The sequence below is a fragment of the Reyranella sp. GW821-FHT14A01 genome (genome assembly GCF_058803965.1).
Genome location: NZ_JBXAPM010000008.1, coordinates 165333 through 220978, shown reverse-complemented (window position 1 = coordinate 220978; position 55646 = coordinate 165333). Strand labels below are relative to the sequence as shown.

General features: G+C 65.5%; 53 protein-coding genes, 4 tRNA genes and 1 pseudogene (1 of these 58 only partly in view). 21 read left to right on the top strand and 37 right to left on the bottom strand.

The genetic code is table 11. From position 1 onward, the window contains the following. The 12 genes from rpoC to AC1ROX_RS15995 all read right to left on the bottom strand — a co-directional run. A protein-coding gene (rpoC, locus tag AC1ROX_RS16050; RefSeq protein WP_493126947.1) for a DNA-directed RNA polymerase subunit beta' crosses the window boundary here: on the bottom strand, positions 1 to 2892 show its 5' portion. 1281 nt of this gene lie to the left of the window's left edge; the window shows 2892 of its 4173 coding nt (coding positions 1-2892); it begins with the start codon at positions 2890 to 2892; the stop codon falls past the left edge of the window. Positions 2893 to 2947: 55 nt separating this feature from the next. Next, the gene (gene rpoB, locus AC1ROX_RS16045) at positions 2948 to 7117 is read right to left on the bottom strand and encodes a DNA-directed RNA polymerase subunit beta (protein WP_493126946.1); all 4170 of its coding nucleotides are present in this window, start codon (positions 7115 to 7117) and stop codon (positions 2948 to 2950) included. A gap of 192 nt (positions 7118 to 7309) precedes the next feature. Beyond that, the gene (gene rplL / locus AC1ROX_RS16040) at positions 7310 to 7684 is read right to left on the bottom strand and encodes a 50S ribosomal protein L7/L12 (RefSeq protein WP_493126945.1); all 375 of its coding nucleotides are present in this window, start codon (positions 7682 to 7684) and stop codon (positions 7310 to 7312) included. Between the two features lie 52 nt (positions 7685 to 7736). Then, positions 7737 to 8264, bottom strand: a complete 528-nt coding sequence (rplJ, locus tag AC1ROX_RS16035; RefSeq protein WP_493126944.1) for a 50S ribosomal protein L10 — start codon at positions 8262 to 8264, stop codon at positions 7737 to 7739. A 331-nt stretch (positions 8265 to 8595) separates the two neighbouring features. Further along, positions 8596 to 9288: a 50S ribosomal protein L1 gene (rplA, locus tag AC1ROX_RS16030; RefSeq protein WP_493126943.1), complete on the bottom strand. Its 693-nt coding sequence runs from the start codon at positions 9286 to 9288 to the stop codon at positions 8596 to 8598. A gap of 4 nt (positions 9289 to 9292) precedes the next feature. Next, positions 9293 to 9721, bottom strand: a complete 429-nt coding sequence (gene rplK / locus AC1ROX_RS16025) for a 50S ribosomal protein L11 (protein ID WP_428683625.1) — start codon at positions 9719 to 9721, stop codon at positions 9293 to 9295. Positions 9722 to 9930: 209 nt separating this feature from the next. After that, the gene (gene nusG / locus AC1ROX_RS16020; RefSeq protein WP_493126942.1) at positions 9931 to 10467 is read right to left on the bottom strand and encodes a transcription termination/antitermination protein NusG; all 537 of its coding nucleotides are present in this window, start codon (positions 10465 to 10467) and stop codon (positions 9931 to 9933) included. A 1-nt stretch (position 10468) separates the two neighbouring features. Further along, the gene (gene secE, locus AC1ROX_RS16015) at positions 10469 to 10663 is read right to left on the bottom strand and encodes a preprotein translocase subunit SecE (protein ID WP_295145798.1); all 195 of its coding nucleotides are present in this window, start codon (positions 10661 to 10663) and stop codon (positions 10469 to 10471) included. 20 nt (positions 10664 to 10683) lie between these two features. Next, positions 10684 to 10759 (bottom strand) — tRNA-Trp (locus tag AC1ROX_RS16010). Between the two features lie 46 nt (positions 10760 to 10805). Beyond that, positions 10806 to 11996, bottom strand: coding sequence for an elongation factor Tu (gene tuf, locus AC1ROX_RS16005; RefSeq protein WP_493126941.1), 1191 nt, complete (start codon positions 11994 to 11996; stop codon positions 10806 to 10808). A 72-nt stretch (positions 11997 to 12068) separates the two neighbouring features. Continuing rightward, positions 12069 to 12142 (bottom strand) — tRNA-Gly (locus AC1ROX_RS16000). 36 nt (positions 12143 to 12178) lie between these two features. Next, positions 12179 to 12265 (bottom strand) — tRNA-Tyr (locus AC1ROX_RS15995). Positions 12266 to 12462: 197 nt separating this feature from the next. On the opposite strand from AC1ROX_RS15995, the gene rlmB reads away from it, so the two are divergent. From rlmB to AC1ROX_RS15980, 3 genes are all read left to right on the top strand, one after another. Further along, positions 12463 to 13224 carry a 23S rRNA (guanosine(2251)-2'-O)-methyltransferase RlmB gene (gene rlmB / locus AC1ROX_RS15990; RefSeq protein WP_493126940.1) on the top strand — a complete coding sequence of 254 codons (762 nt, stop codon included), beginning with the start codon at positions 12463 to 12465 and terminating at the stop codon, positions 13222 to 13224. A gap of 43 nt (positions 13225 to 13267) precedes the next feature. Further along, a complete protein-coding gene (locus AC1ROX_RS15985) occupies positions 13268 to 13612 on the top strand; it encodes a hypothetical protein (RefSeq protein ID WP_493126939.1) in 345 nt (114 codons plus the stop codon). A gap of 121 nt (positions 13613 to 13733) precedes the next feature. After that, positions 13734 to 13808, top strand: a tRNA-Thr gene (locus tag AC1ROX_RS15980). Between the two features lie 4 nt (positions 13809 to 13812). On the opposite strand, the gene AC1ROX_RS15975 is transcribed toward AC1ROX_RS15980, so the two are convergent. From AC1ROX_RS15975 to AC1ROX_RS15965, 3 genes are read right to left on the bottom strand one after another with little or no spacing between them, the layout of a single operon-like run. Beyond that, on the bottom strand, positions 13813 to 14589 hold the full coding sequence (locus tag AC1ROX_RS15975) for a glycosyltransferase family 2 protein (RefSeq protein ID WP_493126938.1): 777 nt from the start codon (positions 14587 to 14589) through the stop codon (positions 13813 to 13815). A gap of 10 nt (positions 14590 to 14599) precedes the next feature. Beyond that, positions 14600 to 15595 (bottom strand): UDP-glucose 4-epimerase GalE, encoded by a 996-nt coding sequence (galE, locus tag AC1ROX_RS15970; RefSeq protein ID WP_493126937.1) that lies wholly within the window; start codon positions 15593 to 15595, stop codon positions 14600 to 14602. A 52-nt stretch (positions 15596 to 15647) separates the two neighbouring features. After that, a complete protein-coding gene (locus AC1ROX_RS15965) occupies positions 15648 to 17402 on the bottom strand; it encodes a carbamoyltransferase family protein (RefSeq protein WP_493126936.1) in 1755 nt (584 codons plus the stop codon). Positions 17403 to 17708: 306 nt separating this feature from the next. Between AC1ROX_RS15965 and AC1ROX_RS15960 the strand changes: the two genes are divergently transcribed. Then, complete coding sequence (locus AC1ROX_RS15960) at positions 17709 to 18734, top strand: NAD-dependent epimerase/dehydratase family protein (RefSeq protein WP_493126935.1); 1026 nt, start codon at positions 17709 to 17711, stop codon at positions 18732 to 18734. Positions 18735 to 18903: 169 nt separating this feature from the next. On the opposite strand, the gene AC1ROX_RS15955 is transcribed toward AC1ROX_RS15960, so the two are convergent. After that, positions 18904 to 19875 carry a UDP-glucuronic acid decarboxylase family protein gene (locus tag AC1ROX_RS15955; protein WP_493126934.1) on the bottom strand — a complete coding sequence of 324 codons (972 nt, stop codon included), beginning with the start codon at positions 19873 to 19875 and terminating at the stop codon, positions 18904 to 18906. Positions 19876 to 20009: 134 nt separating this feature from the next. On the opposite strand from AC1ROX_RS15955, the gene AC1ROX_RS15950 reads away from it, so the two are divergent. Both AC1ROX_RS15950 and AC1ROX_RS15945 read left to right on the top strand, forming a co-directional pair. Beyond that, a complete protein-coding gene (locus tag AC1ROX_RS15950) occupies positions 20010 to 21569 on the top strand; it encodes a fatty acid--CoA ligase (RefSeq protein ID WP_493126933.1) in 1560 nt (519 codons plus the stop codon). A 79-nt stretch (positions 21570 to 21648) separates the two neighbouring features. Continuing rightward, a complete protein-coding gene (locus AC1ROX_RS15945) occupies positions 21649 to 22713 on the top strand; it encodes a phosphotransferase (RefSeq protein ID WP_493126932.1) in 1065 nt (354 codons plus the stop codon). 99 nt (positions 22714 to 22812) lie between these two features. Here the strand turns inward: AC1ROX_RS15945 and AC1ROX_RS15940 are convergent, their stop codons facing one another. Genes AC1ROX_RS15940 through AC1ROX_RS15925 form a run of 4 tightly spaced genes read right to left on the bottom strand, consistent with a single transcriptional unit; the run spans position 22813 to position 26569 of the window. Then, entirely contained in the window at positions 22813 to 23550 is a 738-nt protein-coding gene (locus AC1ROX_RS15940) for an ABC-type transport auxiliary lipoprotein family protein (RefSeq protein ID WP_493126931.1), read from the bottom strand. Then, positions 23547 to 24581 carry an MlaD family protein gene (locus AC1ROX_RS15935; protein WP_493126930.1) on the bottom strand — a complete coding sequence of 345 codons (1035 nt, stop codon included), beginning with the start codon at positions 24579 to 24581 and terminating at the stop codon, positions 23547 to 23549. Before AC1ROX_RS15935 ends, AC1ROX_RS15940 begins: the two co-directional genes overlap by 4 nt. Before the next feature lie 6 nt (positions 24582 to 24587). Continuing rightward, positions 24588 to 25439, bottom strand: a complete 852-nt coding sequence (locus tag AC1ROX_RS15930; protein WP_493126929.1) for an ABC transporter ATP-binding protein — start codon at positions 25437 to 25439, stop codon at positions 24588 to 24590. Next, positions 25439 to 26569 carry an ABC transporter permease gene (locus AC1ROX_RS15925; RefSeq protein WP_493126928.1) on the bottom strand — a complete coding sequence of 377 codons (1131 nt, stop codon included), beginning with the start codon at positions 26567 to 26569 and terminating at the stop codon, positions 25439 to 25441. Before AC1ROX_RS15925 ends, AC1ROX_RS15930 begins: the two co-directional genes overlap by 1 nt. A 94-nt stretch (positions 26570 to 26663) precedes the next feature. On the opposite strand from AC1ROX_RS15925, the gene AC1ROX_RS15920 reads away from it, so the two are divergent. Then, positions 26664 to 27485 (top strand): polyphosphate kinase 2 family protein, encoded by an 822-nt coding sequence (locus AC1ROX_RS15920; RefSeq protein ID WP_493126927.1) that lies wholly within the window; start codon positions 26664 to 26666, stop codon positions 27483 to 27485. Positions 27486 to 27489: 4 nt separating this feature from the next. Here the strand turns inward: AC1ROX_RS15920 and AC1ROX_RS15915 are convergent, their stop codons facing one another. Together AC1ROX_RS15915 and AC1ROX_RS15910 are read right to left on the bottom strand one after the other, a co-directional pair. Then, entirely contained in the window at positions 27490 to 28350 is an 861-nt protein-coding gene (locus AC1ROX_RS15915; protein WP_493126926.1) for a 23S rRNA (adenine(2030)-N(6))-methyltransferase RlmJ, read from the bottom strand. Next, complete coding sequence (locus AC1ROX_RS15910; RefSeq protein WP_493126925.1) at positions 28347 to 29042, bottom strand: hypothetical protein; 696 nt, start codon at positions 29040 to 29042, stop codon at positions 28347 to 28349. Before AC1ROX_RS15910 ends, AC1ROX_RS15915 begins: the two co-directional genes overlap by 4 nt. A gap of 120 nt (positions 29043 to 29162) precedes the next feature. Between AC1ROX_RS15910 and AC1ROX_RS15905 the strand changes: the two genes are divergently transcribed. From AC1ROX_RS15905 to AC1ROX_RS15895, 3 genes are all read left to right on the top strand, one after another. Beyond that, positions 29163 to 30101 (top strand): acetamidase/formamidase family protein, encoded by a 939-nt coding sequence (locus AC1ROX_RS15905; RefSeq protein ID WP_493126924.1) that lies wholly within the window; start codon positions 29163 to 29165, stop codon positions 30099 to 30101. Beyond that, entirely contained in the window at positions 30102 to 30542 is a 441-nt protein-coding gene (locus AC1ROX_RS15900) for a hypothetical protein (RefSeq protein WP_493126923.1), read from the top strand. Positions 30543 to 30608: 66 nt separating this feature from the next. Next, on the top strand, positions 30609 to 31715 hold the full coding sequence (locus AC1ROX_RS15895) for a PLP-dependent cysteine synthase family protein (RefSeq protein WP_493126922.1): 1107 nt from the start codon (positions 30609 to 30611) through the stop codon (positions 31713 to 31715). 2 nt (positions 31716 to 31717) lie between these two features. Here the strand turns inward: AC1ROX_RS15895 and AC1ROX_RS15890 are convergent, their stop codons facing one another. From AC1ROX_RS15890 to AC1ROX_RS15865, 6 genes are all read right to left on the bottom strand, one after another. Next, positions 31718 to 32011, bottom strand: a complete 294-nt coding sequence (locus AC1ROX_RS15890) for a hypothetical protein (RefSeq protein ID WP_493126921.1) — start codon at positions 32009 to 32011, stop codon at positions 31718 to 31720. Positions 32012 to 32079: 68 nt separating this feature from the next. Beyond that, on the bottom strand, positions 32080 to 33291 hold the full coding sequence (locus AC1ROX_RS15885) for an MFS transporter (RefSeq protein WP_493126920.1): 1212 nt from the start codon (positions 33289 to 33291) through the stop codon (positions 32080 to 32082). Positions 33292 to 33576: 285 nt separating this feature from the next. Next, the gene (locus AC1ROX_RS15880) at positions 33577 to 34539 is read right to left on the bottom strand and encodes a Bug family tripartite tricarboxylate transporter substrate binding protein (protein ID WP_493126919.1); all 963 of its coding nucleotides are present in this window, start codon (positions 34537 to 34539) and stop codon (positions 33577 to 33579) included. Beyond that, positions 34536 to 34979: an NfeD family protein gene (locus AC1ROX_RS15875; RefSeq protein WP_493126918.1), complete on the bottom strand. Its 444-nt coding sequence runs from the start codon at positions 34977 to 34979 to the stop codon at positions 34536 to 34538. The genes AC1ROX_RS15880 and AC1ROX_RS15875 overlap by 4 nt, the downstream gene beginning before the upstream one ends. A 3-nt stretch (positions 34980 to 34982) precedes the next feature. Further along, positions 34983 to 35942, bottom strand: a complete 960-nt coding sequence (locus AC1ROX_RS15870) for an SPFH domain-containing protein (RefSeq protein WP_493127038.1) — start codon at positions 35940 to 35942, stop codon at positions 34983 to 34985. A gap of 70 nt (positions 35943 to 36012) precedes the next feature. Beyond that, complete coding sequence (locus AC1ROX_RS15865; RefSeq protein ID WP_493126917.1) at positions 36013 to 36792, bottom strand: glutamine amidotransferase-related protein; 780 nt, start codon at positions 36790 to 36792, stop codon at positions 36013 to 36015. 92 nt (positions 36793 to 36884) lie between these two features. On the opposite strand from AC1ROX_RS15865, the gene AC1ROX_RS15860 reads away from it, so the two are divergent. The 3 genes and pseudogenes from AC1ROX_RS15860 to AC1ROX_RS15850 all read left to right on the top strand — a co-directional run bounded on the left by AC1ROX_RS15860 (position 36885) and on the right by AC1ROX_RS15850 (position 39465). Next, positions 36885 to 37496, top strand: a complete 612-nt coding sequence (locus AC1ROX_RS15860; RefSeq protein WP_493126916.1) for a 2-hydroxychromene-2-carboxylate isomerase — start codon at positions 36885 to 36887, stop codon at positions 37494 to 37496. Continuing rightward, positions 37493 to 38793 (top strand): annotated as a pseudogene (locus tag AC1ROX_RS15855) (aspartate aminotransferase family protein). Before AC1ROX_RS15860 ends, AC1ROX_RS15855 begins: the two are co-directional and overlap by 4 nt. A gap of 114 nt (positions 38794 to 38907) precedes the next feature. Beyond that, entirely contained in the window at positions 38908 to 39465 is a 558-nt protein-coding gene (locus AC1ROX_RS15850) for a hypothetical protein (RefSeq protein WP_493126915.1), read from the top strand. 53 nt (positions 39466 to 39518) lie between these two features. On the opposite strand, the gene AC1ROX_RS15845 is transcribed toward AC1ROX_RS15850, so the two are convergent. Next, positions 39519 to 40484, bottom strand: coding sequence for a fatty acid desaturase family protein (locus tag AC1ROX_RS15845; protein ID WP_493126914.1), 966 nt, complete (start codon positions 40482 to 40484; stop codon positions 39519 to 39521). A 67-nt stretch (positions 40485 to 40551) separates the two neighbouring features. On the opposite strand from AC1ROX_RS15845, the gene AC1ROX_RS15840 reads away from it, so the two are divergent. Both AC1ROX_RS15840 and AC1ROX_RS15835 read left to right on the top strand, forming a co-directional pair. Further along, on the top strand, positions 40552 to 41451 hold the full coding sequence (locus AC1ROX_RS15840) for an alpha/beta fold hydrolase (protein ID WP_493126913.1): 900 nt from the start codon (positions 40552 to 40554) through the stop codon (positions 41449 to 41451). Further along, entirely contained in the window at positions 41448 to 42062 is a 615-nt protein-coding gene (locus AC1ROX_RS15835) for an NAD(P)-dependent oxidoreductase (RefSeq protein ID WP_493126912.1), read from the top strand. Before AC1ROX_RS15840 ends, AC1ROX_RS15835 begins: the two co-directional genes overlap by 4 nt. A 162-nt stretch (positions 42063 to 42224) precedes the next feature. On the opposite strand, the gene AC1ROX_RS15830 is transcribed toward AC1ROX_RS15835, so the two are convergent. Genes AC1ROX_RS15830 through AC1ROX_RS15815 form a run of 4 tightly spaced genes read right to left on the bottom strand, consistent with a single transcriptional unit; the run spans position 42225 to position 46306 of the window. Then, entirely contained in the window at positions 42225 to 43385 is a 1161-nt protein-coding gene (locus tag AC1ROX_RS15830; RefSeq protein ID WP_493126911.1) for a M20 family metallopeptidase, read from the bottom strand. Positions 43386 to 43404: 19 nt separating this feature from the next. Next, complete coding sequence (locus tag AC1ROX_RS15825) at positions 43405 to 44328, bottom strand: SDR family NAD(P)-dependent oxidoreductase (protein WP_493126910.1); 924 nt, start codon at positions 44326 to 44328, stop codon at positions 43405 to 43407. Positions 44329 to 44348: 20 nt separating this feature from the next. Continuing rightward, positions 44349 to 45563, bottom strand: coding sequence for a multidrug effflux MFS transporter (locus AC1ROX_RS15820; RefSeq protein ID WP_493126909.1), 1215 nt, complete (start codon positions 45561 to 45563; stop codon positions 44349 to 44351). Further along, entirely contained in the window at positions 45560 to 46306 is a 747-nt protein-coding gene (locus tag AC1ROX_RS15815) for a transglutaminase-like domain-containing protein (protein ID WP_493126908.1), read from the bottom strand. The genes AC1ROX_RS15820 and AC1ROX_RS15815 overlap by 4 nt, the downstream gene beginning before the upstream one ends. A gap of 38 nt (positions 46307 to 46344) precedes the next feature. Here AC1ROX_RS15815 and AC1ROX_RS15810 point away from each other — a divergent pair, with 38 nt between their 5' ends. Next, positions 46345 to 46842: an SRPBCC domain-containing protein gene (locus tag AC1ROX_RS15810; protein WP_493126907.1), complete on the top strand. Its 498-nt coding sequence runs from the start codon at positions 46345 to 46347 to the stop codon at positions 46840 to 46842. A 3-nt stretch (positions 46843 to 46845) separates the two neighbouring features. Here AC1ROX_RS15810 and AC1ROX_RS15805 read toward each other — a convergent pair whose 3' ends face one another. The 4 genes from AC1ROX_RS15805 to AC1ROX_RS15790 all read right to left on the bottom strand — a co-directional run bounded on the left by AC1ROX_RS15805 (position 46846) and on the right by AC1ROX_RS15790 (position 50040). Then, positions 46846 to 47832: a TIGR03032 family protein gene (locus tag AC1ROX_RS15805; protein WP_493127037.1), complete on the bottom strand. Its 987-nt coding sequence runs from the start codon at positions 47830 to 47832 to the stop codon at positions 46846 to 46848. A 112-nt stretch (positions 47833 to 47944) separates the two neighbouring features. Continuing rightward, on the bottom strand, positions 47945 to 48406 hold the full coding sequence (locus AC1ROX_RS15800) for a PaaI family thioesterase (RefSeq protein WP_493126906.1): 462 nt from the start codon (positions 48404 to 48406) through the stop codon (positions 47945 to 47947). Next, positions 48403 to 48867 carry a PaaI family thioesterase gene (locus AC1ROX_RS15795; protein WP_493126905.1) on the bottom strand — a complete coding sequence of 155 codons (465 nt, stop codon included), beginning with the start codon at positions 48865 to 48867 and terminating at the stop codon, positions 48403 to 48405. Before AC1ROX_RS15795 ends, AC1ROX_RS15800 begins: the two co-directional genes overlap by 4 nt. Continuing rightward, the gene (locus AC1ROX_RS15790) at positions 48868 to 50040 is read right to left on the bottom strand and encodes an acyl-CoA dehydrogenase family protein (RefSeq protein WP_493126904.1); all 1173 of its coding nucleotides are present in this window, start codon (positions 50038 to 50040) and stop codon (positions 48868 to 48870) included. It abuts the gene before it with no gap. Between the two features lie 143 nt (positions 50041 to 50183). Between AC1ROX_RS15790 and AC1ROX_RS15785 the strand changes: the two genes are divergently transcribed. From AC1ROX_RS15785 to AC1ROX_RS15765, 5 genes are read left to right on the top strand one after another with little or no spacing between them, the layout of a single operon-like run. After that, positions 50184 to 51059 (top strand): branched-chain amino acid ABC transporter permease, encoded by an 876-nt coding sequence (locus AC1ROX_RS15785; RefSeq protein ID WP_493126903.1) that lies wholly within the window; start codon positions 50184 to 50186, stop codon positions 51057 to 51059. Positions 51060 to 51063: 4 nt separating this feature from the next. Continuing rightward, positions 51064 to 52215, top strand: a complete 1152-nt coding sequence (locus tag AC1ROX_RS15780; protein ID WP_493126902.1) for a branched-chain amino acid ABC transporter permease — start codon at positions 51064 to 51066, stop codon at positions 52213 to 52215. After that, positions 52212 to 52970, top strand: coding sequence for an ABC transporter ATP-binding protein (locus AC1ROX_RS15775; protein ID WP_493126901.1), 759 nt, complete (start codon positions 52212 to 52214; stop codon positions 52968 to 52970). The genes AC1ROX_RS15780 and AC1ROX_RS15775 overlap by 4 nt, the downstream gene beginning before the upstream one ends. 12 nt (positions 52971 to 52982) lie before the next feature. After that, on the top strand, positions 52983 to 53759 hold the full coding sequence (locus tag AC1ROX_RS15770) for an ABC transporter ATP-binding protein (protein ID WP_493126900.1): 777 nt from the start codon (positions 52983 to 52985) through the stop codon (positions 53757 to 53759). 16 nt (positions 53760 to 53775) lie between these two features. Further along, positions 53776 to 55620 (top strand): AMP-dependent synthetase/ligase, encoded by a 1845-nt coding sequence (locus AC1ROX_RS15765; RefSeq protein ID WP_493126899.1) that lies wholly within the window; start codon positions 53776 to 53778, stop codon positions 55618 to 55620. Positions 55621 to 55646 lie beyond the last annotated feature (26 nt).

Sequence of the window (55646 nt, the reverse complement as noted above, 5' to 3'; positions counted from 1 at the left end):
GACCGGCACGCCCGAGCTGTTGATGACGACGTTGCGGTTGCGCACCTGGATGGTGCCGTCATGGCTCGCTTCGATGTTCGACTGCTCCGCACCACGCTGCGCGGCGCCGCCGATGTGGAAGGTACGCATGGTCAGCTGCGTGCCCGGCTCACCGATCGACTGGGCGGCGATGACGCCCACCGCTTCGCCGATGTTGACCGGCGTACCGCGGGCCAGGTCGCGGCCGTAGCACTTGCCGCAGACACCGATCTTGGTGTCGCAGGTCAGCACCGAGCGGATGCGAAGCTCCTCGATGCCGGCCTTGTCGATCAGCTCGACCTTGACCTCGTCGATGAGTTCGCCGGCCTTGCTGATGACGACGCCGGTCAGCGGATCGATGATGTCGTCCAGCGACGAGCGGCCGAGGACCCGCTCGGAGAGCGGCTCGATCACGTCGCCGCCGTCGACGACCGCGCGCATCGTGAGGCCGCGTTCGGTGCCGCAATCCTCCTCGATGATGATGCAGTCCTGCGCCACGTCGACCAGACGGCGGGTCAGGTAACCCGAGTTCGCCGTCTTGAGCGCCGTGTCGGCCAGTCCCTTGCGGGCGCCGTGGGTGGAGTTGAAGTACTCCAGAACCGACAGGCCTTCCTTGAAGTTCGACAGGATCGGCGTCTCGATGATCTCGCCCGACGGCTTGGTCATGAGACCGCGCATGCCCGCGAGCTGCTTCATCTGGGTGGCCGAACCACGGGCACCGGAGTGGGCCATCATCCACACCGCGTTGACCGGTCGGCCCGGCTGCGGCGTCGAGATGCCCTTCATCATTTCCTCGGCAACGCGGTCCGAGCAACGCGACCAGGCATCGACGACCTTGTTGTATTTCTCACCCGAGGTGATCAGGCCGTCCTGGTACTGCTGCTCGTACTCCTTCACTTCCTTGGTGGTCTGGGCAACCAGCTTCACCTTGGCGGTCGGGATGACGAGGTCGTCCTTGCCGAACGAGATGCCGGCGCGGCAGGCGTGATAGAAGCCGAGACCCATCAGGCGATCGGCGAAGATCACCGTCTCCTTCTGACCGCAATGGCGGTAGACGGAGTCGATGACGTTCTGCAGGTCCTTCTTGGTCAGCAGGCGGTTGATCAGCGAGAATGGCAGGTTCTCGTGCTTGGGCAGGATCTGCGCCAGCAGGACGCGGCCCGGCGTGGTCTCGACGACGCGGCTGGCGAACACGCCCTTGTCGTCATAGGCCTCCAGACGCATCTTGATGCGCGCATGCATCGACAGATCGCGGCTGTGCAGGGCATGCTCCAGTTCGCCGATCTCGGAGAACAGCGAACCTTCACCCCGCTCACCCTCGCGCTCGAGCGTGATGTAGTAGATGCCGAGCACGATATCCTGCGACGGCACGATGATCGGCTTGCCCGACGCCGGCGACAGGATGTTGTTGGTCGACATCATCAGCACGCGGGCCTCGAGCTGGGCTTCCAGCGACAGCGGCACGTGTACCGCCATCTGGTCACCGTCGAAGTCGGCGTTGAAGGCCGTGCAGACCAGCGGATGCAGCTGGATCGCCTTGCCTTCGATGAGCACCGGCTCGAACGCCTGGATGCCCAGGCGATGCAGCGTCGGCGCGCGGTTCAGCAGCACGGGATGCTCGCGGATGACCTCCTCGAGGATGTCCCACACTTCCGGCCGCTCCTTCTCGACCATGCGCTTGGCGGCCTTGATGGTGTTGGCCATGCCGTAGTTCTGCAGGCGCGAGTAGATGAACGGCTTGAACAGCTCGAGCGCCATCTTCTTCGGCAGGCCGCACTGGTGGAGCTTGAGCTCCGGACCGACCACGATGACCGAACGGCCCGAGTAGTCGACACGCTTGCCGAGCAGGTTCTGGCGGAAGCGCCCCTGCTTGCCCTTCAGCATGTCCGACAGCGACTTCAGCGGACGCTTGTTGGCGCCGGTGATGACGCGGCCGCGGCGGCCGTTGTCGAACAGCGCATCGACCGACTCCTGCAGCATGCGCTTCTCGTTGCGCACGATGATGTCGGGCGCGCGCAGCTCGATCAGGCGCTTCAGGCGGTTGTTGCGGTTGATGACGCGGCGGTAGAGGTCGTTGAGGTCCGACGTCGCGAAGCGGCCGCCGTCGAGCGGCACCAGCGGACGCAGCTCGGGCGGGATCACCGGCACCAGCTCGAGGATCATCCATTCCGGACGGGCGCCGGATTCGATGAAGTTCTCGCAGAGCTTCAGCCGCTTCACCAGCTTCTTGCGCTTGGCCTCCGACGTGGTCTCGCGCAGCTCCTCGCGCAGGCGCGGACGCTCCTCGTTGAGGTCGATCGCCTGCAGCATGCCGCGGATCGCCTCGGCGCCGATCTCGGCCTCGAAGGAGCCCTCGCCGTACTGGTCGAGCGCGTCGAGATACTGTTCCTCGTTCAGCAGCTCACGGTACTTGAGCGGCGTCAGGCCGGGATTGCTGACGACGTAGTTCTCGAAATACAGGATCCGCTCGAGGTCGCGCAGCGTCATGTCGAGCAGCAGGCCGATGCGGCTCGGCAGCGACTTCAGGAACCAGATGTGGGCGACCGGCGAGGCCAGCTCGATGTGGCCCATGCGCTCGCGGCGCACCTTGGTGAGGGTCACCTCGACGCCGCACTTCTCGCAGGTGATGCCGCGGAACTTCATGCGCTTGTACTTGCCGCACAGGCACTCGTAGTCCTTGATCGGCCCGAAGATACGGGCGCAGAACAGGCCGTCACGCTCCGGCTTGAACGTGCGGTAGTTGATGGTCTCCGGCTTCTTGATCTCGCCGTGGCTCCAGGTGCGGATGCGCTCGGGGCTGGCGATCGAGATGCGGATCTCGTCGAAGGTCGGCGTGCCCTGCGGCTGGCCCAGTACGTTGATAAGGTCGGTCATTGTTGTCCTACTGTTCGGTGGACTTAATTCGCGAAGGTAGAGAAGCCGGCCACGCTCAGGTGGCCGACTGGTTCAATTCGACGTTGAGGCCGAGGGAGCGCAGCTCCTTGACCAGCACGTTGAAGGATTCCGGGATACCCGCCTCGAACGTGTCGTCGCCGCGCACGATGGCCTCGTAGACCTTGGTGCGGCCGGCCACGTCGTCCGACTTGACGGTGAGGATCTCCTGCAGCGTGTAGGCGGCGCCGTAGGCTTCGAGCGCCCACACCTCCATCTCGCCGAAGCGCTGTCCGCCGAACTGCGCCTTGCCGCCCAGCGGCTGCTGGGTGACCAGGCTGTACGGCCCGATCGAACGCGCGTGGATCTTGTCGTCCACGAGATGGTGCAGCTTCAGCATGTAGATGTAGCCGACGGTCACCTTGCGGTCGAACGGCTCGCCGGTGCGGCCGTCGACCAGGGTGACCTGGCCGGACCGGTCGAGACCGGCCATCTCCAGCATCTCGACGATGTCGGGCTCGTGCGCGCCGTCGAAGACCGGCGACGCGAAGGGCACGCCCTTGCTGAGGTTGCGGGCCAGTTCGATCGTCTGCTCGTCGGTGAGGTCGGCGATGTCGGCCTTGAAGGACTTCTCGCTGTAGATGTCACGCAGCTGCTTCTTGATCTGCGCGACCGAGACCTCGCGGGCATCCTCGAGCATCTTGCCGATCTTCTTGCCGAGCCCCGCCGCGGCCCAGCCGAGATGGGTCTCGAGGATCTGACCGACGTTCATGCGCGACGGCACGCCGAGCGGGTTCAGCACGATGTCGACCGGGCCGCCCTCCTCGAGGTACGGCATGTCTTCCAGCGGCATGATGCGCGAGATGACGCCCTTGTTGCCGTGACGGCCGGCCATCTTGTCGCCCGGCTGCAGCTTGCGCTTGGTCGCGACGAAGACCTTGACCATCTTCATCACGCCCGGCGGCAGCTCGTCGCCGCGCTGCAGCTTGTCGACCTTGCTGTCGAACCGGTCCTGCAGGCGCTTCATCGACTCGTCGAACTGCTTGTTCAGCGCCTCGATCTCGGACTGCTTCTTGTCGGTCTTCACGGCGATCTGGCGCCACTGGCCCGGCGTGTACTCGCCCAGCACGGTGTCGACGATCTTGGTGCCCGGCTTCAGGCCCTTGAGCCCGCCAGCGACCACCTGGTTCAGCAGCATCTCCTGGAGCTGGCCGTAGAAGCTGCGCTCGAGGATGGCCTTTTCGTCGTCACGGTCCTTGGCGAGACGCTCGATCTCGTCGCGCTCGATCGCCAGCGCGCGCTCGTCCTTGTCGACGCCGCGGCGGTTGAACACGCGGACCTCGACGACGGTGCCTTCGACGCCCGGCGGCACCTTGAGCGAGGTGTCGCGCACGTCGGCCGCCTTCTCGCCGAAGATGGCGCGCAGCAGCTTCTCTTCCGGGGTCATCGGGCTCTCGCCCTTCGGCGTCACCTTGCCGACCAGGATGTCGCCCGCCTTCACCTCGGCGCCAATGTAGACGATGCCCGCCTCGTCGAGGTTCTTGAGGGCTTCCTCGCCGACGTTCGGGATGTCGCGGCTGATCTCCTCCTGGCCGAGCTTGGTGTCGCGGGCCATGACCTCGAACTCCTCGATGTGGATCGAGGTGAAGACGTCATCGCGCACAATACGCTCGGAAAGGAGGATCGAGTCCTCGAAGTTGTAGCCATTCCACGGCATGAACGCGACGAGCACGTTGCGGCCGAGCGCGAGCTCGCCGTTCTGCGTCGACGGGCCGTCGGCCACGATGTCGCCCTTCTTCACCGTGTCGCCGACGCGCACGAGCGGCTTCTGGGTGATGCAGGTGCTCTGGTTGGAGCGCTGGAACTTCAGCAGGTTGTAGATGTCGACCGCCGGGCGGTTGGGGCCGACATCGTCGGTGGCGCGCACCACGATACGCATGGCGTCGACCTGGTCGACGATGCCGCTGCGGCGGGCCGAGATGGCGACGCCGGAGTCGCGGGCCACCACCTCTTCCATGCCGGTGCCGACCAGCGGCGATTCGGCCTGGATGAGCGGCACCGCCTGACGCTGCATGTTCGAGCCCATCAGCGCGCGGTTGGCGTCGTCGTTCTCGAGGAACGGGATCAGCGCCGCGGCGACCGACACGATCTGCTTGGGCGAGACGTCGACGAAGTCGATCGTCTCGGGACGGCCGAGAATGTACTCGCCGCCCTTGCGGCACTGCACCAGCTCGGACACGAACTTGCCCTTGGCGTCGATCTCGGCATTGGCCTGGGCGACCGTGTAGCGGCCCTCCTCCATCGCGGAGAGATAGACCACCTCGTCGGTCACGCGACCGCCCGCGACCTTGCGGTACGGGCTCTCGATGAAGCCGTACTGGTTCACGCGGGCATAGGTCGCCAGCGAGTTGATCAGGCCGATGTTCGGGCCTTCCGGCGTCTCGATCGGGCAGATGCGGCCGTAATGCGTCGGATGCACGTCGCGCACCTCGAAGCCGGCGCGCTCGCGCGTCAGGCCGCCCGGTCCAAGCGCCGAGAGGCGACGCTTGTGGGTGACTTCCGACAGCGGGTTGGTCTGGTCCATGAACTGCGAGAGCTGCGAGGAGCCGAAGAACTCGCGCACCGCCGCCGCCGCCGGCTTGGCGTTGATCAGGTCGTGCGGCATCACGGTGTCGATGTCGATCGAGCTCATGCGCTCGCGGATCGCCCGCTCCATGCGCAGCAAGCCGACGCGATACTGGTTCTCCATCAGCTCGCCGACCGAGCGGACGCGACGGTTGCCGAGATGGTCGATATCGTCGATCTCGCCGCGGCCGTCCTTGAGGCCGTGCAGGACGCGGACGACGGCGAGGATGTCCTCGCGGCGCAGGGTGCGCTGCGTGTCGGGCACGCCCTCGAACTCGAGGCGCATGTTCATCTTCACGCGGCCGACCGGCGAGAGGTCGTAGCGGTCGATGTCGAACAGCAGGCCCTGGAACAGCGTCTCGGCCTGCTCCAGCGTCGGCGGCTCGCCCGGACGCATGACGCGATAGATGTCGAGCAGCGCTTCTTCGCGGTTCGAGTTCTTGTCGGCGGCCAGCGTGTTGCGGATGTACGGACCGACATTGACGTGGTCGATGGCGAGCGTCGGCAGCAGGTCGATGTCGTTCTCGTTGAACAGCTCGAGCACCGCCTCGGTGATCTCCTGGCCGGCCTCGACATAGATCTCGCCCGTCTTCTCGTTGATGACGTCGAGCGCGGCGTAGCGGCCGATCAGCTCTTCCTGCGAGACGCGAATGTCCTTGAGGCCCGCTTCCTTGAGCTTGTTGAGCAGGCGCGGAGTCATCTTGGTGCCAGCATCGGCGACCGACTTGCCGGTCTTGCCGTTCACCAGGTCATGCGTCAGCTTCACGCCGCGCATCGACTCGGATTCGAACGGCGTGTTCCAACCGTCTTTCTCGCGCGTGTAGACGACCTGGCCGTAGAACGCCGCCAGAATCTCCTCAGGCGACAGGCCCTGGGCCTCCGACGGGTCGAGCGTCTGGTTCTTGGCGACGGCGGCCGCGCGCTTCTTCCAGGTGGCGTCGTTGTCGAGCGCGAGCAGCAGCGTCGTCACCGGGATCTTGCGGCGCCGATCGATGCGGACGTGGATCAGGTCCTTGGCGTCGAACTCGAAGTCGAGCCACGAGCCGCGGTACGGGATGATGCGGGCGGCGAACAGGTACTTGCCCGAGCTGTGGGTCTTGCCCTTGTCGTGGTCGAAGAAGACGCCCGGCGAACGGTGCATCTGCGAGACGATCACGCGCTCGGTGCCGTTCACGATGAAGGTGCCGTTGTCGGTCATGAGCGGCATGTCGCCCATGTAGACGTCCTGCTCCTTGATATCGCGGATCGAGCGCGAGCCGGCTTCCTCGTCGATGTCCCAGACGACGAGCTGCAGCGTGACCTTGAGCGGGGCGGCGAAGGTGATGCCGCGCTGCTGGCACTCCTCGACGTCGTACTTGGGCTCCTCGAACTCGTACTTCACGAACTCGAGGCTGGCGCGCTCGGCGAAATCCTTGATCGGGAAGACGCCGCGGAAGACTTCCTGGAGGCCCGACTGGGTGCGCTTGGCCGCCGGCGTTACGCGCTGCAGAAAGCTCTCGTAGGAGCTCTTCTGAACCTCGATGAGGTTCGGCATCGGCGCCACCGATTCGATGTGGCCGAAGAAACGACGAATCCGTTTGCGCGTATTGAAGGCCGTGGCCATCCTGCGTCCTCGAAGGTTCAAGGGCGGTGATAAACACCCGCTGCTTTCTCGGAGCTCCCGGCCCGCCAGCCGTTCGCCCCATCCGTCGCAGAGGGCCACTTTTCGGAACGGACCCCGCAGGGAAGTCCGTTCGGAGAAGAGGCCCGAACGGGCCGGCCTCCCGAAGGAAGCCGGCCCGGCCGGTAAACAGTTCTACTTGAGCTCGACCTTGGCGCCTTCGGCCTCGAGCTTCGCCTTGAGCTTCTCGGCATCGGCCTTCGGCACGCCTTCCTTGACCGCCTTGGGAGCGGCTTCGACCAGGTCCTTGGCTTCCTTGAGGCCGAGACCGGTGATCTCGCGGACAGCCTTGATGACGTTGATCTTCTTGTCGCCGGCGGCGGCGAGGACGACGCTGAACTCGTCCTTCACCTCGACCGGAGCGGCAGCAGCGCCACCGCCAGCGGCGGCGACGGCAACCGGAGCGGCGGCGCTGACGCCCCACTTCTCTTCCAGCAGCTTGCTGAGCTGAGCGGCCTCGAGGACCGTCAGGGCCGACAACTCTTCGACCAGCTTCTCGAGATTAGCCATTTTAGTCTCCTAGTAACCCGAACTTCGATTTCGTGACGTCGATGATGATGACTTACGCCGCCTTCGCGCCGTCTTCCGTGGCTCCGTACGCGCCGAACACACGAGCGAGCTGACCGGCGGGCGCCACGAGCACACCAGCGACCTTGGTCGCCGGGGCCTGCAGGAGACCGATGATCTTGCCGCGCAGAGCATCGAGGGACGGCAGGGTGGCGAGGGCCTGGACGCCAGCGACGTCCAAAGTCTCTCCACCTAGAGAACCGCCGACGATGGTCAGCTTTTCGTTGCCCTTGGCATAGGCCGCGACGACTTTCGCCGCTGCGACCGGATCCTTGGAATAGGCGATGGCAGTCGGTCCCGTGAACATGGGGCCGAGCGCCGTGAAGGACGTGCCCTCGAGGGCACGCAGCGTGAGCCGATTCTTCGTGACCTTGTAGCTAGCGCCGGCTGCCCTGATCTTGCGACGCAGGTCCGTCACTTCCTGGACGGTCAGACCTGACTGGCGAGTGATCACCATCAGGTTGGCGTCCTTGAAGATCTGGTTCAGCTCGACGATCGCTTCGGCCTTTTCCGAACGATTCACGGCTTTCTCCAACTATGGTCCAACCCGGGGGATCCGGATCGGACCGGCTGCGTTACAGACTGCGCAGCCTCCGTTAGCGGGTTAGCGCGAAACGGAGACCTTGCGGTCCGGTTCGCCTGCCCCGGAAGTTCGGGCGCGTGCGCGCATCGAAAGATGCAGCGTCGATTCCCTTGCCCCCGTCTGCACTGGCGGGTTTCCCCATTACACTTGCCCCTAAGGGCGAAGTACCGGTGGTCTCGGACAGGTGGAGCTCGAAACCTTGCGGTCTCTTCGCTCCCTCCGCAGTGGACTTTGAGGTCCGCTGCGGAAACTCTAAAACTCTGGCCCGCGCTTAGGAGAGCGCGGTGGCCGGGTCGAGCTTGATGCCCGGACCCATCGTGGAACTCAGCGACACCTTCTTGATGAAAGTGCCCTTGGCGCCGCTCGGCTTGGCCCGGTTGATGGCCGCGACCAGCGCCTTGACGTTGGCGGTGATCGCCTCCTCGCTGAACGAGGCCTTGCCGACGCCAGCATGAATGATGCCAGCCTTCTCGGCGCGGAACTCGATCGAGCCGGCCTTGGCGGCCTTCACCGCGGCGGTCACGTCCTGCGTCACCGTGCCGAGCTTCGGGTTCGGCATCAGGCCGCGCGGGCCCAGCACCTTACCGAGACGGCCGACGATGCCCATCATGTCCGGCGTGGCGATGCAGCGCTCGAACGCCATCTCGCCCGCATTGATCTTCTCGGCCAGGTCCTCGGCACCCACCAGGTCGGCACCGGCCGCCTTGGCTTCGTCGGCCTTCGGACCGCGGGCGAACACCGCCACGCGCACCGACTTGCCGGTGCCGTTCGGCAGCTCGATCATGCCGCGCACCGCCTGGTCGGCGTGGCGCGGATCGATGCCGAGGTTCATCGCGACCTCGATGGTCTCGTCGAACTTCGCCTTGGCATTGGCCTTGACGATCTTCACCGCCTCATCGAGCGGGTACATCTTCTCGCGGTCGACCGTGGCGGACGCCGTCTTGTAACGCTTGCCCTGGGCCATGGTCCTACTCCACCACCTGGAGGCCCATCGAGCGGGCCGAGCCCACCACCTGGGCCATCGCCGACTCGACGGTATCGCAGTTGAGATCGGGCATCTTCTGCTCGGCGATCTCGCGAACCTGCTTGGTCGTCACCTTGCCGACGATCTGCGTGCCAACCGTCTTGGCGCCGGACTCGATGCCGGCCGCCTTCTTCAGGAAGTAGGTCACCGGCGGCGTCTTGGTGACGAAGGTGAAGCTGCGGTCCTGGAACACGGTGATGACCACCGGGATCGGCATGCCCGGTTCCATCTTCTGCGTCTTCGCATTGAACTGCTTGCAGAATTCCATGATGTTGACGCCCTGCTGACCGAGCGCAGGCCCGATCGGCGGAGACGGATTGGCCTTGCCGGCCGGCACTTGCAGCTTGACGTAGGCCTGGATCTTCTTAGCCATGCATACCCCTAGTTCGTGGGTGGCGCGGTCCGGCCATGGCAGGCCTCCCGCACCAGATTAAGGTCAAGTCCTTGATCCATAAGGATTTTCGGTCTCGACCCACCTCATGAGAAAAGGCTGGCGAACAGCCAGCCCTCCCAAGGGCGCGCGGTCTACCAAATAAGACCGCCCACCACAACCCTGATTTTGTCCCCCTATATGGGAACGAATCAGATCTTTTCCACCTGTGCGTAGTCGAGCTCGACCGGGGTCGACCGGCCGAAGATCGAGACGGCCACCTTGAGGCGTGCCCGTTCCTCGTCCACATCCTCGACAGTGCCGTTGAAAGAGGCAAACGGACCGTCGGCCACCTTGACCTGCTCGCCGATCTCGAAGCTGACGGCGGGCTTGGGACGTTCCACGCCCTCCTGGACCTGCTTCAGGATGCGATTGGCCTCGGCATCGGAAATCGGTACCGGCTTACCGCGGCCACCGCCACCCAGGAAGCCCGTGACCTTGGCCGTGTTCTTGACCAGGTGCCAGGAATCGTCCGTGAGGTCCATTTTCACGAGCACGTAGCCCGGGAAGAACTTGCGCTCGGTGTTGACCTTGGCGCCGCGGCGGACCTCGACGACTTCCTCGGTCGGCACGATGACCTCGGTGATTTCCTCGTCCAGGCCCTTCTTTCCGGCCTGCTCGCGGATCGACTGCGCGACCTTGTTCTCGAAGCCCGAATAGGCGTGAACGACGTACCAGCGATGAGCCATGTCAGGAAACCCCGAGCAGAAGCTTCACGACGAAGCCAATGACCTTGTCGGCCACGAGGAAGAACAGCGACGAGATGACGACGAAGATGAACACCATGCTGGTGGTGATCATCGTCTCGCGCCGGGTCGGCCAGGTGACCCGGGCCACCTCGGCTCTGACTTCCCGCGCGAATTCGATCGGATTTTTTGTCGCCATGATCGCCGTTCTTCAAATAATGGCAGGAGCGGAGGGACTCGAACCCACGACCCTCGGTTTTGGAGACCGATGCTCTACCAACTGAGCTACACTCCTGTAGTAAATCACCGCCGCTTGGTGACGGCGGTGACCCTCTATAGCACTACTTTACGACTTTGGTGACGACGCCGGCGCCGACGGTGCGTCCGCCTTCGCGGATGGCGAAGCGCAGGCCCTCGTCCATGGCGATCGGCTGGATCAGTTCGACCACCAGCCGCGCGTTGTCGCCCGGCATCACCATCTCCGTGCCTTCCGGCAGCGTTACCACGCCCGTCACGTCCGTCGTCCGGAAGTAGAACTGCGGACGGTAGTTCGTGAAGAACGGCGTATGACGGCCGCCCTCTTCCTTCGTCAGGATGTAGGCCTCGGCCTCGAAGTTCGTGTGCGGCGTGATCGCGCCCGGCTTCGACAGAACCTGGCCGCGCTCCACGTCCTCGCGGCCCACGCCGCGCAGCAGCGCCCCGATATTGTCGCCCGCCTCGCCCGAATCCAGCAGCTTGCGGAACATCTCGACGCCCGTCACCGTCGTCTTCGTCGTGGCCTTCAGGCCCACGATCTCCACTTCCTCGCCCACCTTCACGATGCCGCGCTCGACGCGACCCGTCACCACCGTGCCGCGGCCCGAGATCGAGAACACGTCCTCGATCGGCATCAGGAACGGCTTGTCCTTGTCGCGCGCAGGCTGCGGAATGTACTTGTCCACCTCCGCCATCAGCGCCAGCACGGCCTGCTCGCCCAGTTCCGGGCTCTTGTCTTCCAGCGCCATCAGCGCCGAACCCCGGATCACCGGCAGGTCGTCGCCCGGGAACTGGTAGCTCTTCAGCAGCTCGCGCACTTCCAACTCGACCAGGTCCAGGAGCTCCGGATCGTCGACCATGTCGCACTTGTTCATGAACACGACCAGCGCCGGAACGCCCACCTGGCGCGCCAGCAGGATGTGCTCGCGGGTCTGCGGCATCGGGCCGTCGGCCGCCGACACCACCAGGATCGCCCCGTCCATCTGCGCCGCACCCGTGATCATGTTCTTCACGTAGTCGGCATGGCCCGGGCAGTCGACGTGCGCGTAGTGACGGTTCGCCGTCTCGTACTCGACATGCGCCGTCGAGATCGTGATGCCGCGCTCGCGCTCTTCCGGGGCCTTGTCGATCTGGTCGTACGCCGTGAACGTCGCGCCGCCCGTCTTCGCCAGGATCTTCGTGATCGCCGCCGTCAGCGACGTCTTCCCGTGATCGACGTGACCGATCGTCCCGATGTTGCAGTGCGGCTTGTTCCGCTCGAATTTAGCTTTGCCCATAGTGTCACGACCCTCGTGATGCTTGCAGCTTCTACACAGACCGAACTTGAACTGGCCGACTTAAGCCAAACCTGGAGCGGGTGAAGGGAATCGAACCCTCGTCGTAAGCTTGGAAGGCTTCTGCTCTACCATTGAGCTACACCCGCAACGCCCGAACAGAACAAATCCCGCATATGGTCCGATGGTGGAGGGGGAAGGATTCGAACCTTCGTAGACGCGAAGTCGGCAGATTTACAGTCTGCTGCCATTGACCGCTCGGCCACCCCTCCGTCCCAACCGGCATTAACGGAAAAAGCCTGTAGGCGCGCGGAGATACAGTGCCGCCCGTTCGCTAGCAAGCACTTCCTTCGGGAAAGAACAGAACGGGACTTCCGAGGGGGGTGCAAACCGCCCGGAGTTCCACCGTTCATCGCCGGATCCGGCAGCCGGATTGCCCCCATCACCTCCGCGCCATACAAGGCTCTCCATGCCTCCCCGCCCCAACCGCCCCCATCGCCAGTCCCGCACCGGCAACCAATCCATATGGATCTTTGGCCGCCATGCCGTGCTCGCGGCCCTTGCCAATCCCGACCGTCGCATCGAGCGACTGTTCGCCACACGCGAGATGGCGGAGACCCATGCCGCCGAAATCGGCAAGACCGACAAGACCATCACGTCGCGCGAAGACCTCAACCAGCGCCTGCCCAACGGCGCCGTGCACCAGGGCATCGCAGCCCTCGTGGCGCCGCTGGAAGACGCTGCCATCGAAGATGTCCTGGCCCGCTGCAGCGACAACGCGCTGGTCCTGGCGCTCGACCAGGTGAGCGATCCGCATAATGTCGGCGCCATTCTTCGCTCGGCCGCGGCCTTTGGCGCCGCCGGCGTGATCGTCACCGACCGCCACACCCCCTCCGACACCGGAACGCTGGCGAAGGCCGCCTCCGGGGCGCTCGAAATCGTGCCGCTGGTGCGCGCCGTCAACCTCGCCCGCACCCTCGACCAGCTCAAGGAAGCGGGTTTCTGGACCTACGGGCTGGCCGAGACCGGCGACGCCCGCATCGGCGACCTCGACCTCAAAGGCCGGACCTGCATCGTGCTGGGCGCCGAGGGCGAGGGCCTGCGCCGGCTGACGTCGGAGAAATGCGACCGGCTGGTGACGATTCCCACCAGCGACGCCCTGTCCGCGCTCAACGTCTCCAACGCAGCCGCCGTCGCGGCTTACGAATGGGCGCGGCAACGACCGAAGTGACGTAGAATCGCGAGCGTTCAGTTGGCTGCACGGGCCCTGACCGATGAAATCCCTTCGCTTGTTCGCCTTGATGTTGACGGTCGCCAACGGCACCGGTCCTGGGACCGCAAACGCCCAGGGCATGCTGGTTGGCGCCGGTGGCATTTCATGCACCCAGATCGTCAACGACGACAGCACACATCGCGATGCCATCAACTGGCTCATTGGTTACCTGTTCGCCCGCGACCTCGAGGGCAGCGCTGCGGGCGAAGCCGGTTATGCGCTGAGAAACCGTACTTCCGAGGATCTCCTGGCTCTCCTGATCAATACATGCAGAGCGCACCCGACCTTCAAGCTGGATCGCGCGGCCATCGAACTTCACTGGCAGCTCAGGGCGAGAACGCGATAGCGCGATGCTGATCGGCGGAATTCGCTTGCCGGGCCAAGCCCGGTAAAATATCACCCGGCCGGGCCGCGCCGCGGGTTGGAACTCCCAACAGACGGCCCCAAGTGGCTAAAATGCTGGAAATGCCGGGTTAGCACAGCGGTAGTGCAGCGGTTTTGTAAACCGAAGGTCGGGGGTTCGATCCCCTCACCCGGCACCAGCTTTCAGCGCGCCGTGCCGGACAGCCGGAGATCCAGCAACTCCAGGGCGAGAAGCACCTCGGCCAGCAGGCGCTGGAAGGCGTAGAACCAGCCAGCTTTTCCGTCGAGAACGGCGCCCTTCACGAACAGCACGTAGCCCAGCACCAGGATCGGCGCCGGCCAGCCCATCAGGCGTATCTTGTCGACGCGGCCTAGCCGATCCCGCGGAGTATCGAGGAGATGCGCGGCCTCGCGTGCAGCGTATTTGAGCTGCGAGCCCAGCCAGCGCGACAGCGGCTTGCGGTCGTCGTGATAGATCGTGCCCTTGAGATCCGAGACGCGGCCCGGCAGGCGGATGCGATGGCCGTGGCCCTCATTCTCGTAACGCGCGCCGGCGATGCGGTAGAGCACGGCGCGGGGCGGATAGAGCGTGCCGCGCAGGGGATGGCCGTAGATGCGATAGACGAAGGCCGCCTTGTAGCCCGAGTCCTGCGGCGTCGGTCGCAGCTTCGCCAGTTCCGCGATGAGGGCGTCGCTGAGTTCGTAGTCGGCGTCGAGCGACAGGACCCACTCGGTGCGGACATGGGTGAGACCGAAATTGCACTGGTCGGCGAAGCTGTCGAACGGCCGGTGGACGACCTCGATGCGCGGATCCTTCGCCAGCACGTCGAGCGTGCCGTCGGTGCTGCCGCTGTCGATCACGACGATGCGCTTCGCCCAATCGAGCTTTGCCAGCGTCCGTTCGATGTTCTGGATCTCGTTGAAGGTGATCAGCAGCGGCGTGACGGTGTCGCGGTCCATGCGCGGCGCCTCAGCGGGCCTTTGCCTTCATGGCGTGAGACCGGCTGTCGGTCATCCAGGTCCAGGCGCTGCGGATGATGTCGTCGATCGACGAATGGGCCGGCGCCCAGCCGAGCGCCTGCCGCGCCAGTGCCACGTCGGCCACCAGGACCGGCGGGTCGCCCGCCCGCCGCGGCGCCTCGACGGTGCGGATCTCGCGACCGGTGAGCACGCGCGCCCGCGCGATCAGATCGCCGATGCTGGCGCCCTGGCCGGCGCCGAGATTGTAGGCCTGGAAGCTGCCCGGCTTGCAGCGCGTCAGCGCCGCGACATGCGCTTCCGCGAGATCGGTCACATGCACATAGTCGCGCACGCAGGTGCCGTCGTGCGTGTCGTAATCGGCGCCGAAGACGGAAATGTGCGGCCGGATCCCGTGCGCCGCCTGAAGCACCAGCGGGATGATGTGGGTTTCGGGGTCGTGCTCCTCGCCCACTTCACCCTCGGGATCGGCACCGCCGGCATTGAAGTAGCGCAGCGCGATGGCGCCCAGCCCGTGCGCGGCACAGGCGTCGCGCAGGATCTGTTCGCCCATGAGTTTGGTATGGCCATAGGTGTTGATCGGCCGTTGCCACGTATCCTCGATCACCGGCAGGCGGTCGGGAATGCCGTAGGTCGCGCAGCTGCTGGAGAAGACGATGGAGCCCACGTCGTGCGCCCGCATGACCTCGATCAGCGTGATCATGCCGGCGACGTTGGTGCGATAGTAGCGGACCGGCTCGACCATCGATTCGCCCACGTAGGCGAGCGCCGCGAAGTTGATGACGGCGTCGGGCCTGTGCTCGCGGATCGCGGCGGCGAGCCCCACGGGATCATTGATGTCGCCCTGGACCAACGGGCCCCATTTCACGGCCCAGGCATGCCCCGTATGCAGGTTGTCGTAGGCGATCGGCAGGTGGCCTGCGCGGGCGAGCGCCTTGCATGTATGCGAGCCGATATAGCCCGCGCCCCCTGTCACCAATACCCGCACTCTGCCGTCCCTCGTTTCACTGCCGCGGGGGCAGGATAGCTCAAATGCATGTTCAGCGCTGGACCAGCGTATCGCCCAGCACGAGGACGTCCATCTTGGTGCGCAGGAAACAGTCGATCGCCTCTTCCGGCTTGCAGACCACCGGCTCGTTCTCGTTGAAGCTGGTATTGAGCACGATCGGCACGCCCGTGAGGTCGCGGAAGGCCGAGATCAGGCGGGCATAGCGCGGGTTGCCCGCCCAGGTGACGGTCTGCAGGCGGCCGGTGCCGTCGACATGGGTGACGGCGGGAATCTCCTTCCGCTTCTCCTCGCGGATGCGGAAGACCTGCATCATGAACGGCACGTCGTCGTCGGTCTCGAACCATTGCGGCACGGCTTCGCGCAGGATCGAGGGCGCGAAGGGGCGGAAGGATTCCCGTCGCTTGATCTTGAGATTGAGGATGTCCTTCATGTCGGCACGGCGCGGATCGCCCAGGATCGAGCGGTTGCCCAGCGCGCGCGGACCCCATTCCAGGCGCCCCTGGAACCAGCCGATCACCTTGCCTTCTGAGATCGCCTGCGCGGTGTGACGACACAGCGTCGCCTCGTCGGCAATGCGCTCGATGCGGCAGCCCGCGGCGTCGAAGTCGGCGCGGCGCTGGGCGATGGCCGCGGCAATCTCGTCCGGCGTCGCCGACGGGCCCCAATAGGCGTGGTCCATCACGAAGTGCCGTCGCGCGGTCGCGCCGCCGGTCTTGTGCCAGGTCGCGAAGGCCGCACCGATCGCGCCGCCGGCATCGCCGCCGGCCGACTGGACATAGAGCTTCTTGAACGGCGTACGCTCCAGCACCTTGCCGTTGGCCACCGAATTGTAGGCGCAGCCGCCCGCCAGAACGACGGCATCGGCGCCGTAGCGCGCATGCAGCGCGTTCAGCAGGTTGAAGAAGGCGTTCTCGTAGGTGACCTGGGCCGAGCGGGCGATGTCGCGGTGCTTGTCTCCGAGCGGCGCCGCGGGATCGCGCGCCGGCCCGAGGAGCTGCGTGAGTTCCTCGCTCCACAGGCGTCCCCCGGAGGGAATGCCGTTCTTCACCTGATAGTCGGCGCCCTTCCCCGAGGCATGGCGGAAGTAGCGCAGGTCGAGCGAGAAGGTGCCGTCGTTCCTGAGACGGACGATCTGCTTCATCTGCTCGACGTAGTGCGGCTGGCCGTAGGGGGCGAGGCCCATGACCTTGTACTCGTCGCCGTAGTGCGGGAAGCCGATGAACTGGGTCATCGCCTCGTAGAAGACGCCCAGCGAATGCGGGAAGTAGACCCGACCGTCGACCGAGAGCGCGCCGCCCTCGCCCAGCCCCCAGGCCGCCGAGGAGAAATCGCCGAAACCGTCGACCGAGACCGCGACGGCCTTGTCGTAGGGCGAGACCAGGAAGGCCGAGGCCAGATGGCAGAGATGGTGCTCGACCGCGTGCGCGGTGCCGCGGAACTCCTGCTCCGGCAGGTGGCGCTTCAGGTTGCCCGCGATGTCGGCGCGCTTCCCCCGGTTGCGCAGCCGACTCATCACATAGTCCAGGCTGACCCCCGAGGTCAGGGCGAAGGCGAGCTTGCGCCAGCGATTGGCCGAGTTGTCGCTGTTCACCGCCACATGGTCGACATCGCCCAGCGAGATGCCGGCCTCCGCCAGGCAGTAGCGGATCGCTTCGCTGGGGAAGCCGCCCCAATGCTTGATCCGGCGAAACCGCTCCTCCTCCACCGCCGCGACCAGTTCTCCGTCCTTGACCAGGCAGGCGGCGGCATCGGCGTGATAGGCGTTGAGGCCGAGAATGTAAGTCATGCGCGAGGAACGGACATCGGGAGAAAATTACGCCTATGTGGTTGGTATAGATCAATTTTTGCGGGTGACCATCTTTTTCACCGGCCTTGCAGTTTCTTTCGTGCGACCCCGCTGCAACATCATGCACAGGCCCTGCGACGCGGCGCGGCTTGACGAGGCCGGCACTTCCAAGCAAACGGACACCCTCGCGCGGCCCGTCTTCCCCCGGGGCCCCGATCGCGTGCTCGAACCGAGGCGCGGCGCCACCCTCGCAAGTCGTTGATAAGTCGGATAAAACCCCTCGCTTCGATCGAAAGGCTTTCGTGCATGTCCAAGAATGATCTCGTCGTCGTCACCGGCGCCGGTGGCTTTATCGGCGGCCATCTGGTGAAGGTGCTGCAGCAGCGCGGCCACACCAAGATCCGCGCCGTCGACGTGAAGCCGCTCGAGGAGTGGTACCAGAAGACTCCGGGCGTCGAGAACCAGGTGGGCGACCTCGCCCTGCTCGAGCCCTGCCGCAAGGCCGCCAAGGGCGCCGCGATGATCTACAACCTCGCCGCCGACATGGGCGGCATGGGCTTCATCGAGACCCACAAGGCCGAGTGCATGCTGTCGGTGCTCACCAGCACGCACATGCTGGTCGCCGCCAAGGAAGCCGGCGTTCCGCGCTTCTTCTATTCGTCCTCGGCCTGCGTCTACAACGGCGACAAGCAGACCGACGCCAACGTCACCGCGCTCAAGGAAGAAGACGCCTACCCCGCCCTGCCGGAAGACGGCTACGGCTGGGAGAAGCTGTTCAGCGAACGCATGGCCCGCCACTTTCGTGAGGATTTCGGCATCGCCACCCGCGTCGCGCGCTACCACAATGTCTACGGGCCGGAAGGCACCTATGACGGCGGCCGCGAGAAGGCCCCGGCCGCGATGTGCCGCAAGGTCATCGCCGCCAAACTGTCGGGCAAGCACGAGATCGAGATCTGGGGCGACGGCGAGCAGACCCGGTCGTTCATGTATATCGACGACTGCACCCAGGGCACGATCAAGCTCGCCGAGAGCGACATCATCGAGCCGCTGAACATCGGCAGCGACGAACTGGTCAGCATCAACACGCTGGTCGACATGGTCGAGAAGATCGCCGGCATCAAGCTGAAGCGCAGCTACAAGCTCGACGCCCCGAAGGGCGTGCGCGGCCGCAACAGCGACAACACGCTGATCAAGAAGCTGATGAACTGGGCCCCGTCCATCCGTCTCGAGGACGGCATGGAGAAGACCTACAAGTGGATCTACGACGAGATGACCTCGGGCAAGGTCTCGGTCGTCAACGCGCTGCCGAAGCAGGCTCTTGCCGCTCAGTAGGCGGACCAAGATCAAACGTCATCAAAGGCGCCGCGAAGGAAACTTCGCGGCGCTTTTTATTGGAATCGGTGCCGCAATGGAGCGCGCAACTCCAGTTGCGCTCATGTCTTGTTGATGAAGTTCTGAGCGCAACTGGAGTTGCGCGCTCCATTGATAGTCTTCGCGCCCACTATCGCCCGATGCCGGTGACGCCCCGGTTGCTCTTCAGCAGGTCGTCGAAGAAGGCGATCGTCTTGTCGAGGCCCGCGTCGAGGGCAACCTTCGGCTCCCATTTCAGCATCTCGCGCGCCAGGGTGATGTCGGGGCAGCGCTGCATCGGATCGTCGGCCGGCAGCGGCGCAAACACGAGCCGGCTCTTGCCTCCGACCTTTTCGAGGATCTTCTCGGCAAGGTGCCGGATCGGCATCTCGACCGGGTTGCCGATATTGACCGGCCCGGTGAAATCGTCGGGCGTGTGATCCATCAGGCGCAGCCAGCCGTCGAGCAGGTCGTCGACGTAGCAGAAGGCGCGGGTCTGCATGCCGTCGCCATAGATCGTGATGTCCTCGCCCTTCAGTGCCTGCACGATGAAGTTCGACACCACGCGCCCGTCGTTGGGATGCATGCGCGGGCCGTAGGTGTTGAAGATGCGCGCCACCTTGATGCGCAACTTGTGCTGGCGGTGATAGTCGAAGAACAGCGTCTCGGCGCAGCGCTTGCCCTCGTCGTAGCAGGCACGCGGGCCCAGCGGATTGACGTTGCCGCGGTAGCTCTCGACCTGGGGATGCACGGTCGGGTCGCCATAGACCTCGCTGGTCGAGGCCTGGAAGATCTTCGCCCGCACCCGCTTGGCCAGCCCCAGCATGTTGATGGCGCCGTGGACGCTGGTCTTGGTCGTCTGCACCGGATCGTGCTGGTAGTGGATCGGCGAGGCCGGGCAGGCGAGATTGTAGATCTCGTCGACCTCGACATAGAGCGGGAAGGTCACGTCGTGACGCATCAGCTCGAAGCGGGGATTGTCGAGGCAGGCCAGGAGGTTGGCCTTGCTGCCGGTGAAGTAGTTGTCGACACAGAGCACGTCATGGCCGGCCTCGAGCAGCCGCTCGCAGAGATGCGAGCCGAGGAAGCCCGCCCCGCCGGTGACCAGAATCCGCTTGCCCATGGTGCCCCTTGGAAACGCCCGTGTTCGGCGGCGACACTAGGCGATCAAGCTCTTGAATTCACTCCAAAATCGCCGAAGGATGATGCCGCCTGTCTGCAACGACGGACGGGCCAATATGGCAGGGGAAACGTCCTATGAGCATCGAGATGGTCGGCCTGGCCGACATCGTGCGCGCCCATGGCGCGGCGCGTCCGGACACGGTGGCGATCGTATATGAAGGCCGGACCACGACCTACGGCGCGCTCGACCGCGCCTCGAGCCGCATCGCCAATGGCCTGATCGCCGAAGGCGTCAGGCCGCAGGTCCGCGTCGCCCACCTCGACAAGAGCAGCGATGTCTTTTTCGAGCTGCTGTTCGGCACGGCCAAGGCCGGCGCGGTGATGGTGTCGGTGAACTGGCGCCTGGCGCCGCCCGAAGTCCTGCAGATCGTGAACGATGCCGAGGCCGAGATCCTGTTCGTCGGCGAGGAGTATTTCCCGGTCGTCGAGAAGATCCGCGGCCAGCTCAGGAGCGTGCGCAGGATCGTGACCCTGGGTCCCCGCCACGGCGATTGGGAGGCCCTCGCCGAGTGGCGCGACCGCCATCCCGACACCGACCCTCGCCTCACCGCCCGGCCGCAGGACACCGCGGTCCAGTTCTACACCAGCGGCACCACGGGCTTGCCGAAGGGCGCGGAACTCACCAACGCCAATTTCAGGTTCATGTTCGAGCAATGGACCCGGAGTTGGCTGCTGAAGCCCGGCACGCAGAACATCGTCTGCCTGCCGATGTTCCATATCGGCGGCGCCGGCTGGGCCATTGCGGGACTGTTCGCCGGCGCGACCAATCACGTCGTGCGCGAGTTCGTCCCCGCCCGTGTGCTCGAGATCATCGAGAAGGACCGCATCGAGGTGATGCTGCTGGTGCCGGCGATGATCCTGTTCCTGGTGCAGGCGCCGCAGATACGTGAGACCGACCTCTCCAGCCTGCGCCTGATCGTCTATGGCGCCGCGCCGATCCCCGGCGAGCTGCTCAAGCAGGCCATGGCGACCTTCGGCTGCGGCTTCCAGCAGGTCTACGGCCTGACCGAAACGACCGGCGCCATCACCCTGCTGCCGCCCGAGGATCACGATCCATCGGACGCGAAGAAGCTCCTGTCCTGTGGCTATGCCCAGGTCGGCGTGGAGCTGCGCATCGTCGACGATGCCGGCACCGACATGCCCACCGGCACGGTCGGCGAGATCGCGGTCCGCTCGCCGCAGGTCATGGGCGGCTACTGGCGCCTGCCCGATGCCACCAAGCGCGCCATCCACGGCGACTGGTTCTTCACCGGCGACGCGGGCTACCTCGACGAGAAGGGCTACCTGTTCATCTACGACCGCGTGAAGGACATGATCGTCTCGGGCGGCGAGAACATCTATCCCGCCGAGGTCGAGAGCGCGCTGTTCGGCCATCCCGCCGTCGCCGACGTGGCCGTGATCGGGGTCCCCGACGAGCGCTGGGGCGAGGCCGTGAAGGCCATCGTCGTCCGCAAGGCCGACGCGGACGTGGCGCCGGGCGAGTTGATCGGCTGGGCGCGCGAACGGATCGCCGGCTACAAGCTGCCCAAGTCGGTGGACTTCATCGACGCCCTGCCGCGCAATCCGACCGGCAAGATCCTGAAGCGCGAGCTGCGCAAGCCCTACTGGGAAGGAAGGGAGCGCAATATCAACTGACAGCCCTTACCTGCTCGCCCTGCGGACCCTGAAGCAAACGCGCCTCGAATTTCCAAAGCCACGGTTCTAGAACAGTCTCATGTCCAATCTGCCCGACAATCTCACGCCCGTCCGCCAGGCCCACGTCTTCGATGAGGCCAAGCTCACCGACTACATGAAGGCCAATGTCGAGGGCTATCGCGGCCCGATCAGCATCCTCCAGTTCGAGGGCGGGCAGAGCAATCCGACCTTCCACGTCACCGACGGAGCGGGAAACCAGTACGTCCTGCGCAAGAAGCCGCCGGGCAAGCTTCTGCCGTCCGCGCACCAGGTCGACCGCGAGTATCGCGTGATCAAGGCATTGGCCGACCATACCGACGTGCCCGTCCCGAAGCCCTACGCGCTCTGCCAAGACGATTCGGTGATCGGCACGGCCTTCTACATCATGCAGTTCCTGCCGGGACGCGTCTTCGCCGACGTCCGGATGCCGGGTATCTCGCCCGCCGACCGCGGCAAGATATTCGATTCGATGAACGACGTGCTGGCCCGCCTGCACAATGTCGACTATCGCGCCGTCGGCCTTGGCGATTACGGCCGCGAGGGCCAGTACATCCAGCGCCAGGTCGCGCGCTGGTCGAGCCAGTACGACCTCGCCCGCACCGAAGACATCGAATCGATGGAAGCCCTGAAGAAGTGGCTGCCGGAGAACATCCCGCCGGGCGACGAGACGCGCATCAATCACGGCGACTATCGCCTGGGCAACACGATCGTGCATCCGACCGAGCCGCGCGTCATCGCCGTGCTCGACTGGGAGCTGTCGACCCTCGGCCATCCGCTGGCCGACCTCGGCTACAACTGCATGATGTACCATTTCGGCGAGGGATTCGGCGCCTCGGGCGGCTATGCCGGCCTGGACCTCAAGGCGGTCGGCATCCCGACCGAGCAGGAATATCTCGCCGCCTACGCCCGCCGCACCGGCCGCGAGGAAGTGCCGGCCTGGAACTTCTACCTCGCCTTCTCGCTGTTCCGCCTCGCCGCCATCGTTCAGGGCGTCTATAAGCGCGGCCTCGACGGCAATGCCTCGTCGGAGACCGCGACCAAGTACGGCAACCGCGCCCGCGCCATGGCCGACCTCGCCTGGAAAATGGTCGAAAAGCGCGCCTGAGCCCCTCAATGGAGCGCGCCACTCCAGTGGCGCTCAAGCTTCGTTGATAGAGAAGATATGAGCGCCACTGGAGTGGCGCGCTCCATTGACGAGTTCAGCCTACTCGTCGGTGTAGGGCACCCGCGACGCGTCGTGGCCCTTGGGGCAGTTCTCGCTGTCGATGATGGCGTTCGCCGGGTTGCGGTAACGCTCGATGTCGTAGGGTGCCGATTCGCTCGGCGGCCGCGCCGGCGGCGTCCTCAGGGTCCACGACACCAGCCGTTTGATGACGCTGCCCAGCGCCTGGTCGAAGGCCTCGACGACCTTCGGCACCTTGTCGGCACGCGCCCGGACGCAGCGCTCGAAAGTGGCGACACCGATGATCTGCCGGTCGGGCATGCGCACCAGCTTGGCGATGATGCGGACCTTCACGATCGGCGGCTGGCCGTAAAAGTACATCGCCTCGAAATTGCGCAGGTCGGGCTGCAGCACGTAGTTGGCGCGCAGGCCGATCGATTCGCGCGAGACTGCCACGATCTTGCGCGTGTTCTCGAAGGAATCGACGATCCGGGTCTGCACCATCAGCGGCGCCCGGTCGGTCCATGCCACCTTGGCATAGTAGTCCGTCGAGGTCGGCGTCATCGCGATGGCGATGCGGCCGGTGTTTAGATTGGCGGCGGCCACGGGAGCTTCCACGGCGAGCTGCCAGTAGACCGACGGAAGGTCGGTGTCGAACGTGCTCTTGGGCGAGACCGTGTAGAGGTCGGTCGGATCGCCAACCGAATCGACCGCGCTGACGAACGAACAGCTCGACAGGAGAGCAACGGCGGCCGCGCAGGCGGCCAGGCATCGGATCATTTCGGCGTATATCCCTGCTTGCCGCTGAACACGAAGTTGGCCGGGTCGCGCTCCAGTCGTGTGGCGATGACGTTGAGATTGGCGGTGAGCTGGCGCAGGTCGCGAAGCGCCAGCGAGAACTCGGTCAGGCCGGTCTCGGTGAAGTTCTTGATCGGCCGGCTGTTGTCCGCGACCAGCTTGTTGATCTGGCCTGCCGCGGCATTGATGTTGGCCAGCGCCGCCCGTGTCTCGTTCAGCGCCTTGCGCAGTTCGCCCGGATCCTTGCCGGCGAGCGCCTTGCGCGTCTCGGCATCCTGCGGCCCGATCTCCTGCGCGATCAGGGTCAGCGAGTCCGACAGGTCGTTCAGCTTGGCGAAGGTCTTGCGGAAGTCGGCGACGGCCTGCGGCAGCTCGGCCAGGGTGGTCTGGATCGCGGTATCGGACTTGGCGAAGGCATTGGTCGCCGTCTGCAGGTTGCGCAGCGTGTCGGTGACGGCGCCGATATTGTCGGGGCTCAGCAGGTCGTTCAGCCGGTCGACGGTGGTGCTGGCCTTGGTCAGCAGCTCCTGCGCCGAAGTCGAGGTCGCCTGCAGGAACGAGGCGCCTTCGCGAATCTCGGGGTACGGCTTGTCGCCCAGCTTCTTCTTGGGCTTCACCTGGTCGACGTCGAGGCGGCCGACGATCTGGATGAACGGCGCGCCGGCGATGAACGGCTTCTCGAACACGGCGTAGGAGCGGTCGCGGATGTCGATCGCCCAGTCGACCGCCACCGTGACCTCGATCTTTTCCGACAGCCGCTCGCGTCCCGTGGAGCGCTGGGTGTCGACCCGCGAGGTGAGCTGGATGTTGGCGACGCGGCCGACGCGCAGGCCGCGGTAGAAGACCGGCGAATCGAGGGTTAGCCCCTGCACGTCGCCTGAGAAGAGAATATCGTAGTAGGCATACGACGTACGGTCGCCGGCGCGCAGCTTCCAGATCACGAACCCGGCCACGGCTGCCACGAACAGGATCATCGCCGCGCCGATCAGCACGTAGGGCGATTTTCTTTCCATCGGACGCTACTTATGCTCCTGGCGTGCTGCGCGTCCCCGCGGTCCGTGGAAGTACTCCCGGACCCAGGGGTGATCGTATACCAACAGTTCCTCCATGGTACCTACCACGACGCGCTTGTCGAGCAGGACCGCGATGCGGTCGCAAACGGCATTCAGGCTGTCGAGATCGTGGGTGACCATCAGGATGGTCAGCCCGAGGCTGTGGGAAAGCCCCTTCACCAGCTCGTCATAGTGAGCCGCGCCGATCGGGTCGAGACCAGCGGTCGGCTCGTCGAGGAACAGGAGTTCTGGATCCAGCGCCAGCGCACGGGCAAGGCTCGCGCGTTTGCGCATGCCGCCGGAAAGCTCCGACGGCTTCTTTTCCCCGGTGTCGGGCGGCAGCCCGACCAGGGCCACTTTCAGCGCCGAGATCTCGCGCATGGTCTCTTCCTCGAGCTCGGCATGCTCGCGAATCGGCACGATGATGTTCTCGGTAACGGTGAGCGAGGAGAACAGCGCGCCGTCCTGGAACTGCACCCCGGTCCTCGCCAGCATGTCGCGGCTGGCCTTCCCCCGCAGGGTACTGGTGTCGACTCCGAGCATCTCGATCGTGCCCTCGCGCGCCTCGTTCAGCCCGATGATGGTGCGCAGCAGCACCGACTTGCCCGTGCCGGACCCGCCCACCAGGCCGACAATCTCGCCCTTGAATACGTCGAAATCGAGATTGTCGTGGATCACCTTGTCGCCGAACTGGGTGCGGATACCGCGCAGGCACAGCACGACCTCGCGGCCGTTGCGGTGATCGGTGATCTGCCCGCCTTCGGCCAGGGGGGCTTTCGGCGGCAAATCTTCGGTACTGGCTTGGCCCTCTTCGGCCATCAGACGCCCGCGAGCAGGAAGATGACCGAGAACACCGCGTCGAGCACGATCACGCAGAAGATCGATTCGACCACCGACTTGGTCGTGAGCTGGCCCACGCTCTCGGCGCTGCCGCGAACCTGAAGCCCCTCGAAGCAGCCGATGGTGGCGATCACGATGCCGAACACCGGCGCCTTGATCATGCCGGTATAGAAATGCCAGGCGCCGACCGTGTCGCGCAGCCGGTCGAAGAACTGCACGAAGGTGAAGTCGAGATAGACGGTGCAGGCGACCGCGCCGCCCAGAAGGCCCGCCATGTCGCCCCAGAAGGCCAGCAGCGGCATCGAGATCAGCAGCGCGGTGATGCGCGGCAGGACCAGCCACTCGACCGGGTTGAGGCCGATCGTGCGCATGGCATCGACCTCCTGGTTGACCTGCATGGTGCCGATCTGGGCGGTGAAGGCGCTGCCCGAGCGGCCGGCGACGATGATCGCGGTCAGGAGCGGCCCCAGCTCGCGGAACATACCGATGCCGACGGCCTCGACGGTGAAGGTCTCGGCGCCGAACTGGCGGAGCTGCTGGACGCCCTGGTAGGCGATCACGACGCCGATCAGGAAACAGAGCACGCCGACGATCACCAGCGCCCGGATCCAGACTTCGTACATCTGCCGGATCACGGCGCTCGGCCGGAAACGCTTGGGCTGCAGGATGGCCTCGACGACGACCACCAGGATCTCGCCGAAGAAGGCGCAGAGATTGAGGATCTGCTTGTAGAAATCGATCGTGCCGCGGCCGATCTCCTCCAGCCAGTGCGCCAGCCAGTTGACGTGATGGTCGGGATGGGCGTCGCACATGTTTTCGCGGACGACCTTGAACAGGTCGGCCTGTGCCTGGTCCCGGGTCTCGACCTCCGCCTCCGGTCCGCCGCCCGCGAGCTGCAATATCTCGAGGGCGCCGGCCGTATCGACCCTTTCGACGCCCTTGGCATCGACGGTGCGCTGTCCCTTGGCGCCCGCCCCGGCCGCCTGCAGCGCCTTCTCGGCCTTCTTGCGGATTCCGCGGACGCTGAACACGGTCCAGGTCCCGCCGACCTCGACGACGGGCTTCCCTGCCCGCTCCGTGTAACGAATTGTGGGTTCCGCTTCAGCCATCGGCGAGATTAGTCGTCGCGCCGGTTCGTGCTGTCAATCTCCCTGCATTTGCCTCCGCGCCGCGCCGCTGGCACGATCCGGCCCGGAGGACTCGATGGGCAAATGGCCGCGTCTGGACAAGATCGAGATGATCGACGGTCCGATCGACAAAGAGAGCTACGAAAACCGGCTCAAGAAACTGCAGCAAAAATTGCTCGACCTCCACACCTACCATCTGCGGACGGGCGGGCGCGTGCTGATCGGCATCGACGGCTGGGATGCCGCCGGCAAGGGCGGCCTGATCGAGCGGCTGGTGGCCGGGCTCGAGCCGAAATCGGTGCAGGTCCACCGGATCGGTGCGCCGACGCCCGAGGATCAGGGCCGGCATTATCTCTGGCGCTTCTGGAACCGGCTGCCGGCACCCGGCAACTGGGCGATCTTCGACCGCACCTGGTACGGCCGCGTCCTGGTCGAGCGCATCGAGGGCTTCTGCAACAAGGACCAATGGAAGCGCGCCTACCGCGAAATCAACGAGTTCGAGCGCCAGCTCGCCGATGACGGCGTCCGCATCGTCAAGCTGCTCGTCCATGTCAGCGCGGAGGAACAGAAGAAGCGGATGATCGAGCGGCTGGACAAGCCCAGCAAGCATTACAAGGTCGGGCTCGAGGACTTCCGCAACATCGCCAAGCGCAAGCAGTATCTCGACGCCTATCGCGACATGCTCGAGCAGACTGACACCGAATGCGCGCCGTGGCACGTCATCGCCAGCGACGACAAGATGCATGCAAGGCTGAAGGGCCTGAAGGTCGTGGCCGATGTGCTGGGTAAAGGCGTGAAGACCGGGGGCCACACGCTCGATCCCCAGATCGCCAAGGCCGCTTACGAACTGTGGGGCTGGCAGCCGCCGCAGAACGACAAGGACGCGAAGAAAAAGTAGAGCGCTAGGCCTGCGCCGATGCGACGGCGGGCGAAACCGAAAAGGTCGCCCGCACGTCCGGCCCCAGCCGGGCCGCGATCCACGGCAAAGCTTCGCGCATCGCCTCCTCGAACTTCCACGGGGGATTGATGACGACCAGCCCGCAGGTCGCGAGCTTGCCCTCCGGCGTCCGTGGGCCGAGGTCGAGTTCCATGTTCAGGTACTTCACGTCGGCCAGCGACGCGATGAATTCCGACACCGGCGCCCCGTCCTTGATCGGATACCAGATCGCGTAGCAGCCGATGGGGAAACGGCGCAGCCCGTGCCGCACGGCGCGCGCCAGCGTCTCGAACTCGTCGGTGGCCTCGAAGGGCGGATCGATCAGCACCAGCGCCCGGCGCTCGACCGGCGGCAACGCGGCCTTCACGGCATGATAGCCGTCGGCCTGGCGTACCTCGACCGCGCGATCGCCGGCGAATTCGCGCTTCAGCAGCAGCGCTTCCTGTGGATGTTTCTCGCAGGCGATGAAGCGGTCGCCCGGCCGCAGGGCCGCCCGCACCAGCCGCGGCGAGCCGGGATAGCGATGCAGCGCACCGCCCGCCGGTCCGAACTTGCGGTCGTAGGCCTGCACCGCCGCCAGATAGCGCGCGACCGCGCCGGGCATGCCGGTCCGGCTCTCGGCCATCAGGCGCCCGATCCCCGCCTCCGCCTCGCCCGTGCGCCGGGCCTGCGAACCGCCGAGATCGTAGCCGCCGGCACCGGCATGGGTGTCGAGCACGAACAGCTTCTTGTCCTTGGCCGTCAGCAGCCGCAGCAGCTCGCAGAGTGCGGTGTGCTTCAGCAGATCGGCGAAATTGCCGGCGTGATAGCCGTGACGGTAGTTCAAAGGATCTTCCTGTCGAGTTGGGCGACCGGTGTACAGCCGCCGCTGGGTCGTGCCTTGAGAAGCCCCGCCTGGACCAGCGCGGCACGGTCGTCGGCGCAGAACTCCGAGGTCTTCGCATCCAATGCACCAAGACTGCCGGGATTGGCCAGCACGCAGCCTTCGGACATGCGGTACCCCGATCGACGGACGATCTGGCGCAAGATGACCTTGTAGGTCCGCTCCGTCGTCAACTTCGTGGCATCCTCGCGCGCCATGGACCCGACGGACGCAAGACGTGCCGTCGAAACGGCCCCGCTATTGTAAGGGCGGCCCATGGTGAAACCGAACAGGCTCTTGTTATCGGCGCTGATGTCGTGGGGCGTCAGCAGGAACCTGAGCAGCTCCGGTCCGCCGTCCTTTTTCGTGGCTTCGACAATGCGCGGCACGAGCTTCAGCAGATCGACCTGGGTGGCCGACGCCATGATATCCGGACCGATCGGCAATGCCAGCGGCTGGGCCCGCACGGGCGGCACCAGCACGCGCCTCAATTCGCAGATCAGCGGGTCCACGAAAGCGTCGTCCTTGAGGTCGGCATGCACGTAGAGCACGACCGCGCGCGGTGGCGCGAGCGCGGTCCCGCCGGTGGTCTGGGACCAGCCCGCGCGACTGGCAAAAACGCCGAAAAGGAGTAGCCCCAGGAAGACGAATCGCATACCGGCGGGAACATGGGGCAAGGACCGCGGAGCGGCAATGGAGCCCGTCAGGCCGATTTGAGATGATTCCCCGGGCACGGTATGTGCTTCGGGCGCGGGACATTACAATTGAGGATCGAAATGGCCAACCACGAGCTGCATTCTTCGCCCGAGACTTGCCACTGGGGCTATTTCGACAGCCAGCTCCCGCCGCAGCTTCGCATCAAGTCGGGCGACACGGCGACCATCCACTGCGTGTCCGGCGCCGCCGAGATTCTGCCGGGCGAGCCGTACAACGTGCTGCCCGAGCATCGCGAGATCCTCTCCAAGCTGAAGCCGCATATCGGCCGCCACATCCTGACCGGTCCCGTCCATGTCGAGGGCGCCGAGCGCGGCGACGTGCTGGCGGTCGAGGTGCTCGACATCAAGTTCCGCACCAACTGGGGCTGGAACGTGCAGCGGCCGCTGATGGGCACCCTGCCCGAGGACTTCCCCTTCTTCCGCCTGACCCACATCCCGATCGATTCCAACCGCGGCGTCTGCACCATGCCGTGGGGCACCGAGATCGAACTCAATCCGTTCTTCGGCATCATGGGCGTCGCCCCGCCGCCGGAATGGGGCCAGTGCAGCTCGGTCGAGCCGCGCGCCTTCGGCGGCAACATCGACAACAAGCACTTCCGGGTCGGCACGACGGTCTATTTCCCCGTCTTCGCCGACGGCGGCCTGTTCTCGGCCGGCGACGGCCATGGCGTTCAGGGCGACGGCGAGGTCAACCTGACGGCGCTCGAGACCAGCCTGAGCGGCACCTTCAAGTTCACGCTTCACAAGAACATGAAGCTCAACAATCCGCGCGCCGAGACCGCGACGCACTGGATCACCCATGGCTTCGACCAGGATCTCGACGACGCCGCCAAGGAAGCGCTGCGCGACATGATCCGGCTGATCACCGCCAAGACCGGCCTCAAGCCAGAGGACGCCTACATGCTCTGCAGCCTGCAGGCCGACCTGCACGTCACGCAGACGGTGGACGGCAACAAGGGCATCCACTGCATGATCGCGAAGAAGATCATCGGCGGCTAGATGCAGGTAATCGCAAAGATACTGGGCGGCCTCGCGTTCCTGATCTTGCCGACCGAAGCTTTCGCACAGGATTGGGTCCCGACGAAGCCTGTCTGGGATCAAGCTGTACATGTGACTTGCAAGGAACCCCTCAGATACACCTGCGCGCTCGAGCGCGGTTGTTCGCGAAGTACCGGACGCGCCAATTTCAAGATCGACTTCCGCCGCGACAAGGTCACACCGGGTGGTCCGGGGGGAGCATGGGACATCAGAGGGCGGGCCTTCCAAGCTTACCCACTGGGATTGCAGCCGGCGATGTCGATCTTGCTGTCCGACGGGCGTGCTTTCAGGTTTCTCTACAAGGCGAAAGGTCCCAACGGACCTTTCGACCTCGAAGCTCGCATGCTCGGAGAGGGCGATACGTCGGTGGAAGTGTTTGAATTTTCTTGCCAAAGATCATGAGCTGCGAGTCCCTCCGAAAAGTTCATCGCGGCTGACAGCACGAACCGGGGAACGGGCGAGCGGACCATGACGCATATGCAGCTACTCGACGAGGCGGTCGCCCGTCACAACGATGCCGAATGGTCCCGCCACGCGCTGGAGCTGATCCGCAACGACCAGCGCCGCTCGGCCGACACGCACCTGCTGCGGCTCGACCTGCCGGTGCTGGACGGGATCGACGTCTATCTCAAGGACGAGTCGACCCATCCCACCGGTAGCCTCAAGCACCGGCTGGCGCGCTCGCTGTTCCTCTACGGCATCTGCAACGGCCGCATCCGGCACGACACGCCGATCGTCGAGGCCTCGTCGGGCTCGACGGCGATCTCGGAGGCCTACTTCGCGCGCCTGCTCGGCCTGCCCTTCCATGCCGTCATGTCGGCCTCGACCTCGGCCGAGAAGATCGCCGAGATCGAGCGGCAGCACGGCAAGTGCCATCTCGTCTCCGACGGAAGCGGCATCTATGCCGCCGCCGATGCGCTCGCGACCGAGCTGCGTGGCGTCTATGTCGACCAGTTCACCTATGCCGAGCGGGCAACCGACTGGCGCGGCAACAACAACATTGCCGAATCGATCTTCGAGCAGATGAGCCGCGAGCCCAATCCCGTGCCGACCTGGATCGTAATGAGTGCCGGCACCGGCGGCACCACGGCCACGCTCGGCCGTTACATCCGCTACATGCGCTACGCTACGCGGCTGTGCGTGGCCGATCCGGAATACTCCGCCTTCTTCGAGGCCTTCTCCAAGGGCAACATGAAGGCGACCTGCGATCGCGGCTCGCGCATCGAAGGGATCGGCCGGCCCCGCGTCGAACCGTCGTTCCTGCCCAACATGATCGATCGCATGATGCGCGTGCCCGACGCCCAGTCGCTGGCCGGCATGCGGGTCCTGTCGCGACTGCTCGGCCGCAAGGTCGGCGGCTCGACCGGCACCAACTTCGTGGCGCTGTGCATCCTGACGTCGCGCATGAAGGCGGAAGGCCGCACGGGATCGCTGGTGTCGCTGATCTGCGACAGCGGTGAGCGCTACGGCCACACCTACTACAACGACGAATGGGTCGCCGCCCAAGGCCTCGACCTCGAGCCGCATGAGCAGGCGCTCGAAGCCTTCCTGAAGGACGGCGACGCGATTATCTAACCTTACTGCTGGGCGCGCGGCGGCGGTTTACGGGCCGGCGGCGGCGCCATCGGCTTCGCAAAGATCGGCTCTTCGGTGATCGGGTAGCGCGGCAGCTCGCTGATCTCCTGCGAGCCGGGCATCGGCGACGTCGCCTGGTTCTTCCAATTCGGTCCGACGGTCATGCCGTTGCCTCCGGCCACCGGCGGACCCGACTCCTGCATCGTGCTGAAGTCGGAATTGAAGCGCTGGGGCTGGGCGTAAGCGGCGGCACCACCGGCAGTGACGATCAGCAGGGCAGACAGGGCCACTTTCATCGGACTCTCCGGGTTCTGTACCCGATCAACTCGGGGAACCGCCCCGGCGTTGCGTAGCCTGCGCAGATTTATGCCGGCTGTGGGGCCGGGCCGCGGTGCGAGGACGGCAGCGGCGGGAAGGCCAGCGCGATCGCGACGGCCGCCAGTCCGATGCCGAACGAAGCGATATAGAGATAGCCGTAGCCGTGGAAGGTATCGAAGATCCAGCCGCCGACCGCCGGCCCCAGCGCCATGCCGAGGCTGGAGATCATCGCCGCGCCGCCGAACACCGTGCCCATGATGCGCATGGGGAAGTATTCGCGGGCGAGCACGGCATAGAGGGGCATCACGCCGCCATAGGCCATGCCGAACAGGATGGCGACGGCATAGAACTCCCCGGCGTCGCGCGTGAAGTAGTAGCTGCCGGCGCCGATCGCCTGGACCATCAGGCCGACGACGACGACCCGCCGCGCGCCGAACCGGTCGCCCAGCAGGCCGAACAGGAGGCGGCCGCCGAGCCCTGCCAATCCCTCGACGCTGTAGATGGTGACCGCCGTCATGGCCGGCAGGCCGCAGGCCAGCGCGTAGCTCACCGTGTGGAAGATCGGGCCCGAATGCGCGGCGCAGCAGCAGAAGAAGGTGAGCGAGAGCACGATGAACTGCGGCGAGCGCAGCGCCTGCCCCACCGTCATCCCCTCCCCGCCTTCTGCCGGCATGCCGGACGATGCGGCCATGGCCTCCGGCGGGCGGCGCACGAACAGGGCCGCCGGAATCAGCAGCGCCCAGGTCCCGATGGCGATCGTCAGCATGGCGGTGCGCCAGTCGTGGGCGGAGATCAGCCACTGCGCGAAGGGCGAGATGGTCATCGGTGCCACGCCCATCCCGGCCGACACGAGCGACACGGCAAGGCTGCGATGCCTGTCGAACCAGCCGGTTACGGTGGCGATCATCGGCGCGAATACGGCGCCGGCCGCCACGCCGACCACGATGCCGTAGACGAGCTGGAACTCGAGCAGGCTGGTGGCGCGACTGGCGAGTGCAAGGCCCAGCCCCAGCAGGACCGCGCCCGACAGGACGACGATGCGCGGACCGAATTTGTCGCTGAGCGCGCCCCAGCCGAAGGCCGCGACGCCCATCGTCAGGAAGTCGAGCGTCATCGCGCTGGAGATGCCGGTGCGCGACCAGCCGGTCGCTTCCGACATCGGCTGCAGGAAGACCGCCAGCGAGAACAGCGCACCGATCGCGACGCATCCCATCAGCGCGCCGGCGCCGACGATCACCCAGCCGTAAGACCGTTCCATCGCGATCCTCCTCAGGTCGGCCAATACTTAACCAATTAGTTAATAATTGGCAAGCGGCCCTGGCGCCCCGGCGACGTCGTCAAGGCGCGCAAACGAAACAAACGAAATAAACGAAACGAATGAAACGGACAGGCCCTCCCCCGCCCCGCAGGGCTATCGCATATGAGGCAAAGGTCCCTCGCTTACGCTCGGGATGACAGCGTTTGTTTGGTCGGCGCACCGCGCAAATCCCAACAAAATTGTCATCCCGAGCGTAAGCGAGGGACCTTTCGCTCTTCTCGGAAGTTATTCGGGCTTGATGTTGGCCTCGCGGATCAGGCGGCCGAAACGCTCGTATTCCTGGGCGTTGAAGCGCGTGAACTGCTCGACCGTCATCGTACCGGGCTCGCCGCCCAGTCCCCGCAGCTTCGCCTGCACATCGGGCAGCGCCACGATGCGGATCAGCTCGGCCTGCAGCTTGGCGACCACGTCGGGCGGCGTACCCGCCGTCACATACACGGCGTACCAGGTCGTCATGTCGAAGCCCGGCAGGCCGGCTTCGGCAAGCGTCGGCACGTCGGGCAGCTCGCTGCTGCGACGTTCGGAGGTGACGGCCAGCGGCTTGAACTTGCCGGCCTTGATCTGGCCCATCGACGAGGAGGTCGTGTCGAACATCATCTGGACGTTGCCGCCGATGATATCGAGATGCGCCTGGGCGCTGCCCTTGTAGGGAACGTGCATGCCCTTCACGCCGGCCGCCACGTCGAAGGCCTCGCCCGCGATGTGCTGAGTGCTGCCGACGCCCGACGAGGCGTACTTGAATTCGCCCGGCTTCGCCTTCATCGCAGCGATCAGCTCGGCCACTGAATTCACCGGCACCGAGGCGCCGACCACCAGCACGTTGGGCACGTTCACCACGAGGCCGATCGGGATCAGGTCCCTGATCGGGTCGAAGCCGAGCTTGAGGAGATGCGGCGCGATGGCCTGGCCGGTGTTGGTCGCGACCAGGATCGTATGCCCGTCGGGCGGCGCCTTGGCCGTGAGGTCGGCGGCGATCGTGTTGGAGGCGCCGGGCTTGTTCTCGACGACGAAGGTGCCCTTCATCGACTCGGCCAGCTTCTCCGCCAGCATGCGGGCCACGATGTCGGTGCCGCCGCCGGCATTGGCGCCGACCATGAGGCGAACCGTCTTGGTTGGATAAGGCGTCTGCGCGTGGCCAACGAGCGGCGTGAGCAGGGCCGGGAGTGCGAGAAGAAATCTGCGCTTCATGGTGCGGGCTCCACAGCGAGTTCTGTACCGCTCACCGACTTCACGCGTACCTTGGCCCCCTTCACCATGTCGGGGCCGGTCACGCTCCAGCTTCCGTCGCCCAGATTGACCCTTCCGCGACCATTCAGGATCGGCTCTTCGAGCACGATGACCTTGCCGATCAGCGCGTCGGCGCGGGCGTTGAGCGTCGAGGTCGCCGGGTTGTCCGCATGCTGAAGCCGCCGCAACGTCCGGCGCAGCCCGACCGCCGAGACGACAGAGATGACAGCGAAGGCAAGCAGCTGCAATTCGAGCGAGAAATCCGGCACGACCAGCAGGAACAGGCCGGCCGCCGCAGCACCGATTGCCAGGAAGAGGAAGACGACGCCCGGCAGCATCATCTCCAGGACGAGCAACACCGCCGCCGCCGCCCACCAGTACCAGAAGACGATCTTGAACATCGCCTAGCCTGCGTTGGGAACGGAGCCGCGCGGCCGCGTGGCCTCGACACCGCGCGCCTGCGCCTCCTTGGCCAGTTCCCCGATGCCGGCAATCGAGGCCATGACGCCCGCTGCCTCGACGGGCAGGAAGAAGACCTTGGCGTTGGGGCTGGAGCCCATCTTCGACAACGCCTCCACATACTTGGTGCCGAGGAAGTAGTTGGTCGCCTGCACGCCGTTGCCGGCGATCGCATCGGCCACGACCGAGGTCGCCTTGGCTTCGGCTTCCGCCATGCGCTCACGGGCCTCGGCATCGCGGAACGCAGCCTCGCGGCGGCCCTCGGCGGTCAGGATGGCCGACTGCTTCTCGCCCTCGGCTCGTTGGATGCTCGATTCGCGGATGCCCTCGGCCTCGAGGATGGTGGCGCGCTTCTCGCGCTCGGCCTTCATCTGCCGGCCCATCGCCACCACGATGTCCTCGGGCGGGGCGATGTCCTTGACCTCGATGCGCAGGACCTTGACGCCCCACGGGCTGGTCGCCTGGTCGATGACGGCGAGCAGGGTATGGTTGATGTCGTTGCGCTTCGACAGGGCTTCATCGAGCGCCATGTTGCCCATCACCGAGCGGATGTTGGTCAGCGCGAGGTTGGTTATGGCGAGGTGGAGGTTCTGGACCTCGTAGGCGGCCCGCGCGGCGTCCACCACCTGGTAGAAGGCCACGGCATCGACCTGGACGGTCGCATTGTCCTTGGTGATGACCTTCTGCGGCGGGATGTCGAGGACATTCTCCTGCATGTTCATCTTGCGGCCGATCGTGTCGACGAAGGGCACGATGAAATGCAGGCCGGGCGTCAGGGTGCGGGTGTAACGGCCGAAACGCTCGATGGTCCAATTGGTGCCCTGGGTCACCGTCTTCACGCCGGCAAAGATCAGCACCAGCGCCACGAGGACGACGGCCAGCACGAAAATCAGCGCACCCGAGATCATTCAGCGTCTCCCTGTATTTCACAGGAAGCCTAGCCCATGGCGGGTCGCCGGGCCATCACGGCAGCCGCTAGTCGGCGGCGGCGGCGAACTCGGTTTGCTTGGCGGGATTTGCCGTCGACGCAGCGGCGACACGCTGGTCGGTCGCGAGCCAGCGATCGAGAAAGCCGTTGATCCAGCGGTCGAGCGGCGGATCGTAGAGCGCGTGCATGGAGAGATGGACGCCACGCTGCTGCGCGCCCGGCATCTTGAGCCGCTCGGCCGCGCTCAGGGTCCAGATGCCCTTCATCTCGAGCGTGACCTCGGGATGGAACTGGAAGCCGAAGGCGTTGGGGCCGCAGCGAAACCCCTGGACCGGGTAACGATCGTTGGTGGCCAGCAGCTCGCAGCACTCCGGGATGGTCATGCCCTCGCGGTGCCACTGGTAGACCTTCATCGGTCCCTTGAACCAGGCGCGACCCGCTTCGGTCGGCTCGACATCGACATAGCCGATCTCGACATGGCCCTCGGGATGAGGCCCGACCCGGCCGCCGGCGACGCGCGTCAGGAGCTGGGCGCCGAGGCAGAGACCGAGGAAGGGCACGCCGGCATCGACGACCTTGGGGATCCAGTCGAGCTCGCACTTGATGCCCGCCAGGGTGCCGCAATCGTTCGCCGACATCGGGCCGCCGAAGATCACCACGCCGGCATAGTCGGACATGTCCTCGGGCAGATTGCAGCCCAGGTTGGGGCAAAGTCGGTGGAGTTCGTAACCGCGCTTTTCGAGCAGGGCGCCGACCCGTCCGGGCCGCGAATGCTGCTGATGCACGACGATCGCTATTTTCTTGGGGGCAATCTTTTGGGGGCCCATTTCTCTACACTGGCCAGACGATACCGTCATGGATTAGCAAGATATGCGCCATGTATGGCAACGACAAGGCGAACGGGTAACAGGGGGACGAAATGGCGCGGCAGCTCGACTTCTACTTCGATTGCTCCAGTCCCTGGACCTACCTCGCCTTCCACGCGGTCCAGCCGCTGGCCCGGGAAGCGGCAGCCGAGATCGTCTGGAAGCCCATCCTGGTGGGTGGCGTGTTCAACGCGGTCAACCAGACCGTCTACGAGAGTCGCGCCAAGCCCAATCCGCGGAAGCAGGCTTACATGCAGAAGGACATGCAGGACTGGGCCCGGCTCTACGGGCTCGCCATCAAGTTCCCGCCGACCGTCTTTCCCGTGAACAGCGTGAAGGCCATGCGCGGCGCCTTCGTGGCAATCGACGAGGGCAAGCTCGCCCCCTACGCCACGGCCGCCTTCGAGGCCTATTGGGGTGACGACCGGGACCTGTCCAAGGAGGACGTGCTGGCCGATATCGCGAAGAAGGCCGGCATCGAGCGGCAGCGCTTCTTCGCCGGCATCGAGACCGATTCTTGCAAGGCGCGGCTGCGCGCCAATACCGACGAGCTGATCGCCCGCGGCGGGTTCGGCAGCCCGACGATCTTCGTCGGCAACGACATGTTTTTCGGCAATGACCGCATGCCGCTGGTCAAGGCCGCGCTGGAGGCCGGCGCCACATGAGCAAGAACGCCGATCCCGATTTCTGGGCCAAGGCCAACGCCCACCTGGTGCGCTATGGCGGCGCCTTCGCACCAGTGATCGCCGAGGGCGCGGCGGGCAACTACTTCACCGACGCCGACGGCCGCAGGATCCTCGATTTCACCTCGGGGCAGATGAGCGCCATCCTGGGCCACAGCCACCGCGAGATCGTCGAGGTGGCGCGCCATTACATCGGCGAGCTCGACCATCTCTATTCGACGATCCTGTCGCGACCGGTCGTCGAGCTGGCGGCGCTGATCGCCAAGGTCTCGCCGGGCAAGCTCGACCGCGTGCTGCTGGTCTCGACCGGCGGCGAGTCGAACGAGGCGGCGCTGCGTGGCCAAGCTGGTGACCGGCCGGCACGAGATCGTGGCCATGAGCCGGTCATGGCACGGCGTCACCGGCGGTGCGGCTTCGGCGACCTATTCGTCGAGCCGCAAGGGCTACGGGCCGCCACAGCCCGGCGCGCTGGTCCTGCCGGCACCGGACACCTATCGCTCGCGCTTCATCGACGATCGCGGCGTCTACGACTGGCTGGGCGAGCTCGATTTCGGCTTCGAGCTGGTCGACCGCCAAGTCGAGCGGCGCCCTGGCCGCCTGCATCGTCGAGCCGATCCTGAGCTCGGGCGGCGTACTGGAGCCGCCGGAAGGCTGGATGGCCGCCCTGGAGGAGAAGTGCCGCGAGCGCGACATGCACCTGATCTTCGACGAGGCGCAGACCGGGCTTGGACGAACCGGCACCCTGTTCGCCTGCGAGCGCGACGGTGTCGTGCCGCAGTATCTCACGCTCTCCAAGACCTTGGGCGCCGGCCTGCCGCTGGCCGCCATGCTGACGACGCCGGAGATCGAGGACCTAGCCGCCGAGCGCGGCTTCCTCTTCTACACGACCCACGCCTCAGATCCCCTGCCCGCCGCGGTCGGCCTCAAGGTCATCGAGGTCATCCTGCGCGACCACTTCACGGAGCGCGCCGCAAGCCTCGGCAAGCGCCTGAAGGACGGGCTGCTGGCGTTGCAGCAGCGCTACGACTGCATCGGCGATGTACGGGGACGCGGGCTGCTGCTGGGTCTCGACCTGGTGAAGGACCGGCGCTCCCGCACGCCGGACCCGGAGCTTGCCCAGAAGGTCGCCCGGACCTGCCTGGAGATGGGGATGATGACCAGCACGGTGCGCGGCGGGTTCGGCATATTTCGCATCGCGCCGCCCCTCACCGTGGACGAGGCCGAGATCGATCTCGGCCTGGAGATCTTCGACCGGGCACTCACCAAAGCTTTACAGTAAGAATTCAGGGAAATCGGCGCTTCCCGTCCCGTAATTGGTATTAGCGTTTGAAACGGGCGGCTAACTGTTGTACCCGCTGGCGGTTTCCGGGCCAATGGCGTTGGGAGTTTGCGGATGATCAAGAGGCTTACACAGGCGGCAGTTCTTGCGGGAAGCATGCTGGCATTGGGCGCCTGCACGCTCGGCGAGTCCAAGACAGCGGCCGCGCCCGTAAAGCCGCCGGCGGCCGACTACCAGGCCCCCGTTCCGCCTTCGCCTCCCGCGGGCCAGATCCGGGCCATTTGCTACAACGCGGCGGACCTCTCCATCGTGCGCGCGCGCATGGTGCAGCAGGAGCTTCAGGTCGTGACCCTGCAGTGCCAAGGCCCCGGCGGCGCCCGCGCCTATGAGAAGGTCTATGCCGATTTCGTCGGCAAGTTCCGCAACGAGTTCGCGACCAACGCCCGCACGCTCTCGCAGATCGCCGGCCGCAAGCGCTTCAACACCGACGTCTTCGTGACGGAAGTCGCCAACCGCACGGCGCAGCGCGCGCCGACGGACAAGGAATTCTGCTCGCGCGGCAAGCGCGCTTTCGACTGGGCGATGGATCCGAAGGTGACGGCCCTGGAGCAGGTGCCGCCGCCGTACGACCTCGGCCCCGAGATGAACATCTTCGCCTGCCCGGCTCAGTAAGCAGACGGGTCAAACAGGACGAGACGAAAGGCGGTCCCGCGGGGCCGCCTTTTCTATATGTGCTGGGCCGCCCGTTCGCCGGGGTCGCGCCCCCCACCCTTCGCGCCGGTGGTGGCAGCCTTCAGCACGGCGAGATAGCCGGGCTTCAGCTCCATCGACAGACGACGGCCCCCGTCCAGCAAGGCGCGATGCGCCTGCGGCAGGCGCCAGCAGGGCACGAACATGAACAGGTGATGCTCGAGGTGATAGTTCACCCAATAGGGCGCCACGAGAAGGCGCATCAGCGGATTGGCGTAGGTCGTCCGGGTGTTGCGCAGAGGATCGTCATTGTCGGGCACGACGGCGTGCTCGGCGATGTTCCGGATGCGGCTCACGAGCTGGTACCAGGTGGCGAGCGGCAGCAGCCACATGACCGGGTAGAGCCACCAGTAACCGGCGGCGGAAAGTCCGGCGAGCAGGACAAGGTTGACGATCAGCGGGCCCTTCTCCTTGCGCCACAGGTTCGCGAGCTGCGTGGCGAGCGGCGCGTCCGCGGGACCCAGCGCACGGCGGAGCTGCTCGCCGCGGCGCAGGAAGGCCGTCCGCCCCGTCAGATCGCGCACGATCTTGCGGCGCAGGCTGGCGCGGCTGGTCGGAAACGCCGCCGAAAGCCCGAGGTCGGGATCCTCGGCCTGCTGCGTGAAGCGGTGATGCTGCAGGTGATAGGGCCGGTAAAGCGTAAGGCTGGTGAACACCGGAAAGGCGCAGAGCCAGCTTCCCACCCAGTCGTTGAGGCGGCGATCGGCAAAGAGCAGCCCGTGCGCAGCATCATGCATCAGGATAGCTATCCCGAGCTGGCGGCCGCCGATCACCATGACGCCCAGCAGGAAGGTGAACGGGTTGGGCCACCAGGCGAACAGCGCCATGCTGCCACCGATCAGTGCCCAGGCATGCAGCACGAGGAGCGCGCCCACCAGATTCGACTTGGCGCCCAGCCTGCGCGTCTGTTCCAAGGTGAGAAATTCGCCGATCCGGCTCATGCCCAAAAGGCTGGTCGCGTCACGGACGACTGTCAACGGCGGTCACGGACCGCTATATGGTCAGCATATGCAACGCAAATCCGTCCGCACCGACGTCCTCGACGTCACTTACGAGGAGCACGGCCCGCCCGACGGTGCGCCGGTGATCCTGCTGCACGGCTTCCCCTACGACGTGCGCGCCTACGACGAGGTCGCGCCGACGCTGGCAGCCGACGGCAACCGTGTGCTGGTGCCCTACCTGCGCGGCTACGGCCCCACCCGCTTCCTTTCGGCCGGCACGCTGCGCTCGGGCGAACAGGCGGCGCTCGGCCACGACCTGCATCAGCTCATGGACGCGCTGGGCATCCAGCGCGCGGCCCTAGCGGGCTACGATTGGGGCGGCCGGGCGGCCTGCATCGTCTCGGCGCTGTGGCCCGAGCGCGTGCGCTGCCTCGTGAGCTGCACCGGCTACAATCTCCAGAACATCGCGGCCTCGGTCGAGCCGGCTCCCGCCGAGACCGAGCACCGCCTCTGGTACCAATACTATTTCAACACCGAGCGCGGCCGCGCCGGCCTCACCAAGGACCGCCGCGGCGTCTGCAAGCTGCTGTGGAACCTGTGGTCGCCGGAATGGACATTCGACGATGCGACGTTCGAGAAGACCGCGTCGTCGTTCGACAATCCCGACTTCGTTGATGTGGTGATCCAGTCCTACCGACACCGCTACGGCTACACCAAGGGCGATCCCACGCTCGAACCGATGGAAGCGCTGCTGGCGAAGCAGCCGGCCATCCCGGTGCCGACCATCAACCTCCACGGCGCCGCCGACGGCGTCGGTCCCGCCTCCGATCGCGACGGCAAGACCGAGAAGTTCACCGGCGGCTACGAGCGGCGCATGCTGCCGCGCATCGGCCACAACGTGCCCCAGGAGGCGCCGGCCGATACGGTCGCGGCCCTGCGCGATCTCATGAAGGAAACCAAGCAATGACAGCCATCGCCCTGATCGGGTCCACGGGCAATATTGGCAGCCACATCCTCGACGAGGCGCTTGCGCGCAAGCATACCGTCACCGCCATCACCCGCGACGCCTCGAAGCTGAAGCCACGGCCCGGCATGGTGGTGAAGCAGGGCAGCACGACCGACGCCCTGTCGATGGCGGCGATCCTGAAGGGACACGACATCGTCGTGGCCTCGGTGAAGTGGAACGAGGCCAGCGTCCATCACGTGCTGGACGCCGTGCGCAAGAGCGGCGTGAAGCGCGTCCTGTTCGTGGTCGGCGCCGGCAGCCTGCTGCGCGCCGACGGCCGCACCCATCTCGATCACATGGCCGACCGGGGCATCCAGCCGCCGACCTCGAAGCCCGCCTCCCTGGCGCTGGAAGAGGTGCGCAAGGTCAAGGACCTCGACTGGACCGCCATCTCGCCGCCCACCTCGATCCAGCCCGGCGAGCGGACCGGCAAGTTTCGCCTCGGCAAAGATCAGTTGCTCGAGGACAAGGACGGCGTGAGCCAGATCAGCCGCGAGGATTTCGCGGTCGCCATCGTGAACGAGATCGAGAAGCCCAAGCACGTCCGCAAGCGGTTTACGGCGGCGTATTAGATCAAACCATCAGAGATCGCCTGCTTCCCCATTCAGATGGGGAAGTGCCCCGTCATACGGGGCGATGGGGTCATGAGCATTGCAAGCCTATGACCCCGTCGTCGTAAAACGACGACACCTCCCCATTTGAATGGGGAGGCTGGTGATCCTGCTTCGCTGGCCCTACTCAAGCGTCTCGAGCAGGCGCGCGCAGAGGTAGGTGCGCGGTTCCAGCGAGGAATAGTAGATCTGCTCGATGATGGCGTGGGCGCCCTTGCCATCGGCGCCGAGGCCGTCGAGCGTCGGGATGCCGAGGGCGGCGGTGAAGTTGCCGTCGCTGCCGCCGCCGGTCAGCGGCACGTCGTTCAGCTCCTTGCCGATCTCGCGATAGATCGCCTGCGCCTTCTGGAAGAGATCGGTGATGCCCGCATCCTTCTGGTAGGGCGGACGATTCATGCCGCCCTCGACCGAGAGTTCGACCTCCTTGCCGATCGGCTCGAGGTTCAGGAACCAGTGGGTCATCTCCTCGGCCAGCTGCATGCTGGGCACGCGCAGGTCGACGTCGATCGAACATTCGGCCGGCGTCACGTTGACGCCCGAGCCGCCGCGGATCAGGCCGACATTGCAGGTGATGCCGCGGGCATAGTCGGTCTTCTCCTCGATGCGCACGATCTGGCGCGCGATCTCGAGGATGGCGCTGCGGCCGTCCTCATGGCGCACGCCGGCATGCGCGGCGCGGCCCTTGGCCGTCAGGGTGAAGCGACCCACACCTTTACGCGACGTCACGACCTTGTCGCCGTCGCGGCCCGGTTCCATCACCAGCGCATATTTGTGGCCCTTCGCCGCTTCCTCGATACGGGCGCGCGAGGTCGGGCTGCCGACCTCTTCCTCGGGAATGAACAGGAAAGTGACGGGCAGTTTTGTCTTCTTGCCCTGGCGGACCAGGTGGCGCAGGGCATAGTAGGCGATGTAGCCGCCCGCCTTCATGTCGTAGATGCCGGGGCCGAAGACGCTGTCGCCTTCCTGGCGGATCTTCAACTCCTTCTCCTTCATCCCGAGCGGATGCACCGTGTCGAGATGGGCAAGGACCAGAATGCCCTTGCCCTGCCCCGTGCTCCATTCGGCCGGGGTCTTGGCTTCCAGGATGTCGCCGAAGCCGTCGCGGCCCGGTGTACGATCCAGGTCGAGGCCAAGGTCGCGGAACTGGCCCTCGACCTTGTCGACCATGACATTGACCGCCTTCGCGTCGTGGCTCGGGCTCTCGATCTCGATCCACTCGACGATGCCCTCCAGTATCTCCTTGGGGTCGATCTTGGGCTCGTTCTTCATGTTCGCGGCGGCCATTGTCGTCAGTCCTCTGTGCTCAGATCGGATCCCAGGTGAAGTACTCGGGCGAGCGCTTCAGGTCCGTGAAGTAGGGCTTCATCGACGGCACGGCGTGCTCGGCGATGTCCTCCAGCGTCCAGCCCTCGGAGTTATGCACGGAGCGTACCGGGCGGTTGGCGTTGAACAGCATGATCTCGTTCATGCGCACGCCGAAGATCTGCGAGGTGATGCCCTGCTCCTGCGCCGAGTCTGACAGCAGGTAGACGGCCATCGGCGCGATCTTGGCCGGGGTCATCTTCTTGGAACGCTCCAGGCGCGCCTTCTGCGCCTCGGTGTCGGCGGGGATGGTCCCGATCATGCGCGTCCAGGCAAAGGGCGAGATGCAGTTGGAGCGGACGTTGAACGCCGCCATGTCGAGGGCGATCGAGCGCGACAGGCCGATGATGCCCATCTTGGCCGCTGAGTAGTTGGCCTGGCCGAAATTGCCGACGAGGCCGGAGGTCGAGGTGAAGTGCACGAAGGCACCCGACTTCTGTTCCTTGAAGTAGTTGGCGGCGGCGCGGCTGGTGTTGAACGAGCCGTTGAGATGGACGTCGATGACCATCTTCCAGTCCATGTGACTCATGCGATGGAAGATGCGGTCGCGCAGGATGCCGGCATTGTTGATGACGCCGTCGATGCGGCCGAAATTCTCGACCGCGGCCTTGACCATGCGCTCGGCACCGGCCGGATCGGCCACGCTGTCGCCGTTCGGGACGGCCTTGCCGCCGGCCGCCGCGATCTCGGCGCAGACCTTCTCGGCCGCCGTCGCGCTGCCGGAACCCTCGCCGTCGACGGCGCCGCCGAGATCGTTGACCACGACCTTGGCGCCTTCCTTGGCCGCCAGCAGAGCCATCTCGCGGCCGATGCCGCCGCCCGCGCCGGTGACCAGCACGACCTTGTCCTTCAACATGTTTGCCATAGTCTTCTTCTCCCTCTTCACTACTGATCCACTTTCGGGGCGCGCGGCTCGCCGCGCAACAGTCGCGCGCTCAGCACCGTCGCAATCGCGAACGGCGTGAGGCCGATCACCATCGGCATCGCGATGTAGCGGCTGCCGATCACCGTGAGTGCGGCTACCGCGATCGTGCCCATGGCGCCCATGCCCATCTGCGCAAGACCTGCCAGCGACGAAGCCGTACCGGCCAGCCGCGGATAGAGGCCGACCGCACCGGCATTGGCATTGGCCACGATCATGCCCGTGCCGAAGCTCAGCAGCATGTGCGGCCCGATGATGGCCCACCAGGTGACGATGCCGGAGAGCGAAAGCGCCCCCATGCCGATCAGTGCCGCCACGTGGAACCAGCCCGAATACATGATGATGTCGACCGGCGCGACGCGGCCGACCAGCCGGTTGTTCACGAAGGTGCCCAGCGTGAAGCCGCCGACCGCGAGCAACGCGATCAGGCCGAACTCGCGGGGGCTGAAGCCCATGCTCTCCTGCAGCACGAAGGGCACGCCCGCCAGCATGCCGAAGTTCAGGGCGAAGGCGAAGCCGAGCGGCAGGACATGGCCCAGGAAGCGGCGATCGCGCAGCATTTCGCCCGAGCCGCGCAACAGGCTCGACATATCGATACGCTCGCTGCGGAACGTGTTGGTCTCACGCAAGCCCGCCCAGGTCACCAGGAACAGGATCGTGCCGAAGCCGCCCACGAGCCAGAAGGTCGCGCGCCAGCTCGCCCATTCGCCGAGGAAGCCGCCGATGGTCGGCGCCAGCGACGGTGCGATGTTCTGGCCGAGCGAGATCCAGCTCATGACCAGCGGCATTTCCTTGAACGTGTAGGCATCGCGTGTCAGCGCGCGGCCCAGCACCGCCCCCGACGCCGCGCCCAGCCCCTGCAGGATGCGCAAGCCGATCAGGCCGCTGATCGACAGGGCGAAGGAACAGGCGAAGCTGGTGACTGCAAAGAACAGCAGGCCGCCCAGCAGGACCGGCCGCCGCCCGTAACGGTCGCTGAGCGGGCCATAGAAGAGCTGGCCGACGGCAAAGCCCAGCATGTAGGTGGTGAGGGTCAGCTTCACGTTGTCAGGTGTCGCCAGCAGCTCGTGACCGACCGATGGCATGACCGGCGTGTAGATACTCATGGTGAGCGGGCCGAAACTGCTCAGCGCCACCAGGAGGGCAATGTAGGCAGGCGAACGCGGCGCGAGGTTCACTTGGGTTTCGCTTCCGCAGCACCTTCGGCGCCGAAATCGCCGCCCAGTGCCATATCCCCTTGGGCCATCTCCTCCTGCGCCTTCGTCATGCGCGGGTAATAATGGCGGAAGGCACCGCGGATCTCGTCAAACGGGATGTCGGCGAACACGCCGCGATAGGCGAGATATTCCATGTGGCGGCGGCCGCTGAGATCGAACGGGTGATAGATCGAATCGCCCACGGCGTCCCAGTCGAGCGGCTTCAGGCCGAACCTGTCGGTGAGCTCGCGGTTGAAGGCCGGCGTCGCCTTGATCCAGCGCCCCTCCAGCCAGACGTCGGTATAGCCGTGATAGTAGAAGACGTCGCTGCCCATCAGTTCCGACAGTCGTTGTGTCGTCATGTGGTTGCGCACGTCTGCGTAGCCCAGGCGGGCCGGGATACCGGCGGCACGGCAGACCGCGGCCATGACACCCGCCTTGTTCACGCAGTATCCGTGTCCGGAAGCCACCGTGGCGCTGGCGCGATAGGCCTCGCGCTTCATCGGCGTGTTGTAGGGATCGTAGCGCAGCTCGTCCCGCACGGCGTAGTAAAGGCGCAGTGCCTTCTCGCGGTCGCTGCCCTCGCCGGCCACGCGCCTTGCGTAGGCCACGATTATCGGGTGTTGTGAATCGATCAAGTCGCCCGGTTGCCGATAGGCCTCGAAGCTGGCGCCGTCACGAATGACGTCGTCGGCCGGGGTCCTGAAGGAATCGTAATCCACCATGTGCGGCAAATCCTTTAAGGCAAGAGGCGGGAAAGTCCATGAGCGACGGCGCGCAATTCACCCATGCGCATATGGTGCGCTTCGAACGGCCCCTGCCCGGCCCGCCCTCGCAGGTGTGGAATTTCCTGGCCGATCCCGGACGCCTGCCCGGCTGGTATGGCGACGGCAGGATCGAGCCACGGGTCGGCGGTGCCGTCTCGCTGATGGGCGGCCATATCCGCGGCGTGGTCACGCAATGGCAGCCGCCGGGGCGCCTCGCCTATACATGGAACGTGTACAATCCAGGCGACGCGACGTCGCCCTACCCTGAGTCCTATCTCATCCTGACGCTTGCGCCTTCAGCAGGGGGCACTCTCCTGACGCTCGAACACCTGCCGGTGCTGGACACGTTCGTGAAACTGAACGCCATGGGCTGGCATACGTTCATCGACATGGTCGAGGCCGCCGTCCGCGGCGCGACCGTCCATGACCGCGACCACTACATGGCGCAGAACGCCGCGCGCTATGGTGTGGATCTGGACAACCCGCAGGGCTGATCGCTACTCGACCGACACGGTCCGGCGGATTTCCTCGTTCCTGAAGCCGATCATCATCGGCCGCGCGAGACCCGGCAGGCTGACAACGTCGTAGAGTTCGTTGATCACGCCCTCGAGCCGCAGCCAGTGCGCAACGTCGCCGGTTCGCGTGTCGATCACGAACACGCCGCAGCGCGGGCCGACCTTGGCGTCGGCCAGACGGTCCTGCAGCGGCAGGCCGGCGAAGGTGCGGTTGTCGCGCGGCTCCGAGAGGCCCACGAGCGCATAAGGGCCGACGAAGTCGAGCCCGCGGAGATATCCCGGACAGAAGGCCAGCGGCTCGAAGCGGCCCGTCGACAGATCGACCGTGCCGACCTCGCCCGCGCCCGAGTTCAGCACCCAGAGCTTGCCCTCGTGCAGGCGCGGCGAATGGGGCATCGAAAGGCCGCGGCAGACGACCTCGCCCGAGGCGACATCGACCACGACACCACCGCCGGCGCGATGATCGCGCCAACCGTCGGCGACATCGGTGTCGGAGACGCAGGTGACATAGGCCGGCTTGCCGTCGCGCATCGCCAGGCCGTTCAGATGGCAGCGATCCTCCGGCGCCAGCCGGGAAATGAAGGAGGGCTTCCACAGAGGCTTGAAGCTGTGCGTCTCGCTGACCGTCGCGAGGCAGGAGAACAGCGTGTTGACGAAGACCAGCTTGCCGTCGGCGTCGAAGGCGACATCGTGAACGTCGAGGTCGGCGGTGTAGGTCGCCGATTGCGGGACGAACAGCGCGTCGTAGCCAGCGGCGCCGGGCGTTCCGCGGGCAGCGTCGACGAAGCTGGTGATCTGGATCATCGACGCGATGGCCAGGCGTGAATCGTGGAACGCCATGCCCATCGGCCGCTCCAGCGTGCGTTCGAACACCGAGAGCCGGCCACCCGCCTGCTTGTTGGTGCCGATCAGGATCACCTTGCCGCTCTGGTAAGTCGAGAGCGCGAGGCTGCCGCCGCTATCGGCCAGCCAATTCGGGAACTAGCGCGACGTGGTCACGACGAAGGCCGGCTTTTCCTGTCCGGCGGGCGGGGCTGCAGTATTCTCCACGGCGTGTCGGCACCTTAGATCGAATGGAGGATCAAAGCGACGGCGGCGCGTCGGCGTCGGATTTCACCAGGAAGTGGGCATTGGCCGTTGCGACCGGGCGCGAGCGGTCTTCCTGCCAGGCTTCGGCGAAGACGTTGACCATCCGCCTTCCCTGCTTGGTCACTTTGGCGCACGCGATCACGTCGACCGGCCGCGCCGAGCGCAGGTAGTCGACGGTGATGTTGACGATCTTCGGCACCGTCTCGGTCTCCGTCTCCCACAGGAGATGGAAGATCGCGGCCATCTCGAGCATCGCGCCCAGCGTGCCGCCATGGATCGCCGGCAGGAACGTGTTGCCGATCAGCTCCGGGTGATAGCGCATGCGGGTCAGCAGCTCGCCGGTGCCGTTCTCCGGCGCGATCTGCATCCAGCGCGCATAGGGAATGGTCTCGGCGAGGCGGGCGACGTTGCCTTCCTTGCGCGCCTCGGCGAGGCGTTCGAGAAGCGCGCTCATGGCTTGTCCACCAGGGCGGGCCGCGTCGCCTTGCCCTTGGTGCCCAGCATGAAGGTCCCGGCCGCCGCCGCGATCGGGTCCTTGGCATCGCCGTGATGGGCGAAGGCGCGTGTGAAGGCCACGGACCGCGTGATGCGGTAGCACTCGGCCTCGGCGATCACCGCCTTGCCGGGCTCCGCCGGCCGCACATAGTCGATGCGCAGATCGAGCGTCGCAAAGGGCTCCGGCGCCTTCAGCATGGTGGCTACCGACATGCCGCAGCAGCCGTCGAGCATGGCGGTGAGCGGTCCGCCCGCCAGCACGCCCGTCTCCGGATTGCCCACGAGCTCTTCGCGCCAGTCGAGCTGCATCGAGGCAAAGCCGCGCGAGGCGCCGATCACCTTCAGGCCCAGCGCCTTGTTGTGCGGGATGTTGTCGGAGAACCACTGCTGGAAGAGCGCGATGCGCGCGTCCCTGTCCATCTACAGCCCCATCTGGCGGGCGGCGAGATCCTTCATGATCTCGGTCGAGCCGCCGCCGATCGACATGACCTTGGTCTCGCGATAGATGCGCTCGACCTTGGCGCCGCGCAGGTAGCCCGCGCCGCCGAACACCTGCATCGCCTCGTTGGCGCAGAACTCCATGGTCGAGGTCGCGAGGTTCTTCAGCATGCAGATCTCGGCGACCGGCTTCTCGCCCTGCCCGACCCTGTAGGCCAGCAGCTCGAGCGTCGACTTCACGGCGTTGATGCGCATCGCCATGTCGACCAGCCGGTGGCGCACCACCTGGTTGGCAATCAGCGGCTTGCCGAAGGTATGGCGCTCGCGGGCATAGGCGATCGCCTCGTCGAGGCAGACCTTGGCGTAGCCGCAGGCGCCGGCCGACATGCCCAGCCGCTCGGAATTGAAGTTCAGCATGATGCCGATGAAGCCGCGATTCTCCTCGCCGATCAGGTTCTCGACCGGCACCTTCACATTGTCGAAGAAGAGCTGGGCGGTGTCGGACGCCCACCAGCCCATCTTCTTCAGCTTGGTGCGCGCGAAGCCCTCGCGGTCCCTCTCGATCAGCAGCAGCGAGACGCCACCCGCCCCCGGACCGCCGGTGCGGACGGCGACCGTGTAGTAGTCGGCCCGCATGCCGGAAGTGATGAACATCTTGGAGCCGTTGACGACATAGTGGTCGCCCTCGCGCCGCGCCGTGGTCTTGAGGTTCGCCACGTCGGAGCCGCCGCTGGGCTCGGTAATGGCCAGCGCGCTGATCTTCTCACCCGCCAGCACCTCGGGCAGAACCTTGCGCTTCATCCATTCCGGGCCCAGGGCCGCGATCGGCGGGGAACCAATCGTGTGGCTGTTGAGGCTGGCATTGAGGCCACCACTGCCGTGGCGCGCCATCTCCTCGGCCTTCACGATGCCGAAGAAGGGATCGGTCGGGACGCCGCCATGTTCCTCGGGGAAACCGAGCTGCAGCAGGCCGGCGGCCGAGGCCTTGCGATAGAGCTCGCGCGGGAACTCCTCCGCCTCGTCCCACTGGTCGACATGGGGCATGATCTCGCGATCGACGAAGCGCCGCACGGTGCTTCGGAACGCCTCGTGCTCCTCGGTATAGAACGGCGACGGCGGCCGGCCCGAGGGCACGGCCTGCTCGGCGAGCGACATGAAAATTCTCCGGTAACGAGCAGTGGATCGGCCAACAGTACAGTGCGTAGCTTGAAAATCCATTGACTCTCCGCAGCGCTGCCATGTCTTATGATTCAAGCTAAACGCGAAGCCAATAAACGGCCGGTTTACAGGGTAGGAGAATGCTCGATTTCATCCAGCAGCTGGTGAGCGGAATCGCGCTCGGCTGCGTTTACGGGCTCATCGCGCTGGGCTTCGTCCTCATCTACAAAGCGACGGAAGTCGTGAACTTCGCCCAGGGCGACCTGATGATGCTGGGCGGGTTCTTCGTCTTCACCTTCATCGGCCTGATCGGCCTCGACTACTGGCTGGGCTTCCTGTTCGCCGTCTGCGGCATGGCGGTGTTCGGCATGGCGACCGAGCGTATCCTGATCCGGCCGATCCTGGGCTATCCGCAGTTCTCCATCGTCATGGCGACGATCGGGCTGGGCTACTTTCTGCGCTCCGTCGCCGGCATGATCTGGGGCACCGACGACCTCAAGATCGACACGCCCTTCTCGACCGGCGTGCTGAAGCTCGGCGATCTGGTGATCGCCCACGACAAGCTCTCGGTGATCGTGGCCACCGTCATCCTCTGTGTCGTGCTCTACGCCTTCTTCAACTACACGCGGCTCGGCACCGCCATGCGCGCCACGTCGGAGAACATGCTGGCGGCCTATTACATGGGCATCCCGGTGAAGCGGGTCGTGTCGCTGATCTGGGCGATCAGCGCCGCGGTGGCCGCGACCGCGGGCGTGCTGCTGGCGCCCATCACCTTCATCCATTCGAACGTAGGTCTGGCGCTCGGCCTCAAGGCCTTCCCGGCGGCGGTGCTGGGCGGCTTCGGCTCGATCCCCGGCGCACTGATCGGCGGGCTCATCATTGGCGTCATCGAGACCTTGGCCGGCTTCTACCTGCCGCAAGGCTGGAAGGACGTGGCGCCGTACATCGTGCTGCTGATCGTCCTGCTGGTCCGGCCACACGGCCTGTTCGGTCCCAGCATGCGCAAGAAGGTCTGAGCCCATGCGTTTCGTCTTCAAGACCGATTACGACCAGGACATCAAGCTGCTGAAGCACAGCGGCTACTGGTGGTCCTACGGACTGCTGCTGGCCGTGACCATCGCCGCCCCCTATCTCGTGGGCAGCTATCTGCAAAGCCAGATCGTCTTCGTCTTCATCTACGCCATAGTCGGCGTCGCGCTGATCATCCTCACCGGCTTCACCGGCCAGGCCTCGCTGGGCCATGCCGCCTTCCTGGCGATCGGCGCCTATACCGCGGGGTTCATGCAGAGCCAGGGCATATCGTTCATCGTCTATTTCCCGGCGGCGGCCATCATCACCGGCGCGGTCGGGGCGATGGTCGGCTTCCCGGCGCTGCGTCTCAGCGGCATCTACCTGGTGATCGCCACCATCGCCTTCGCCTTCATCGTCGAGGAGATCCTGGCGCGCTGGGAATCGGTGACCCACGGCAACGAGGGCATGCGGGTGCGCACCATCGACCTGCTCGGCCAGCCCCTGCCGCGCGACGGCGACTCCTTCTACTTCCTCTGCCTGCTGGTGCTGATCGGCTCGATCCTGCTGGCGCTGAACCTGCTGCGCTCGCCCACTGGCCGCGCCTTCATCGCCATCCGCGACTCCGAGACCGCGGGCAAGAGCATGGGCATCGACCTCGCCGCCTACAAGGTGAAGTCTTTCGCCATCAGCGCCGCCCTCACCGGCATGGCGGGCGTGCTGTTCGCCCACAAGATGTCCTTCATCTCGCCCGAGATGTTCACTCTGTTGCTCTCCATCGAGTTCATCATGGTGATCATCATCGGCGGCGCCTTCGGGGTGCACGGCGCGGTGCTGGGCGCGATCTTCATCGTGATGGTCGATCCGTTCCTGACCGCCCTGAAGGACGACGTCCCGGTGCTGGGCGCCAGCCTCGCCACCACGCTGGGCATGGCGCCCGAAGGCGCCGGCAAGCTGCGCGATACCATGTCGGCGATCGGCTCTGCCGCCGGCCTCAAGGGCGCGATCTACGGCCTGATCATCATGATGTTCATCCTGTTCGAGCCCTACGGCCTCTACGGCCGCTGGCTCAAGGTGAAGCTCTTCTTCCAGCTCTTCCCGCTCTACAAGAAGGCCACCTTCAAGCGCCAGAAGACCTACGTGAAGTCGGAGCGCAACCGATGAGCTTCTTCACGGTAGACGGCATTTCGCTGCAGTTCGGCGGCCTCAAGGCGGTCGACAGCGTGAGCTTCAGCGTCGATAAGGGCGAGATCTTCACTATCATCGGGCCCAACGGCGCCGGCAAGACCTCGATCTTCAACCTGATCTCGCGGCTCTACGACCCGACCTCGGGCAAGCTGTTCTTCGAGGGCCGCGACATCACCGAGGTGCCGGCCCACCAGATCGCCAAGCTCGGCATCGCCCGCACCTTCCAGAACATCGAGCTGTTCGAGAATGCCAGCATGCTGGCCAACTTGCTGGTCGGCCGGCACTGCCACGCCACCACGCAACTCTGGCAGGACATGCTGTTCCTGCCGTCGGTGCGGCGCGCCGAGCGGGAGCATCGCCGCAAGGTCGAGGAAGTGATCGAGTTCCTCGACCTGCAGCCCTATCGCGAGAAGCTGATCGCGGGCCTTCCCTACGGCGTGCGCAAGGTGATCGAGGTCGCCCGCGCGCTCTGCTCCGAGCCCAAGCTCATCCTGCTCGACGAGCCCTCCTCCGGCCTCAACGTCGAGGAGACCGACGACATGTCGTTCTGGATCCGCGACATCCGCACCGAGCTCGGTGTCACCGTGCTGATGGTCGAGCACGACATGACCCTGGTGAACCGCGTGTCGGACCGCGTGCTGGCGTTGAACTACGGCAAGGTGCTGGCCTCGGGCACGCCGGCCGAGGTGCAGGCGCATCCCGACGTCATCGCCGCCTATCTCGGCGCCTGAGCGGAGCAGGACATGAGCGACGATCCGATCCTGAAGGTCTCCAACATCGAGAGCTACTACGGCCCGATCATGGCGATCCGCGGCGTCAGCCTGGCCGTGCCGCGCGGCAAGATCATCACCGTGCTGGGCGCCAATGGCGCGGGCAAGACGACGATCCTCAAGACCATCTCGGGCGTACTCGATCCGCTCAAGGGCACGATCGAATTCGAGGGCAAGCCGATCCAGCGCATGGATGCCGACAAGATCGTGCGGCTCGGTCTCAGCCACGTGCCGGAAGGCCGCGAGGTCTTCCCGTTCCTGTCGGTGCGCGAGAATCTCGCGATGGGCGCCTTCTTGCGCAAGGACCGCGACGGCGTCGCCAAGGATCTCGAAAAGATCTTCGTCTACTTCCCGCGCCTCAAGGAGCGCATCGACCAGCCGGCCGGTTCCCTGTCGGGCGGCGAGCAGCAGATGCTGGCGATCAGCCGCGCCCTGATGAACCGGCCGAAGCTCCTACTGCTCGACGAGCCGTCGCTCGGCCTCTCGCCGCTGCTGGTGAAGGAGATCTTCAGCATCATCCGGCGGGTCAATGCCGAGGAAGGCACGTCGATCCTGCTGGTCGAGCAAAACGCCAAGATGGCGCTGGAGACGGCGCATTACGGCTACGTGCTCGAGGTCGGCCGGGTCGTGATGGACGATACCTGCGAGCGGCTGATGAACAGCAAGGACATCCAGGAGTTCTATCTCGGCGCCAAGGAAGAGAGCGCCCGCGGCGAACGCCGCTGGAAGAAGAAGAAGAACTGGCGCTGACGGGAGCGAGGAAACCATGCCCACCAAAGCGACGCTGACGGTTGCCGAAACCCTGCCCAAGAGCTTCCTGCTGTCGTGCAAAACGCGCGGCGAGCGGCCGGCGATGCGCGAGAAGCTCTACGGCATCTGGAACGCTATCTCCTGGAACCAGTGGCTGGAGCGGTCGAAGTCGGTAACCTTCGCATTGCACGAGATCGGCTTCCGCCCCGGCGACGTCGCCTCGGTGCTGGCCAACACCGTGCCGGAATGGAACTACGCCGACTTCGGCATCCTGTGCGCGGGCGGCGTCTCCTCCGGCATCTATCCCACAGACTCGGCCAAGCAGGTCGAATACCTGATCAACGATTCGAAGACCTCGGTCCTGTTCGTCGAGGATGACGAGCAGCTCGACAAGGCGCTCGAAGTGCGCGACCGCTGCCCGACCTTGCGCAAGATCGTCGTGTTCGACATGGAAGGATTGCGTACCTTCAACGATCCGATGGTGGTCTCACTCGACGAATTCATGGCCGCAGGCCGCAACTACGGCCAGGGCAAGGATACGCTGTTCGAGGAGCTGGTTGCCTCGCGCAAGCCCGACGACCTCGCCATCCTGGTCTACACGTCGGGCACGACGGGCCCGCCCAAGGGTGCGATGCACAGCCATCGCAACGTCGTCTACACGATGCAGAACTGCATGCACCCGGAACTCTCGCTCTCCTGGTACGAGGGTGACGAGCGCCTGGCCTTCCTGCCGCTCTGCCACGTCGCCGAGCGTATCGCCGGCAGCTATTACTCGGTCGCGACCGGCGTCTGCTCCAACTTCGCCGAGAGTCCCGAGACGGTGCCGGACAATATCCGCGAGGTGCAGCCCACCCTGTTCGGCGCCGTGCCGCGCGTCTGGGAGAAGTTCTACGCCGGCATCATGATTGCCCTGAAGGACGCGACGCCCTTCCAGCAATGGGCCTACAAGCGGGCACTCGCCGCCGGCCTCGCCATCGCGGACGCGCGGCTGGCGCGGCGCGAGCCGACGGCCCTGGAGAAGCTGCAGTTCCAGGTGGCCTACCAACTGGTGCTGAAGAACATCCGCCGCATGATCGGGCTGGACCGCTGTCGCTGGCTGTTCACCGGCGCGGCACCGATCTCGCCCGAGCTGATCCGCTGGTACCTGGCACTTGGCCTCGACATGTTCGAGGTCTACGGCCAGACGGAGAATTGCGGGCTGGCGACGGCGATGCCGGCCAACGCCATCAAGCTCGGCACGGTCGGCAAGTCGGTGCCCTACGGCCAGGTCAGCATCTCGCCGGTCGGCGAGATCCTGATCAAGGGCGACATGGTGTTCATGGGCTACCTGAACCAGCCCGAGAAGACCGCCGAGACCGTCGACAAGGACGGCTGGCTGCACACCGGCGACGTCGGCCTGATCGACGACGAGGGTTACGTCAAGATCACCGACCGGATGAAGGACATCATCATCACGGCGGGCGGCAAGAACATCACGCCGTCGGAGATCGAGAACCAGCTCAAGTTTTCGCCCTATATCAGCGACGCGGTTGTGATCGGCGACAAGCGCGCCTACCTCACGTGTCTGGTGATGATCGAACGCGAGACGGTGGAGAAGTTCGCCCAGGATCTCGACGTCCCCTTCACCAACTACACCAGCCTGTGCCGCTCCAAGGAGGTGCAGGACCTGATCTGGTCGGAGATCGAGCGGGTCAACGCCAACTTCGCGAGGGTCGAGACGATCAAGCGCTTCTACCTGATCGAGCAGCAGCTCACGCCCGAGGACGAGGAGCTGACGCCGACCATGAAGCTCAAGCGGTCGTTCGTGAACACCAAGTACAAGGACCAGATCGACGCGATGTACCGCCCTCAAGCCGCCTGAGTTCAATACAGTTCCGTAAAGCGTAG

Coding starts and splice junctions, on each gene's coding strand:
- rpoB (WP_493126946.1), bottom strand. CDS start 7,117: ATGGCCACGGCCTTCAATACGCGCAAACGGATTCGTCGTTTCTTCGGC.
- rplL (WP_493126945.1), bottom strand. CDS start 7,684: ATGGCTAATCTCGAGAAGCTGGTCGAAGAGTTGTCGGCCCTGACGGTC.
- rplA (WP_493126943.1), bottom strand. CDS start 9,288: ATGGCCCAGGGCAAGCGTTACAAGACGGCGTCCGCCACGGTCGACCGC.
- rplK (WP_428683625.1), bottom strand. CDS start 9,721: ATGGCTAAGAAGATCCAGGCCTACGTCAAGCTGCAAGTGCCGGCCGGC.
- nusG (WP_493126942.1), bottom strand. CDS start 10,467: ATGGCTCATCGCTGGTACGTCGTTCACGCCTATTCGGGCTTCGAGAAC.
- secE (WP_295145798.1), bottom strand. CDS start 10,663: ATGGCGACAAAAAATCCGATCGAATTCGCGCGGGAAGTCAGAGCCGAG.
- tuf (WP_493126941.1), bottom strand. CDS start 11,996: ATGGGCAAAGCTAAATTCGAGCGGAACAAGCCGCACTGCAACATCGGG.
- rlmB (WP_493126940.1), top strand. CDS start 12,463: ATGCCTCCCCGCCCCAACCGCCCCCATCGCCAGTCCCGCACCGGCAAC.
- AC1ROX_RS15985 (WP_493126939.1), top strand. CDS start 13,268: ATGAAATCCCTTCGCTTGTTCGCCTTGATGTTGACGGTCGCCAACGGC.
- AC1ROX_RS15975 (WP_493126938.1), bottom strand. CDS start 14,589: ATGGACCGCGACACCGTCACGCCGCTGCTGATCACCTTCAACGAGATC.
- AC1ROX_RS15965 (WP_493126936.1), bottom strand. CDS start 17,402: ATGACTTACATTCTCGGCCTCAACGCCTATCACGCCGATGCCGCCGCC.
- AC1ROX_RS15960 (WP_493126935.1), top strand. CDS start 17,709: ATGTCCAAGAATGATCTCGTCGTCGTCACCGGCGCCGGTGGCTTTATC.
- AC1ROX_RS15955 (WP_493126934.1), bottom strand. CDS start 19,875: ATGGGCAAGCGGATTCTGGTCACCGGCGGGGCGGGCTTCCTCGGCTCG.
- AC1ROX_RS15950 (WP_493126933.1), top strand. CDS start 20,010: ATGAGCATCGAGATGGTCGGCCTGGCCGACATCGTGCGCGCCCATGGC.
- AC1ROX_RS15945 (WP_493126932.1), top strand. CDS start 21,649: ATGTCCAATCTGCCCGACAATCTCACGCCCGTCCGCCAGGCCCACGTC.
- AC1ROX_RS15940 (WP_493126931.1), bottom strand. CDS start 23,550: ATGATCCGATGCCTGGCCGCCTGCGCGGCCGCCGTTGCTCTCCTGTCG.
- AC1ROX_RS15935 (WP_493126930.1), bottom strand. CDS start 24,581: ATGGAAAGAAAATCGCCCTACGTGCTGATCGGCGCGGCGATGATCCTG.
- AC1ROX_RS15930 (WP_493126929.1), bottom strand. CDS start 25,439: ATGGCCGAAGAGGGCCAAGCCAGTACCGAAGATTTGCCGCCGAAAGCC.
- AC1ROX_RS15925 (WP_493126928.1), bottom strand. CDS start 26,569: ATGGCTGAAGCGGAACCCACAATTCGTTACACGGAGCGGGCAGGGAAG.
- AC1ROX_RS15920 (WP_493126927.1), top strand. CDS start 26,664: ATGGGCAAATGGCCGCGTCTGGACAAGATCGAGATGATCGACGGTCCG.
- AC1ROX_RS15910 (WP_493126925.1), bottom strand. CDS start 29,042: ATGCGATTCGTCTTCCTGGGGCTACTCCTTTTCGGCGTTTTTGCCAGT.
- AC1ROX_RS15905 (WP_493126924.1), top strand. CDS start 29,163: ATGGCCAACCACGAGCTGCATTCTTCGCCCGAGACTTGCCACTGGGGC.
- AC1ROX_RS15900 (WP_493126923.1), top strand. CDS start 30,102: ATGCAGGTAATCGCAAAGATACTGGGCGGCCTCGCGTTCCTGATCTTG.
- AC1ROX_RS15895 (WP_493126922.1), top strand. CDS start 30,609: ATGACGCATATGCAGCTACTCGACGAGGCGGTCGCCCGTCACAACGAT.
- AC1ROX_RS15890 (WP_493126921.1), bottom strand. CDS start 32,011: ATGAAAGTGGCCCTGTCTGCCCTGCTGATCGTCACTGCCGGTGGTGCC.
- AC1ROX_RS15885 (WP_493126920.1), bottom strand. CDS start 33,291: ATGGAACGGTCTTACGGCTGGGTGATCGTCGGCGCCGGCGCGCTGATG.
- AC1ROX_RS15880 (WP_493126919.1), bottom strand. CDS start 34,539: ATGAAGCGCAGATTTCTTCTCGCACTCCCGGCCCTGCTCACGCCGCTC.
- AC1ROX_RS15875 (WP_493126918.1), bottom strand. CDS start 34,979: ATGTTCAAGATCGTCTTCTGGTACTGGTGGGCGGCGGCGGCGGTGTTG.
- AC1ROX_RS15865 (WP_493126917.1), bottom strand. CDS start 36,792: ATGGGCCCCCAAAAGATTGCCCCCAAGAAAATAGCGATCGTCGTGCAT.
- AC1ROX_RS15860 (WP_493126916.1), top strand. CDS start 36,885: ATGGCGCGGCAGCTCGACTTCTACTTCGATTGCTCCAGTCCCTGGACC.
- AC1ROX_RS15850 (WP_493126915.1), top strand. CDS start 38,908: ATGATCAAGAGGCTTACACAGGCGGCAGTTCTTGCGGGAAGCATGCTG.
- AC1ROX_RS15845 (WP_493126914.1), bottom strand. CDS start 40,484: ATGAGCCGGATCGGCGAATTTCTCACCTTGGAACAGACGCGCAGGCTG.
- AC1ROX_RS15840 (WP_493126913.1), top strand. CDS start 40,552: ATGCAACGCAAATCCGTCCGCACCGACGTCCTCGACGTCACTTACGAG.
- AC1ROX_RS15835 (WP_493126912.1), top strand. CDS start 41,448: ATGACAGCCATCGCCCTGATCGGGTCCACGGGCAATATTGGCAGCCAC.
- AC1ROX_RS15830 (WP_493126911.1), bottom strand. CDS start 43,385: ATGGCCGCCGCGAACATGAAGAACGAGCCCAAGATCGACCCCAAGGAG.
- AC1ROX_RS15825 (WP_493126910.1), bottom strand. CDS start 44,328: ATGGCAAACATGTTGAAGGACAAGGTCGTGCTGGTCACCGGCGCGGGC.
- AC1ROX_RS15815 (WP_493126908.1), bottom strand. CDS start 46,306: ATGGTGGATTACGATTCCTTCAGGACCCCGGCCGACGACGTCATTCGT.
- AC1ROX_RS15810 (WP_493126907.1), top strand. CDS start 46,345: ATGAGCGACGGCGCGCAATTCACCCATGCGCATATGGTGCGCTTCGAA.
- AC1ROX_RS15800 (WP_493126906.1), bottom strand. CDS start 48,406: ATGAGCGCGCTTCTCGAACGCCTCGCCGAGGCGCGCAAGGAAGGCAAC.
- AC1ROX_RS15795 (WP_493126905.1), bottom strand. CDS start 48,867: ATGGACAGGGACGCGCGCATCGCGCTCTTCCAGCAGTGGTTCTCCGAC.
- AC1ROX_RS15790 (WP_493126904.1), bottom strand. CDS start 50,040: ATGTCGCTCGCCGAGCAGGCCGTGCCCTCGGGCCGGCCGCCGTCGCCG.
- AC1ROX_RS15785 (WP_493126903.1), top strand. CDS start 50,184: ATGCTCGATTTCATCCAGCAGCTGGTGAGCGGAATCGCGCTCGGCTGC.
- AC1ROX_RS15780 (WP_493126902.1), top strand. CDS start 51,064: ATGCGTTTCGTCTTCAAGACCGATTACGACCAGGACATCAAGCTGCTG.
- AC1ROX_RS15775 (WP_493126901.1), top strand. CDS start 52,212: ATGAGCTTCTTCACGGTAGACGGCATTTCGCTGCAGTTCGGCGGCCTC.
- AC1ROX_RS15770 (WP_493126900.1), top strand. CDS start 52,983: ATGAGCGACGATCCGATCCTGAAGGTCTCCAACATCGAGAGCTACTAC.
- AC1ROX_RS15765 (WP_493126899.1), top strand. CDS start 53,776: ATGCCCACCAAAGCGACGCTGACGGTTGCCGAAACCCTGCCCAAGAGC.